Origin of the sequence: Levilinea saccharolytica (assembly GCF_001306035.1) — a bacterium.
Classification (GTDB): domain Bacteria; phylum Chloroflexota; class Anaerolineae; order Anaerolineales; family Anaerolineaceae; genus Levilinea; species Levilinea saccharolytica.
Genome location: NZ_LGCM01000042.1, coordinates 57,672 through 115,342, shown reverse-complemented (window position 1 = coordinate 115,342; position 57,671 = coordinate 57,672). Strand labels below are relative to the sequence as shown.

The window sequence follows — 57,671 nt, the reverse complement described above, 5'->3', positions numbered from 1 at the left end:
CATCCGCTTCCAGGAAAGCCCGCAGCGCCTGCGCGTCGTTGGCCCCCAGCGCCACCCGCGCCACATAGATATGCCCGTAAGACATGGCGATCATGCCCAGGTCTTTCTTGCCCATGCCTTTGCCGCTGGCGGCAAATTTGGCCACCGCCGCGCGCGGCGTAGCTTTAGAAGCCTGCCCGCCGGTGTTGGAATACACTTCGGTGTCCAGCACCAGAGCGTTGATGTTGTAGGGGCTGGCCAGCACGTGGTCCAAACCGCCGTAGCCGATGTCGTAGGCCCAACCGTCGCCGCCGATGAGCCACACACTCTTGCGGATCAGCGCATCCGCCACGCCCATCAGCATGCCTGCCCGCGGGTCTTTCATCATCACCAGCCGATCTTTCAAGGCCGCCACGCGTTCCCGTTGGGCGCGCAGGCCGCTTTCCGTGCTCTGCTCCGCTCCCAAAAGTCCGTCGGCCAGCACCGTGCCAATTTCACCGGCCAGCTGTTTCACCAGTTCGCGGGCAAAGCCGTTCTGCTTTTCCACCGAAAGGCGCATGCCCAGGCCAAATTCGGCGTTATCCTCAAACAACGAGTTCGACCAGGCCGGGCCGCGTCCGTCGCGGTTGGCCGACCACGGCGTGGTGGGCAGGCTGCCGCCGTACACCGAGGAGCAGCCCGTGGCGTTGGCGATGATGGCGCGGTCGCCGAAGAGCTGCGAGACCAGCTTGACATACGGCGTTTCGCCGCAGCCCGCGCAAGCCCCCGAGAACTCAAACAGCGGCTGGAGCAGCTGAGAATTTTTCACCGTGGTGGGTTGGAAGGCCGTGCGGTCCGCCTCCGGCAGCTGCAGGAAGAACTCCCAGTTCGCCCGCTCCGTCTCGCGCAGGGGCGGCTGCGGGGCCATGTTCAGGGCCTTGCGCCCCGTCTGTGCCTTATCTTTGGCCGGGCAGACTTCCACGCACAGGCCGCAGCCTGTGCAGTCTTCGGGCGCCACCTGAATGGTGAAGCGCATCCCCGGGAATTCTTTGAAATTGGCGTCCATCGAGCGGAAGGTCTCTGGCGCGCCCGCCAAAGCCTCCGGCGCATACACCTTCATGCGGATGCTGGCGTGCGGGCACACCAAAGCGCACTTGCCGCATTGAATGCACAGTTCCGAAGCCCAGGTGGGAATTTCCAGCGCGATATTGCGCTTTTCATACTGGGCCGTACCGGAGGGGTAGGTGCCGTCCGCCGACATCCTGCTCACCGGCAGGGCGTCGCCGTTGTTGATCAAAATTTCGCCCAACACCTCGCGCACATAGGCCGGGGCCGATTCAGACATGGCCGCGCGCATGCCAAACGCGCTGCTCACCTGCGCCGGAACAGCCACTTCCTTCAGGTTCGAAAGGGTGTTGTCCACCGCCTCAAAGTTCTGCCGCACCACCGTTTCGCCGCGCTTGCCGTAGGTCTTCTTGATGGATTTCTTGATCTGGGCGATGGCCTCCTCCCGCGGCAGCACGCCGCTGATGGCGAAGAAGCAGGTCTGCATGATGGTGTTGATGCGGCTGCCCATGCCCGACGCCTCGGCCACATGGTGCGCGTCAATCACGTAGAATTTCAGTTTCTTTTCCACCAACGCCTGCTGCACCTCGCGCGGCAGGTGATCCCACACCGCTTCCGGCCCGTACAGGCTGTTCAGCAGGAACACGCTGCCCGGGCGGGAATACTTGAGCATGTCAAAGCGCTCCAGGAAGGAGAAGTTATGGCAGGCCACAAAATTGGCGTCGCCTTCCCCGATCAGATAGGGGGCGCGAATGGGCTTGGGGCCAAAGCGCAGATGCGAAACGGTCACCGAGCCGGACTTCTTGGAATCGTACACAAAGTAGCCCTGACCAAAATTGCCGCCCTCTTCGCTGATGATCTTGATGGAGTTCTTGTTGGCGCCCACCGTGCCGTCCGCGCCCAGGCCAAAGAACACGCAGCGCACCGTCTCGTCCCCCTCAATGGAGAAGGTGGGGTCATAGCTCAGGCTGGTGTGGCTGACGTCGTCGTGAATGCCCACAGTGAAATGGTTCTTGGGTTTGGCTTTGGCCATCTCGGCAAAAATGCCCTGCACCATGCCCGGCGTAAATTCTTTCGAGGCCAGGCCGTAGCGCCCGCCCAAAATCCGCGGAGGATTAACAAAGGGGCTCGTGCCTTCGGCCGCGGCTTCCTGCACTGCCGCCACCACATCCAGGTAGAGCGGCTCGCCGCTGGAACCGGCCTCTTTGGTGCGGTCCAACACCGCCAGGGTGCGCACCGTGGACGGCAGAGCCTGGATGAAATGCGCGATGGAGAAGGGCCGGAACAAATGCACCGTCAACACGCCCACCTTCTCGCCCCGCGCCGCCAGAACGCGCGCCGTCTCTTCGGCCGTCTCGGCACCCGAACCCATGATCACAATCACCCGCTCCGCATCCGGCGCACCGGCGTAATCAAACAGGTGATAGGCGCGGCCCGTGAGCGCCGCAAATTGATCCATGGCCGCCTGCACATGCTCTGGGCAAGCCGCGTAAAACGGGTTGACCGACTCGCGTCCCTGGAAATACACGTCCTGGTTTTGCAGTGTGCCGCGGATGAAGGCCCGCTCCGGGTTTAAGGCCCGCGTGCGGTGGGCCGCCACCAAAGCCGGATCCATCATTGTGCGCATCACATCTTCGGGGATCAGGGTGATTTTGTTGACCTCATGCGAGGTGCGGAAGCCGTCAAAGAAGTGCAGGAAGGGAACCCGCGCCCGCAGCGTGGCTGCCTGGCAGATCAGCGCCATATCGTGGGCTTCCTGCACCGAGCGCGAAGCCATCAGGGCAAAACCCGTGGCCCGCGTGGCCATCACATCCGAATGATCGCCGTAGATGGAAATGGCCTGATACGAAAGCGCCCGCGCCGAAACGTGAAAGACCGTCGAGGTCAATTCACCGGCGATCTTATACATGTTGGGGATCATCAACAGCAGGCCCTGCGAGGCGGTGAAGGTGGTGGTCAGCGCACCGGTCTGCAGCGAGCCGTGCACCGCGCCCGCCGCCCCACCTTCGGCCTGCATTTCAGCCACCAGGGGCACGCTGCCCCACACATTGGGGATGTTCGCCGCCGCCCACTCATCCGAAAGCTCGCCCATCCCGGAGGAGGGCGTAATGGGATAAATGGCGATGACCTCGTTCGTGCGGTAGGCAACATAAGCAGTTGCCTCATTGGCATCAACGGTTACTGTCTTTTCAGTTGTCATGGATCCTCCGGGGAGAAAGGGGAATACAAAAAATCAGGCCGGGTCAAAGATATATGGTATACGATACATCCATTATATCATGACCCAGCCCGGATTGTTCCCCGCAATTTTGCCAGCTTAAGGCAGAGTCACCCCCAAGAGCGCCATCACCGCCACCGCCAACGGGGCCACGATCAGCGACGGCAGCATGTTGCCGGTGCGCACCGGCCGCAGCTCCAAAATCCCGCTCACCGCCACCGCCACCAGCAGCACGCCCCCCACCGCCGTCATCTCGGTCATCATCGGCGCCGTCACCAGCGTTTGGGCCTGGGCCGCCAGCAGGCTCAGCCCGCCCTGATAGGCCAGAATGATCAACGCGGAGAAAGCCACACCCACCCCCAGCGAAGCCGAAAAGGCCAGCGCCATCACCAGGTCCAGGGCCGATTTGATCGCCAGCAGGCTGATATCGCCGGTTAGGCCGTCTTGAATCGAGCCTAAAATGGCCACCGGCCCCACGCAGAAGACCAGCGAGGCCGTCATGAACCCGCGCAAAAAGCGCGACTGCCCCGATACCGCGCCGGAGCCGTCCTCGGCGGGCATAAAGCGCCGCTCCAGGGCCTTGCCGATCCATTCCAGCCCTTTTTCAATCTGCCACCACTCGCCCAACACCGCCCCCACCAGCACGCTGGCGAGCACCAGCATCGAATTTTGTGTCTTCAGGAACATCTGCACGCCGTATAACAGCGTAAAAAGGCCCAAACCCGAAATCACCGTTTGCCGAAAACGCACAGGAAGCCGGTCGCCCAAGACTGTACCCAAAACACCCCCCAACACCACCGCAGCCGTATTTAATAAAGTACCTGTCATACCATCCTTAATCTTTGGCCAGCGTCGGGCCAGCGCGGCCCGCCGCCTGAGATTCGTATAACTCCAACACAAAACATAATGAAGACAAGCGGTTCAAATAGCGCAGCAGCTCGGGGTTTTGCAGTTCCCCGGCTTCCACCAGCACGGCCACGCGCCGTTCAGCCCGGCGCACCACCGTGCGCGCCAAAGCCAAAAAAGCTCCAGGGCGCGTATCCCCCGGCACAATAAATTCGCGCGGCAGACTCACCTGCGCGCTGAGCGCATCAATCTGCGCCTCCAGCCAGGCCACCCGCTGGGGGGTGATGGCCCGGAAGGTCTCGGCGTTTTCAGGGGTGGCGGCCACCTCACCCATCAGCCCATACAGGTCGCGCTGCGCCTGCATCACCAGCGCGGCGGTGTCTTGCCCCAGGGCAAAACTGCGCACCATGCCCAGGGCCGCCGAAGCCTCGTCCACGCTGCCCAGGGCTTCCATGCGCGCATCCGTCTTGGAAACCCGCCCCGGGCCCAAAACGCCCGTGGTGCCGTCATCGCCTTTGCGTGTGTAAAAACGGGTCATGAGGGTGTTGCCGCCTGATGCACTTGAAAGTAGAGATACCAAAAACGCTGCGGGTCAAAGGCCGGCTGCAGGACCGCAGCCCAAACGAAGCTGCCGGGCTGGCCCGCCAACCGCAGCCGGTGATCCAACCCCGTCAGCACCGTCAGGTTGGGCGTATCCGCGGGGATCTCGTCTGCCAGCAGATCCAACAAGCAGCGCCACTGCACCGCAAAGGCATACGTCTGGGGTGAACGCGGCGGTTCGGCCAACAGCTCCTGCAGCTCTGCCTGCCACAGCCGCAGGCGGGCCGCAAATTCCTGGGTGGATTTCTGAATCCAATGGCTTTTCCAGGCCTCGCGCGTGGCAGCCACCGTCTCGTTCCAGGCATCTGCCTGGGCCTGTTCCGCCGCGGGTAAGGGCGCCGCCAGCAAACGCCGCTGGCTATACATCAGCGTGCCGGGGGTCAGCCGTTGGATGCGGCTGGGCAAGCCGTCGTGGGCTTTTGCGCCGTACAGCGGCCAATACAAGGTGCGCCCGAGCAAATATTCTTTCAGCTCATACGCCGCCGCGCGCACCACGAGCAAGTCTTGATCCCACCAAGCCGCCATGCTTCCCCTCCCATCTCACCCGCTGAAGATTATTGCCCGCCCACCGTAGCCTGCATGAACCACTTCGCGGCCGTGGCAAAGCGGTCGCTGCTGTCAAACAGCGGCCCCATCTGCACCCCCTGTACCCCGCGGTCCACCGCGTAGGTGTACACCGGGTAATACAGGGTCAGCGCGGGGGTTTCATCGCTGAACACTACCTGAAAATTGCGGTACAGCCGGGCGCGCTCGCCCAAATCGGCGGTCACGCGCGCCTGTTCCAGGTACTCGCTGGCGTTGCGGTTATCCCACTGGGAATAATTCTGCCCGCCGGTGGCCTGCGCCTGATCCCAGAAGGGATAGGGGTCAGGGTCGGGCGAGCGGGTCAGGTTCAAATCCACCAGGGCCGCCTGAAATTCACGGTTGGCCAGGCGCTCATTCACCAGCTGGTCGTAGGCCACCGCCTCCAGCTTCACGTCCACCTGCAAATCGCCCCAGTTCTTCTGAATCACCTCGGCAATTTGACGGTGCAATTCGGTATCGGGGTACAGCAGGGTAAAGCTGAGCGCGCGGCCGTCCTTCTGGCGGATGGGGTCGCCTTCCGCCGGTTCCACATACCCGGCCCGCTTCAGCTGGGCGCGCGCCGCTTCCACGTCGAAATCAATGTGCGGCAAATTATCGTAATAGGCCCAGGTTCCCGGCATAATCGGCCCATCGGCCACGATGGCCTGCGAGCCCAACAGGCGGTCCACCAGCCATTGGCGGTTGGTGCCTTTCAGCAGGGCCTGGCGCACTTCCTTATCCTCAAAAAAGGCCACTTCAGGGTCTTTGTGGTTGAACAGCACCATCGAAAGCTGCGGCTGACGGCCGGAATACACCGCCAAATCCGGCTCGGCCAACACCTGCGGCAGCACATCCGGCGAAACGTAGCCGATCCCCTGCACCACCTCGTTGCGGTAAGCCTGCAAAGCCGCCGCGGAATCGGGGTAGTAGCGGAAGATAAACTGTTCAATGAAGGGAGGCTGTTCGTAATACAGCTCGTTGGCCTTCAGCATCACACCCGTGATCTTGCCGTCCTCCACCACCAGTTGGTCAAAGCGGTAGGGGCCGGTGCCCACCGGCTGCAAATTGAAGGGTTCGTTCACCACCTGCTCCAGCGTTTTGCCGCCCAAAATGTGCTGGGGCAAGATGCCAAAGGCCAGGTAGTCCAGGAAGGGCGCAAACGGCTCCGGCAGGCGGAACTGCAAATCCGTGTCGCTGAGCACAATGACGTCAATCTCTTCCCAGAAGCTGCGGATGTCCTCCGGAACCCATTCGCCGCCGGTGCGGATCAGATCAATGGTGAAAACCACGTCGTCCGCGGTGACCGGCTCGCCGTCGTGCCAGCGCAGGTTCGGCTTGAGGGCAAAGTTGTACACCGTGCCGTCTTTGGCGATGCCGTAGGTCTCCGCCAGGTCCGGCACAGGCACACCGCGCGCATCAAAGCGCACCAGCCCGCTGAAGATCAGGCGGTTCACCTCGCGATCCACCGGGTTAGCATAATCCAGCACCGGGTTCAGGCGCTGCAGCGAACCGATCAGCGCCTCGGTATACACACCGCCGCGGGCAGGCTGCGGGGTCAGACTGGTGACCGGACCGCCGGGCTGGTCTGCCAACAGCAAAATACCGACCAGCAGGCCGGTCAGGAATATGATGATCAGTTGCCAGCGTAGCTTTTTCATAGCGGAATACGAAAGAGGGCTGTCCCCCCTGCGGGTGAGAAGCCCTCGTCGAGTCTCCCTGTGTGATTCAATCGGACGATCAAGTTATTTACTGAGGATCACCGTGACCAGCGTCAGAATGAAGAACAGCGCGCTCAAGCCAATGGTGATGTAGAAGAGCGTCTTTTCAATCCCGCGCCGAGCCGTGAACACTGTGCCCGAATCGCCGCCCGCCAACGAGCCCAGACCCACACCCTTGTTCTGCAAGATCACGCTGACGATCAGGGCGATTGACGTTATAATCAATGCGATATCAAAGTATCCCGAAATATTCACAGATAGCCTCCTGAGGTTCTACAAGCAGGCCTGATTATACTGTCTTTATATGGGAATCGTCAACCGCGTATGCACGAACTCACCCTCAACCTCCACATGCACACCACCTATTCTGACGGCTCCGGCAGCCATGAGGATATCGCCCAGGCGGCCTTACGCGCCGGCATTGACGCCGTCATCGTCACCGATCACAATGTATGGGTCAACGGCGTAGACGGCTACCGCTCGGCTAACGGGCGGCGCATGCTGCTCATCGCCGGAGAAGAGGTGCACGACCGCACCCGCCAGCCCCAAAAGAACCACCTGCTGGTGTTTGGCGCCAACCGCGAGATGACCACCTTTGCTCCCGACCCCCAGAACCTGATTCGTCAGGTGGAACAAGCCGGGGGGCTGTCTTTCATCGCTCACCCCTGGGATCCAGCCATGCCGGCGTTTGGCGAGGATGATATCTCCTGGGTGGCCTGGGATGTGGAAGGCTACACCGGTTTTGAGCTGTGGAATGGACTGAGCGAGCTGAAAAGCGTGGCGCATTCGCGTCTGCAAGCCGTTTTTTATGCCCTGTTCCCTCAATACCTGGCGCATGCCCCCCTGCCCCAAACCCTGGCCAAATATGATGAACTGCTCAGCCAGGGACGCCGGCTGACCGCCGTGGGCGGCTCGGACGCGCACGCCCTGCACATGCACATGGGCCCCCTGCACCGCGTCATCTACCCCTACGAGTTTCACTTCCGCGCCATCAACAACCACCTGCTCACCCCCCGCCCCCTGGGCGAGAACCTGCTCGAAGACCGGCGCATGATCTACGACGCCCTGCGCGCTGGGCGTTCCTTCATTGGTTACGACCTGCCCCACCCCACCCACGGCTTCCGCTTCACCGCTCAGGGGCTCAACGCCGTTGCCACGCTGGGCGAAGAAATCCCCCTGCATGGCAGCATCACCTTCCAAATTCGCCTGCCAGCCCCGGCCTACTGCCGTTTGCTGTGCAACGGCAAGCCGGTCAAAGCCTGGCGCGGGCAGGAGATTTGCTCCTTCATCGCCAGCCAGCCGGGGGCCTACCGCGTGGAAGCCTATCTGGATTTTCTGGGCAAACGCCGCGGCTGGATCTTCAGCAACCCCATCTACGTGCGCGCCCCGCACCCCCGCGCGAGGGTCTCATGATCACCAACAATGTCACCCGCCTGCTCGACAGCCGCAAGATCGCTTACACCGCCTTTGAACTGCCCCCCGAAAAGATCGGCGCGCTGGAAACCGCCGCCCTGCTGGGCGTCCCCCCGCAAATTGTGTTTAAGACCATTGTGGTGGTGCGGGCCAAACCCGCCAAACCCATCCTGGCGGTCATCCCTGGGGATGCCGAAGCCGATCTGAAAGCCATCGCCGCCCTGGTGGGCGAGAAAAAGGTGCACATCCCCACCCAGCGCGAGGCCGAGCAGATCACCGGCCTGCAGGCGGGCGGAATCTCTCCCCTGGCCCTGCTCCAAAAAGGTTTCACCGTGCTCCTGGACGAATCCGCCCAGACCCACGGCCAGATTCACATCTCCGGCGGGCAGCGCGGGCTGAATCTGCGCCTGCCGGTGGACGCCCTGGTCAGCCTGACCCGCGCCCGCCTGGCCCCCATCAGCACCCGCCCCCCCGCAGACTAGCCTTTGACTACCGCCACAGGCCGCAGCCGCGCCACCTTGCGCGTGATGCCGGCGCCGCACACCGTGCGCACCACCTCATCCACATCCTTATAGGCCTGGGGGGCTTCTTCGGCCAGTCCGCCCATCGAACCCGCCCGCACCTGAATGCCCTGCTTTTCCAGGGCGCGCAGCAGGGCCTCGCCGCGAATTTCGCGCTTGGCCTGGCTGCGGCTGAAGACCCGCCCAGCCCCGTGGCAGCTGGACGCGTACGAACGCTCCATGCTCTCCGCCGTGCCCGCCAGCACCCAGGAGCCCGTTCCCATGCTGCCCGGAACCAGAACCGGCTGGCCGGTGTGGGCGTATTCCGGCGGCAGATCTGGGCTGCCGGGGCCAAAGGCGCGCGTGGCCCCTTTGCGGTGCACGCACACGCGCTGCGCCCGCCCATTCAGGGTGTGCGTTTCCAGCTTGGCGATGTTGTGGGTGATGTCGTACACCAGGTGCAGGTGAAAATTGCGCACCACCCCCGCCAAAGCCGCTTCAAAGGCCAGCCGCGCCTGATGCGCCAGGATCTGGCGGTTGGCAAAGGCGTAATTGGCCGCGGAACGCATCGCCCCCAAATAGGCGCGGCCCTCGGGTGAATCCAACGGAGCGCACACCAGTTCCCGGTCAGGGATGGAAATGCCGTAGCGGCGCACCGCCCCTTGCAGGCTCTGCACCGCATCCGTGCAGATCTGGTGGCCAAAACCGCGCGAACCGCAGTGGATCATCAGCGTCAGGCAGCCCGGCTCCAGGCCCATCGCCTGGGCGGCTTCCAGATCGTACACATCTTCCACCACCCCCACCTCGATGAAATGGTTGCCCGCCCCCAGCGTGCCCAGTTGCGTGCGGCCCCTTTCACGTGCCCGCGGGCTGACAGACGCAGGGTCGGCCTCCGGCAAACAGCCGCCGTCCTCACAGCGCCGCAGGTCCATCTCGGTGGCCCAGCCGCGCTGCTGCGCCCAGCCCGCCCCCAAACGGCACACCTTTTCCAGATCGGCATCGCTCAGCCGCAAACTGCCCGCGGTGCCCACCCCGCTGGGGCAGTGCTGATCCAGGGCCGTGACCAGCCGCTCCAGGTAGGGCTGCGCCGCCTCCAGCGGCACCGCTGAGGCCATCAGCCGCACCCCGCAGTTGATGTCGTAGCCAATGCCCCCCGGCGAGATGACCCCGTCCGGCAGGGCGGTGGCAGCCACCCCACCGATGGGGAAGCCGTAGCCCTGGTGCATGTCGGGCATCACCACCACCGGCCCGGCCAGCCCGGGCAAAGAGGCCGCGTTAACGGCCTGCTGCACGGCGTTATCTTTCAGCACGGCCTCCAGCAGGCGCCGCGTGGCGAACAGGCGCACCCCCACGCGCATGCCCTTACGCGCATCCGCCGGAATCTCCCATTCGAATTCGCTGACCGGCGTCAAATCATGAATTGTGACCACGGCCGCCTCCTTTTTTAACTCAAACGTCCAGCACCAGGGTCGCCTCCAGCCCGCGCGGGGTGGGGCGCACCTCCAGAGCGTGGTACGTCACCGCTTTAACCCTCCTGCCCACCGCAGCCGCCGGGCTGCCGCGCAGCACCGCCCGCAGCGTGCCGCCCTCCACGGTCAGCGTCAGGTCGTCAAACACCGTGCTTTCCACCTCACAACGGTAGAGCAGCTCGGCCAGAAACTGCACCAGCAGGCTTTCGGCGTCCTCCGCCTGCAAAACCAGTTCCGCTTCCTGGCGCGGGCCCGCCGCCCAGCGCACCCCCATCAGCGCGTATAGGCCCCGCGCCGCGGCGCGCAGAAGACCCCCCAAATCTGCCCCCCAAACGTGCAGGCTCAGGTCGGCCGTGTGTGCAATTTCTTCAAAACCCTCAGCGATCGTGTTCATCTTCAGTATAATTATACGCCGCGCGCCTTCCCTCCGCGGGAGCGCGCCCACCTCACCCGCAAAGAGAGTCGCCTGCCGTGCCGGATTTAACCCTTTCCAAACAATTGAGCGCCCTCCTGCGCGGGTACCAGCGGACGCCCGACTCCCGCGGCCAGTCTCCCGCCCGCGTGTATGCCCTCACCGGCCGCCAGCCGACTCTGTACCTCAAAACCTCCGACCGGCGCTGCCAGGGCACCTCCTACGATGTGGAGCGCGAGAAAGACCTGCTGCTGTGGTTACAGGACCGGCTGCCCGTGCCGGAGGTGCTGCATTACGAGGAATACGCCGGCGTCCGGTTCCTGCTGATGAGCGCGGCAGAAGGCACCGCGGTTTGCGAAGATCAGCGTCAGCAGCCTGACCCAGAACGGTTGGCGCGGCACTACGCCGAGGCCGTCCAGCTTTTGCGCTCTGTCAGCATCGCGGACTGCCCCTACCCGTACGGCCTGGATCAGCGCCTGCAGGAGCTGGAAGTTTTGTTGGCGCGCCAACTGACGGACGTGGAGCGCACCGACTGGGAAGCCGACACCCCCTTTGCCGATGCCGAGTCCCTGGCTGCGCACCTGCAAACCCACCGGCCGCCGGAAGAATGGGGCTTCACCCACGGCGACCTGGGTAGAGAAAATCTATTGGTCCGCGGCGGGCGTATCAGCGGCTTTATTGATGTCGGCAGGAGCGGGGTGGCCGACCCCTGGTTGGATATTGCCCTGTGCGTGCGTTCCCTTCAGCACACCTGCGGCGGCCGCCGGGAACCCCTGGATCTGTTTTTTAAATGGCTTGAAATCGAACCAGATTGGGATAAAATAAGGTATTACATTTGGTTAGACGAGCTGTTCTGAGCCTCATCACCGCCGAACCATGCGCGCCCCGGGTGTTGGGGATTTCTCCGGCGTTTTCAGAGCCTTTCTGCGTCCGAATTTTTCCTGGTTCCCGCCCCAGCAGGTAGCACAAGCCGGTATGAAAACATCCTTGGATCTCATCGAAAGTCGTTTGCGCGAGTTCATCGAAGGCAGCAGCGCCGTGCTTCTGCCGGGGAACCGCCGTGACATCTCGCTGGCCAACCGCCTGGCCGAGGCCATTCAGGGCGCCATGCAGGCTTCTGAATCCCAGCCGGAGGCCGCCCCCAACCTTTTCACCCTGCACCTGCCCCCCGAAGACCTGCCCTACTGGCAGGAGCGCCAGGGAATGTTGGACGCCCTCAGCGGTGCGCTGCAAGAGGCCGTCAGCCAGACCGATTTATACTTTCCAGCAGCCCCCAACCTGCGCCTGCAAGCCGACCCGCAGCTGACCAGCGGCGATTTCCGCGTGGAAGCCGCCTATCCGCAAGAGGCCACCGGCTCTACCGCGGTCATTTCCATCGCCCCTGCTGCCGCCGAGCCCGAAACCCAGGATCCCCGCCCCGCCAATGCCTTCCTGATCATTGACGGAACGCGCACCTTCCCATTGCGCCTGCCGGTGATCAACATCGGCCGCCGCCTGGATAACCATCTGGTGATTGACGACCCGCGCGTCTCGCGCAGCCACGCTCAACTGCGCGCCGTGCGCGGCCACTATGTGCTCTTTGACCTCAACTCCACCGGCGGCACCTACGTCAACAGCAACCGCATCACCCAATACACCCTCAAGCCGGGGGATGTCATCTCGCTGGCGGGCGTACCGGTGATTTACGGCGAAGACGTGCCCCAGCACAAGGGCGATACCGGGCAGCTGCCTGTGCTGCCCCGCCCGATCACGGAGTAAAAAATCATGGCGGCTGTGGTGGTCTTAGTCCTGCGCGTTCTGTTGGCCCTGGCCTTATATGCCTTCCTGGGCTGGGCCTTCATCACCCTGTGGCGCGAACTGCGCCTCACCAGCCAGATCGTCTCTGTGCGCAAAATCCCCGAGCTGACCCTGCAGGAGCAGTTTGGTGAAGCCAAAACCTACACCTTCGCCGTCATGGAAATCACCCTGGGGCGCGACCCCACCTGCGATGTGCCCCTGCTGGATGACACCATCTCCGCCCACCACCTGCGCCTCAGCTACCACCACAATCAATGGTGGGCCGAGGACCTCAATTCTACCAACGGCTCTTTCCTCAACGATGAAAAAATCACCACCCCCACGGTGATGATCTCTGGCGACGAGCTGCGGGCCGGTCAACTGCGCTTGCTGGTCACCATTGCCCCCCATTAACCGCCGGAAAAGCTGGCCTCATTTCCCCGTAATCTCACTATAATAGAATCATCGTACCCATACAGGCTCAGGAGGTTTCCTATGCTGTTCTTTTGGTTGGGTTTGCTGGTCCTCATCCTGGTTTTCCTGTGGTGGTTTTTCCGCGATAAGCAGCAGCCCCCCGCGGAACCACCCACCCTGCCGGCTTTGCCCACGCGCAGCGCCGCCCCCCTCAGCGTAGAAGCCGAAGCCGCCCCCGTCGAAGATGACTTAACCCTCATCGAAGGCATCGGTCCCAAGATCAACCAGCTCTGCCACGCCGCCGGCATTCACACCTTTGCCGACCTGGCCCAGGCGGATGTCAGCCGCCTGCAGGCCATATTGGACGAGGCCAAACTGCGCATTGCCGACCCGACCACCTGGCCTGAACAGGCCCGCCTGGCCGCCGCGGGCGACCTGGAAGCCCTGAAAACCTACCAGGACAGTCTGAAAGGCGGGCGCGTAGTCTGATCTGCCCCCCTCTCGCCGTCCGATCCGGTTCCGGCTGAAGGAAAACCGCCCGCGAAATTCACGCTCTGGCGGATCGTTTTCCTCTGTGCTATGATTCGCGCATCTTGACCAAAGGAGAACCTGCATGTCTGAAAACAGCCCAGTCTTAGGCATTATTGGCGGTTCCGGTTTATATCAGTTCCCCGGCCTCACCGACACCGCCCAGGTGGAGGTCGAAACCCCCTTTGGCGCGCCCAGCGCGCCCGTCATCACCGGAACCCTGGCGGGCAAGCGCGTGGCCTTTTTGGCCCGCCACGGCCTGGGGCACACCCTCACCCCCACCGAGGTCAACTACCGCGCCAATATCTACGCCCTCAAATCCCTGGGCGTGCGCCGCGTCCTGGGCGTCAGCGCTGTCGGCTCGCTGCGCGAAGATTACGCCCCCGGCCACCTCATCGTCCCCAACCAGCTGATTGATTTCACCCGTAAACGCGCCAGCAGCTTCTTCGGCGAGGGTTTGGTGGCCCATGTGGGCGTGCCGGATCCCTTCTGCCCCGACTTTTCCGAGCTGACCTACCAGGCCATCTCCAGCACCGATGCCATGACCCACCAGGGCGGCACCCTGGTCACGATCGAAGGCCCGCGTTTTTCTACCCGCGCCGAATCGCATCTGTTCCGCTCGTGGGGCGTATCTCTCATCGGCATGACCGCCTGCCCCGAAGCCTTCTTGGCGCGCGAAGCCGGGCTGTGCTATGCCACCATCGCCCACGTCACCGATTACGATGTCTGGCATCAAAGCGAAGAGCCCGTTTCGGTGGAAATGGTCATCCAGACCCTGCACCGCAGCCTGCACATCGTTCAGGAAGCCATCCTCTCCCTGCTGGAGTCCTTAGACGCCGAACCGACCTGCGGGTGTGAAAGCAGCCTGGAGAAAGCCCTCATCACCAACCCCAGTCACATCCCGCCGGAAACGCGCCAGCGCCTGGCCCTGCTGGTGGGCAAATACCTGGAGCCGTGAACCACCTCTTCCCGCAAAGCGTCTCGCCGCGAGACCAAACCCAAAGCCGCCTGATGCTGCTGGCGGCCGGGTTTGTGTTCCTCTACGCCGCCGCCCTCACCCTGGCCCCCGCCGTGCGCCTGCACACCTGGCAGGCTGAGCTGCGTTGGGCGCACTGGCTGGGGGTGGCCGTGTGGGTGTCCACCTTTGCCCTGCTCCACCGCCTGCTGCTGCGTCAGCTCCCTGACCGCGACCCCTACCTGCTGCCGGCCGCCGCCCTGCTGACGGGCTGGGGACTGATGACCATCTGGCGCCTGGAACCCCAGTTTGGTCTGCGCCAGACCCTTTGGCTGGCCATTTCTGGCGGGGTGTTTGCCCTCGGCCTGCGCATCCCCGAACCGCTGCGCCTGCTGCGCCGCTATAAATACCTGTGGCTGACCAGCGGACTGCTGCTCACCGCGCTGACCTTCTTCATCGGCGTCTATCCTGCCGGGGCCGGGCCGGAATTATGGCTGGGCTGCTGCGGGGTGTATTTGCAGCCTTCCGAGCCGCTCAAGCTGCTGCTGGTGGTGTACCTTTCGGCCTATCTGGCCGACGCCCTGTGGCTCAAGTTCAATTGGGTGTCGCTGCTTTCCCCCACCCTGGTGCTCACCGGCGCCGCGCTGGCCCTGCTGCTGGCTCAGCGCGACCTGGGCACCGCGCTGATCTTCCTGACCCTGTATTTCCTGATCCTGTATCTGGCCTCCGGCCGTGCGCGGGTGATGGCCGCCGCGGTGGGGGTGGTGTTGGCGGCGGCGGTGTTGGGCTCGCTGCTGTTTGATGTCATCCAGACGCGCATGGCCGCCTGGTTAAATCCCTGGGCCGACCCCTCCGGGCGCTCCTTCCAAATTGTGCAGTCCATTATGGCCGTCGCCGCGGGCAGCCTGATGGGCAGCGGCCCCGGCCTGGGCAGCCCAGGTCTGGTTCCAGTGGCCCATTCCGATTTTATCTTCGCCGCTATCGCCGAAGAAATGGGGTTGGCGGGCAGCCTGGGTCTGCTGGCGGTGGTGGGTCTGTTCGTCTCCCGCGGCCTGCGCGCCGCGCTGCACGCCCCGTCCAATTACCAGCGTTATCTGGCCGCCGGTCTCAGCGCCTACATCGGCGTACAGTCCATCCTCATCATCGGCGGCAACCTGCGCGCCCTGCCCCTCACCGGCGTTACCCTGCCGTATGTCTCCTACGGCGGCTCTTCCCTGTTAACTTCGTTCATCATCCTGCTGATTCTCATTCTCATCAGCAGCCCCGCCGAGCTTGAACCGGCGCCGCTGCCCAAGCCCGCCCCCTACCGCCTGTTGGCCCTGGGCATGGTGGGCGCGCTGACCGTGCTGGCCCTGGGGGCAGGCTGGTGGGCGCTGGTGCGCGCCGCTCCCCTCAGCACCCGCGCCGATAACCCCCGCCAGGCCATTTTGGACCGCTTTGTGGGACGCGGACGGCTCTTAGACCGTTCGGGGCAGGCGCTGGTGGCCGATGTGGGCAGCCCCGGCAGCTACCGCCGCCAGATCAACGTACCCTCCCTGAGTCTCGTCACCGGCTATGCGCACCCCCTCTATGGCCTCTCCGGGCTGGAAGCCGCCCTCAACCCCTATCTGCGCGGCTTACAGGGCGTTCCCACCTCCGAGATTCAAACCAACCAGATGCTCTACGCTCAGCGTCCCCCGGGTCTGGATGTGCGCCTGAGCCTAGATCGAGCCTTGCAGGCCGAAGCGGACCGCCTGCTGGGCGAACACCGCGGCGCGCTGGTGTTGATGAACGCGCAGACCGGTGAAATCCTGGCGATGGCCTCACACCCCTACGCCGATTTCAACCGCCTGGACAGCGATTGGGACACCTGGCGGCAGGACCCCTCTGCCCCCCTCTTCAACCGCGCCGTGCAGGGAACCTATCCCCTCGGAGCCGCCGTCAACCCCTTCCTGCTCACCGCCGCCGCGGGGCGCGGGCCGCTGCCCGCCCTGCCGGGGGCCTTCGCCAACCGCTCCAATTCGGCAATTTTGGAATGTGCCCTGCCCCCCACAGGGGATCTCAACTGGGAACACGTGGTCTCGGCGGGCTGCCCCGAAGCCGCCGCTGCCCTGGAAGAGCTGCTCGCCCCCACCGCGGTCAGCAATCTGTACCGTGATCTGGGTTGGGCCGAAGCCCCCGATCTGCCGTTGAATGTGGCCGTCCCGCCGGTGCAGGATGCGGCACAGCCGCTGCAAACCGCATCCCTACGCGTTTCTCCCCTGCAAATGGCCCTGGCGGCAGCCAGCCTGAGCGCCGACGGGCGCACCCCCGCCCCGCGTCTGACGGTGGCGGTGAACACCCCCGCCGAAGGCTGGGTGATTTTACCCAGCGGCCCCACCCGCGAAGCCCTGCCGTCGCAGCCCGTTCAGGATATCTCCGCCCGGCTGGCCCTCACCGATCTGCCCCTGTGGATGAGCGTGGCCCGTGCCGCCAGCCCAGAGCAAACCGTCACCTGGGGCCTGGGCGGAACCGTGGCCCGCTGGCAGGGTTCACCCCTGGCCCTGGCCGTGGTGATTGAAGAAGACAACCCCGCCGCCGCCGCGCACATCGTGCGCGAAATGCTCCAGGCCACGTTGAACCCCACCACCCTCAGCAGCAGCCCAACTCAGCCGTAGTTTTTACCTGCGAATTTCAGCGCGACCAGGCGGGCAGGCGTTCCACCAGGGCTGTCAGCGTCATTTCGCGCAGGCTGGCAGAGCGCAGCCACACCTCGCGCAGCGCCGCCCCCAGGCCGGTCAGCCCCAGCCATTCCGCCCAGCGCAGGGCCGACCCGCGCGTGATCACGTCCCCATACCCGGCGTAGAAATCCAGATAGGCGTTGAAATCCCAAATGGGAAATTGGAACAGCAGACGGTTGAAGATCACCAGCGCGCCCCACAGATAGAGCACCTCATACACATGCACCGGCTGTTCGCGGTCCTGCAAAATCAGGCTGATAAAAAACGCCTGCGGGATGAAGAAGAAGGTCGCGTAGCGCATCATATCCGTGCCGCCGTACATCATCCCCAGCAAATTGACCCCCAGGTAAATCCAGATCCACGGGCGGTAGGCCCCCAGCCCCTGCCAGGCGCGCCGCAGCCGCCCCGGGGTGGCCAGAATCAGCAGCGGCATCCAATACGCCGCCAGGTTGAAGACGTAGTTATAGTTGCGTTTCCAGTTCAGCGGCATGCCGAAGAGGGTCTTTAGAAATTGGGGATCGTTGAAGGGGTCCAAAATTTGCTGGGTCATGGTGATGGGGATCAGCCAGCGCGGCAGCGCCAGCACCAAAAGCGTCCCCGCCGCCGTCAGGCCCATCCACACCAGGGGGCGCACATCCTTGCGGTTCGCCCACCATTCCCGCGCCCACAAAAACAGGGCGATGGCGATGGGGATGATCAAATACTCGCGGATGAGCAGGCCAAGCACGCCCAAAGACACGGCCAGCGTCGGTTTGCGGTACATCAGCGCCAAAATGGCGAACACCAACAGCGGGTAGGCCAGCTGGTCGGGGCGGTAAAAATCAAACAGCAGGAATTTGACGTTAAACAAGGCCCCCGCCGGGATGGACATGACCACCAGAGCCGCCCAAAAGCCAGCCCCCAGCTTGCGCGCCACAAAATACACCCCCCACAGGGCCGTCAGCAGCCCGCCGTAAGCCAGCAGCTTAAAGCCCACAAAGGTGGGCGTCCCCAAAAGCTGATTCAGCCCGCGAGCCAGCAGCGGGGTAATAAAGCGGTAAGCGTAAGGCGCGGCCAGGTTGGGGTTGCCCCACACGCCGTTCTCAGCCATATCAATGTAATACACAAAATCCCAGGCGTGGCCTTCCACCACATCCAATCGGTTGGTCAGGCGGTCTAAGGCCAGAAGAATCAACAGCGCCAAAGCCAGCGCGGTCAGCGCCTGTACGGTCGTTTTTTTCATGCGGGTCGTCCCTTTCGGTTAAAAATCATCCGGCCCAATTGTACCTTAACCGTACAGGCTTGGGCCGGAAGTAGAGCCGAAAAAGGGGGGATCAGCCCAGGGCTTCGCGCAGGGCCGCACTCAAATCGGGCTGGCGGAAGGTGTAGCCCAATTGCAGCAGCCGCGCCGGAACCGCTCGCTGCCCATCCAGCACCAGGGTGCTCATCTCACCCAGCAGCAGGCGCAAGGCAAAGGCAGGCACAGGCAGCCAATAGGGCCGCCCTAACACGCGTGCCAGGGTGCGGCCAAAATCACTCATGGTCACCGGCTGCGGGGCGGTCAGGTTAAACGGCCCGCTGGCCTGGGGATGATCCAGCAAGAAGAGCATGGCTTCCACCTGATCGCGCAGCGAGATCCACGGCCACCACTGCTGGCCGCTGCCCAGCGGGCCGCCGATGAACAGGCGGAAGGGCAGCAGCAGCCGTTCCAGCGCCCCGCCGGTAGCCGTCAGCACCAGCCCGGTGCGCAGCAGCACCCGCCGCACGCCCAAAGCCTCAGCCGCCTGGGTGGAATGCTCCCAATCCACGCACACCGAGGAGAGATAATCCTCCCCCGCGGGGGCTTCCTCGGTCAGCACGTCCTGGCTTTTCACGCCGTAGTAGCCCACCGCCGAGGCTTGCAGCAGCAGCCCAGGGCGTTTTTGGGCCTGTTCCAGCGCGCGCACCAGCGCCTGGCCGCTGTCCACGCGGCTTTGGCGGATGCGCGCTTTGCGCTCGGCGTTCCACCGGCCCGCGCCGATATTCTCGCCCGCCAGGTTCACCAGCGCATCGGCCTCTTCCAGCCAATGCACCCAGCCCTGGGGCGTGTGCCCATCCCAGGCGGCGGCCTGCGCCCCCGCCGGAAGCCGCACCCGCTCCGGATTGCGGCTGAGCACCGTCACCGCATCGCCGCGCTCCACCAGCCGCCGCACAAAGGCCTGCCCAATCAGGCCGCTCCCGCCCAGGATCAATACGCGCATGTTCATACCCTCCGCTTTTCAGACTCATTCAGCCGCTTTAAGGCGGTTGACCTGCCTTGATTGTATCCCCAAAGGCAGAAACGGCTCAACGCTTTGTGTAAGGTTGCCGCAGGGGGCAAATTGCTGCCGCCTCAAGTCGTGCTATAATCCTTCCAAGGGTGCTGCGATGGATGAAGCGGTATTGGTACTCAACGCCAATTACGAACCGATCAACGTCTGCGATATGCGGCGTGCGGTCGGGCTTCTCCTGGCCGAAAAAGCCTCACTGGTGGTAAACGGTCGCGGGAGTATTAAAACTGCGCGCAACGCCTTCCCCCGCCCCTCCATTATCCGCCTGGATAAGATGATCCACCGCCCCCGCCCCACCGTCAAGCTGACGCGGCGCGAAGTCTTCCGGCGCGACGCCCACACCTGCCAATACTGCGGTCGCACCGGCGGTGAGATGACCATTGATCACATCTTCCCGCGCCGTTTGGGAGGCCGCCAGACGTGGACCAACGTGGTCACGGCCTGCGCCGCCTGCAACCACCGCAAGGGGGGCCGCACCCTGGAGGAATCGGGCATGACCCTGCTGCGCCCGCCCAAGGAGCCGCCGGCCTCTGCCCTGTATATTTTTGGTAGGCATTTAAAAGAATATTTCGAGTGGGAACCCTACTTGAACGGCTGGTAACCGCCCCCCAAATTACAGCTCAAACTCCATAAAGTCTTTCGCCAGCTGCACCGGCTTGCCGAACGTCTCAGCCGCCGCCGCGGTCAGCTCGGCTTCTTCCAGGGTGGTATCGTAATGGATCAAATACAGCGCCTCCACCCCGGCCTGGCGCGCGGTTTCGCCTGCCTGCGCGGGGGAGGAATGGCCGGTTTGCTGGCCCGCCGATTCGTGCAGCAGTAACTGCGCCCCGCTGGCCAGGCCCACCACCGCCGGGCAAGGCTCGGTGTCGCAGGAATAGGCTGCCGCCTTGCCGCTGGCATGGAACAGTACGCGCAGCCCCACCGTGGGGATGAGATGGCGCACCGGCGACGCCCACACCGACAGGGCCGCGTCAGCCACCACCGGCGTCATTTCCTCGGCCGGCAAGACGTGGAACACCACCGGGTAAAAATCTGGCCAGCGCTTCCAGTTGTACAGATCCATCATGGCCTGCAGGCGGTCGGTCACATCCGCTAACCCGTACACATGCAGCGGTTCGCGGCGCCCCAGCAGCCACAGATCCATCAAGAGCAGCGGCGCACCCGCCACATGATCGGGGTGGAAATGGGTCAAAATCAAATCGGTCAGCCGCAGCGGGTCTACCCCCAGCCGGCGCAGGCGCGGAATAGGACTGCTGCCGCAATCCACCAGCACCACGCGTTCGCCCGCAGTGAACAGCAGGTGCGTGTTTTCTTGCTCCAACCCCGCCACCGCATTTGCGGATCCCAGGACAATGATCTTACCCATACCCTCTCCTCTTAGCGGAAGAATAAGAGCGCCAGGCGCGGGGTAAGCCAGGATTCAATTCCCGCGGCGATGATCAGCAGCGGAATGACCACCCCTACCATGATCTTACACCAGTTTGCAAAAGCCGCCAAACCCACCTCGCCCACAGTTTTGGATGAATCCGGCGTGGCCAGGCGTGCCCCCGCGTGGATCACCGCCGCCGTGGCCAGCACCGCCGCGGGGATTTCCAGCACGGCGTGCGGCAGGATCAGCATCACAAAGGTCAGCGGCGGAAAGCCGTTGGAGACCAGCAGCCCGTACAGATACCCCACCGCCGCGGTGGAAGCCATGAGGGGTAAAACCCCCAGAATACCCAGGGTAAAAGCCCCCACCACCGAGGCCAACAGCAGCACGCGCATATTCTGCCAGAAAATGGCCATCACCGGCGCCGCCCCCGCCAAAGACCACAGGTCCAACAGGTCTTGCAGGCGGCCGCCCATCTGGTCCATATCCGCAACGTTCAGCGTCAGGAAAAAGCGCGGCACAATGCTCAGGCCGATGGCCACCCCGGCAACTGCCAGCCCCGCCGCCACCCAGATGCCCACGCGCATATCGCGCAACGCGCGCGGCAGGCTGCGCGTCAGCCACATGCCAAAATGCGCCGCCCCGCCGGTAAATTCCCGCCGGAAGACGCGCCACATCCATTTCACATTGAGCACATCAATTTCGCGGCCCAAAAGCTCCTCGCGCTGAAAATGGGCCGTGCCCACCCGCACCAGCAGCACCGTCAGCACCAACAGCCCCCCCACCGCCCACCACAGGGTGGTGTAATCGCCCCAAAACATCACCACCGACTCGCCCTGAATGAGCAGCGCCACCGGGATGATGATGAAGCTGGAGAGCAAATTGGCCGAGCGCACCGAGGTGGCCTGGGAGGAAACCACCACCGCCCCCGCCACCATCATCACCGCCTGCACCACCGTCAGCGAGAAGATCTGGAACAGCACTTGCAGCGGCGGCAGGGGCACCCCCCCAATCACCAGACCCGCCAGGTACACCGACATGCCCAAAAAGCTGGACAAGAGGGGCGGGATGGTGGCCGCCAGCAGCTTGCCCAAATACAGCTGCCAGTCTTCCAGGGGCGTATTGAGCAGGGGCTCAATGCTGCCGCGCTCTTTCTCGCCCACAAAGGTTTCCAGGGCGATCACCAGCGATACCGAGATGGGGAAGAAGCCCACGATCATCAGCAAGAAGGGCACCAGGCGCTCACCGATGATGGTGGCCCCGTAGCGGTTGACAAAGCCCAACATCTGCTGGGCGGTGAAGTTCATCAGGAAGGGGAAAAAGACCGTCAGGCCCAACACCGGGAAGATGATGCGCCAGTCGCGCAGCTGGTCGCGCACTTCGCGGCGGGTGATCACCAGAGCAGGGTATAAACGCTTAAACACGGGCGGCCTCCTGGCGGTTTTCTTGGGCAACGGCCTCCAAGTAGGCTTGTTCCAGGCTGCGCGGCACTTCGGAGAAGGCCACCACCGCCAGACGTTCCTCCAACAGGCGGCGCAGCAGCCTGGGGTTGGCCGCATCCGGCGCTTCCACGCCAAAGCGCAGCCAGTTTTCGCCCTGCCCGGTCAAATGCACGCCCTCCGGCAGCCCATCCGGCGTCCAACCATTCAGGCTGCTGCCCAGGCGCGCCTCAAATTCCGGCGCCCCCAGCAGTTCGCGCTTCAGGTTTTCCGGCGTGCCGGTGCGGATGATGCGCCCGGCGCGGATGATGGCCACCTGATCGGCCAGCTCTTCGGCTTCCAGCAGGTTGTGGGTACACAGCAAAATGGTGCGCTCGCTGGAGCGCAGGGTGTGAATGGCGTCGCGCACCATGCGCGCGCTTTCGGGGTCCATGGCTGAGGTGGGTTCATCCAGCAGCAGAACGGGCGGCTCGTGCAGCAGGGCGCGCACCAGGGCCAGCTTTTGGCGCATGCCTTTGGAATATTCCCCCAGGCGCTTCTTGCCTGCCGAAGCCAGGCCAAACTGCTCCAGGAGTGCATCGCTGCGGCGGCGCGCCTCGCGGCTGCTCAGGCCGTATAAATTGCCGTAAAACTCCAGGTATTCATGCGCGTTCATGCGCCCATACAGGCCGTGATGTTCGGTCAGCACCCCCACCACCCGCCGCACCTCATGGGCCTGCCGCACCACATCAAACCCCGCCACCAGCGCTCTTCCGCGGGTGGGCGTCAGGATGCTGGTCAACATGCGCACGGTGGTGGTTTTTCCAGCCCCATTCGGGCCTAAAACCACCATCACCCGCCCGGTAGGCACGTCTAAAGAGATACCATTAACGGCCACAAAATCGTCAAAATGCTTGGTAAGATCCTCTGCCAGGATCATCCGGCAACCCTCTTTCTTGGGCCGCCCCACAGGGCAAACGGTCTAGGCGTCTGCCTCCGCGGCCGGCTCCAATGGTTCGTCGTCGCCCGCCTCGTCCTGAACTTCTTCCGGTTCCACCGGAAACAGCTGCCGACGCAGCAGGATGAATGCCAGCGAAGACAGAGCCGTGATGGCCATCAGGGTTTGGTTAGCGTTTAAGCCAGCGACCGGAGAAGGATCCAGCCGCAAATACTCCAGGAAAAAGCGTCCCACAGGGTAGATAATCAAGTAAAGGAAGAAAATCTCACCCTTACGCAGGCGCTGTGCAAAACGCGCACCCACCCACAGCAGCACGCCCATATTCAGCAAATTCCACAGCATTTCATAGAAAAACAGCGGGTGGTAATATTCCACATTGGCAAAGTCTGGCAGGCGGTAGCGCGGCTCAATGAAAATCGCCCAGGGCAGGTTGGAAGGCCCGCCGTACAATTCCTGATTGACATAATTTCCCCAGCGTCCCACGGCCTGCGCCAGGGCCAGCCCCGGGGCGATAAAATCGGTCCACTGCAAAAAGCTCAGCTTGTTGCGGCGGCAGAAAATGTACACCGCGATGGCCCCGCCGATGACTGCGCCGGGGATCCCCAGGCCGCCGTTCCAGATCATGAGCATATCCAGCGGGTGGGTCAGATAATACCAGGTGGTGTAGCCGCGTTCCACCATCGAGGCCGGGGGGGTTAAAATGTGCCAGATGCGCGCCCCCAAAACGCCGCCCAGCAGCGCCCAGGGGAGCATATCCCACACTTTTTCCGAATCCACGCCAGCTTTCTTGGCGCGCCAGGCGGTCAACCAGGCTGCCGCCAACGCCCCCAGCATGATGATCACACCGTAAAAATGGATGAACAACGGGCCGATAGAAAAACCTTCACGAGTCACAGGGCTACCCTCAGAAATAAAGAATTAATTCGTGCGCGCGGCATGCGCCTGACGGCGGACATGCAGGATGCGTTGGACAGCGGTCACATTTGACAGCACCGCGATGACCCACAAAGCCGCCACCGGAATATTAAAGACCAGACCCGGGATGAGAACGATGTAGCGCTCCAGGCGGGAAAGGATGCCGATCTTGGCGTCATAGCCCAGGGCCTCGGCTCGCCCGCGAATATACGAAACCAACAGCGACCCCGCCGCCGCCAAATAAACCAGCATGGCCCCTTCGCGGTTGGCATGCTCCAGGAAATACACCAGCAGGCCGCCCAGGATAAAGAATTCTGAATAGCGGTCGGTCACCGAGTCAACAAAGGCGCCAAAGTTGGAGGATTCTCCGCGCAGGCGCGCCATAGTGCCGTCTAAGAAATCAAAAGGCGCCATCACCAACAGCAGCAAGCCCGCCCAGGTCATGTACCCCAGGGCTGCCAAAACCGCCCCGCCCACATGCCCCACCAGGCCCAAAATCGTGATGGTATTCGGTTTGATTCCCAGGCGGTTCAAAAACACCGCGATCGGCAGAAATGCCCCCTTAAAAATCGCCCGCGCATAGTCTGTAACAGTCTTCGGCTCTTCTTTCTTCACTGCCTGTTCCAAGTCTAGCTCCGTCGCAAAAAGGGTAAACGCCGGCCAAAGCCAGCCTTCTTATGCTATCTTACCCCAGGCAAACTGTCAAGCGAGAGGCTCAACCTTGCCCGGCTCAATCCTCGTCCTCGCCGTCATACCCATCCCGCGCTGAGCCGTCCAGGTCAATTTCATCATCGGGACTCATCAAGACCTCGCGCTCGCGCCCGCCGGGTTGGGCCGGCCCCACCACCCCCAAAGCCTCCAACTCTTCCATCAGCCGCGCCGCGCGCGGATAGCCGATGCGCAGGCGGCGCTGAAGCATGGAGGTGCTGGCGTGCTGCGAGCGGCGAATGACCTCGATGGCCTGTTTCACCAGGGCGTCGCCCCCCTCTTCTTCGGCCTCCTGCAGCAGTTCTTCCCAGGGGGCAGCTTCCTCCGAAGGCGGAATGCTGCGCTGCCAGAAGGCAATCACCTGATCCATCTCCGCGTCGGTCAAAATGACCCCCTGAGCGCGGGTGGGCGTGCCCACTTCCGGGTTTAGGAAGAGCATATCACCGTGCCCCAGCAGCGTCTCGGCGCCGTTCACGTCCAAAATCACGCGGGAATCCACCGCCGAGGCCACCGTGAAGGCGATGCGCGCCGGGAAATTGGCCTTAATCAGCCCCGTCACCACATCCGTGCTGGGGCGCTGCGTGGCCACCACCAGGTGAATGCCCACCGCGCGGGCCAGCTGCGCCAGGCGCACAATGGCCCCTTCGGTCTGCTCTGGAGCCGACATCATCAAATCCGCCAGCTCGTCAATCAAAATTACAATGCGCGGCAGGGTGGGTTCCTTGTGGCGCAAAGCGCGCTGGTTGTACCCCTCCAGGTCGCGCACGCGGTTGGCTTCCAACAGGCGGTAGCGCGCGTCCATCTCCTGCAGCGCCCAACGCAGCACCCCCAACATGCGCTCCGTCTCGGTTTCCACCGTCCCCAGCAGGTGCGGCAGGCCCTTAAAGCGGATCAGCTCCACCATCTTGGGGTCCAACATGGCCAAACGCAGCTGCTCCGGCGAGTTGTTCATCACCAAACAGGTGGCGATGGCGGCGATGCACACCGATTTGCCCGAACCGGTCGTCCCCGCCACCAGCATGTGCGGCATGCGCGAGAGATCCGCCAGCACCGGCTGCCCCGAGACATCCCGCCCCAGGGCCAAAGCCAACGGGGCGGTCATGCGCTGCATGGCGGGCGTTTCCAGCAGGGAACGCAGGCGCACCATGGCGCTGTGGGCATTGGGCACTTCCACCCCCACGAAAGACTGCCCCGGCACCGGCGCCTCAATGCGCAGCCGTTCCGCCGAAAGGCGCAAAGCCAGGTCTTTGGCCAGCCCAGAAATCTGCGAAACGCGCACCTTCTGGCGCTGAGGGGCGCCGTCGGGGCCGATCTTATCCACAAACCCGGGTTCCACCGCGTATTGGGTCACGGTGGGCCCCACGCGAAAACCCACCACCCGCGCCGGAATACCAAATTCGGCCAGGGTCTGCTCAATCAACTGGGCCGAATGATGAATCTGGCCCTCATCCGGCCGTGAATCTTGATCGGGGATCAGCAAATCCAGCGGGGGCAAATTGGGGCTGCGCTCCACCCGCGCCACCGGCTTCACCATCACCGGTTTCGGCCCGCTGCGTTTGCCGCGCTGCGGTTTGTCCGGTGCATCCGGCACAGGCTCCAGGGTTGGGGAAGCCTGGGCGGGTTCTTCGGCCGCCAGGAATTCTTCCGGCGCGTCCTGAGCCAGCCAGCTTTCAATGCGGCGGCTCAGCCAGGCCAGCCCTCCCAGGGCGTGCGCCGCAAACAGCAGCGCCAGCAGCACCAGCACCACCGCGTCCAGCGGCCCCGGCAGCGCCAGGCGCGCCAGCTCCGCCAGCCCCCAGCCCACCAGGCCGCCGTCCAGCCCCAAATCCGCGCGCTCTAAAGAACGCCCCCCCACCAGCGCAGCCAGCGCCAGCAGGGTGAAAACCAACCCTTCCAGCGAAAGCACGCGCCCCAAAGGCAGCCGCCGCAGGGGCGGGTCTCCGCGCCACAACAGCAAAACGCCGCCGAAACCGGCGGCCAAAATGACCAGGAAAGCGCCCCAGCCCAGCCAGCGGCGCAGCAGCCCGATCCAAAAATCAATCACCACCCCGTGGGTCAGGCTCACCAGGCCCAAAAGGGTCAGCAAAGCCAGCAGCAGCAGCCCCACCCCCGCCAGGTCGCTGCCAAAGCGGTCCAGGCGCAGCCAAAAGCCCGCGGCTTTATCCAGCCAGCGGTCTTGCGGTTCAGGCACTGCGGCAGGTTCGCCGCCGCGCTTTTTCCGCGGCGAACGGGGTTCCTCCGGCACGGGTGCTCTCATTCCAAAAGGCTCACCAATCCCAGCCCCAGGCGGCGGCGGTTGGCATCCACATGCAAAATGCGCACTTGCACCGGCTGGCCGACGTGCAGGTAGTATTCCAGATTTTTGATCCCTTCGGGGAGCGTGATCGAAGAAATGTGGATGAGACCCTCCACGCCTTCAGGCAGGCGCGCAAAGGCCCCAAAGCGCATGATGGCGGTCACCTCCGCCGGAACAACCTCACCGGGGTGGTGAACTTCGGTCATGTGTTCCCACGGGTTAGCGGTGAGCTGCTTCAGGCTGAGCGCCACGCGCGAAGTCTCCTCGCACACCTGCAGAACCAGGGTCTCCACCGGATCGCCGATGACGCAGATATCCCCAGGGTGCTGCACGCGGCCCCAGGAAAGCTCCGACACATGGATCAGGCCTTCCACCCCGCCCAAATCCACGAATACGCCGAAATCGGTCACGTTGGTCACATGCCCCTGAACGCGTTGGCCCACCCGCAGCGATTGGAACAGCTGCTTGCGGCGGCCTTCTCCGGCCAAAGCGGCCCGCTCCGAAAGCACAATCCGCTCCAGCGACGGCTCACACTCGATCACTTTCAGATCCAGGGTGCGGCCCACATAGCCCGCCAGACGGTTTTGACGCTCGTCTTCCGACAGCGTGGTCGGCACATCAATCAGGTGCGATACGGGCACGAAGCCCTGCATCAATTCTCCCTGAACCAATAGGCCGCCGCGGTTGTAACCCGTCACCTGAAGGGTGATGATCTCGTCCTGTTCAAAAAGATCTTGAACATGATCCCAATCTACTGAAGCCATCCCATTCGTCTGCGAACGGCTCTGCGCTTCCGCACGGGTTGCTGAAAATGTGTCCTCATCCGCTAATACTGACGCCCACCAACCTTCATCTAAGTCTGGTGCTTGATCTTCAGCGCGGACATCGGTGCGCTTAAACAACATGTATTCACCTCCCCTGGGAAGGCCTGCAAAGATCTCTAAGGATGGGAAGAAACAAATCGCCTATCATTTATTTTATAACAATTTTACAATGAAACGCTAGTGGATTTTGTAACTACTCTGAATCTGGGGGGTTTTGGGGGGTCAGATTTTCTGTTTCGGGCATTTCCACCCGCGCCAGGGCTTCCATTTCGGTCACCGCCCGCGCCACAGCCTCAATGGCCACGCGCTGCTTGCGGTACAAATCAGCCTCCGACATGGCCAGACGCATGGCCACCTCGCGCACCTTACGGCCCTCCAGGAATTTCATCTCCAGGATATTATACAGGATCCATTCACCCGTAAAGCGCCGCTCCCCTTCAGGGCGCACGCGCTCAATCGCCTCGCGCAGCACCCCCCGCACGGCGTTGGCGCGGTTGCCGTCGTAGGTATCCAGCGAATCCTGCACCACTTTCAGGTTCACCAGTGCGCTTTCGGTCAGCTTCGGCCCGCCCCAATAATGCGTCAGGGCTTCTTTCACAGACTGAGCCAGGTCGGGCGACACCTCCGGCACATCCAATTGCAGCAGCACCGAGCCGTCATAGCGCCCCACCGCGCGCATGCGCTGGATCATGTCCATATCCGAAGACAGGGTCTGCAAACCGCCCAAAATCTGCTGCAAACTGCGCCGGTCGTGCAGGGCCAAAGCCGCGCGCTCCACCAGCAGGTTCAGCCCAAAGACCTCTTCCCGATCCAAACTGGCACGGTCGGTGTTGGCCACCACCATCAGACCCATCAGCGAATCATTCTCCAGGGGCACAATCAAATGGGGCCCCCATTGAAAGGTTTCCAGGGACACCCCGTTTTGACCCCAACGCTCCTGTAAAGCCTCAGCCGGCGGCGTAGCCATATCCTGAGCGTTGCCCACCCGCACCAGCCAATCCAGTTCGCCCCCTTCCATCACCGCCAGCATGGCCCCGCTGGCCTGCAGCCGGTCGCAGACCGCCGCCAGGATCATTTCTAAGAACTGGGTCAGGTCGTTTTGGGTCATAAAGTGGTCTTCCAGCCGCCGCAGCACGCTCAGGTCTTCGCGCTCCTGGCCCGAAAAAAGCACCCGCTCCCACCACGGGCTGAACACCGTGATCAAATACTGGAAGACCAAAATGGTGACCACCATCAGGATGGGCACCAAGGGGGTGTAATTCTGCCCAAACAACTCCCCGGCCCGCCGCACCACCGTGGTGATGCCCAGGGTCAGGCTGGCGCTCACCGGCCCGCGCAGAATCCATTTGAACAGACGGCTTTTCACCGCCCGATCCGGCCACGACACCCCAAAGAAGGCCACCGAGTACGCCATCACCACCACCAGCCCGCCCAACACCAGGTTGCTGAGGGCCGAAAAAGACCAGAAGAACAGCGGGTGCTGGGCCACCAGTTCGGAGCCAAACAGCAGAAACGGGAAGGAGCCCACCGTGGGCGCCACCGCGCCCAACAGCAGGTAACCCATGCGCCGCTGGCTGGTGGGGGTCGTGGTGCGGCGGTAGGCACGGATGAAATTGATCCATGACAGGGCGGTGATGCCCAGGTAATACAGGGTGAAGACGTCCGTCCAAAAGGTGCGCTGCAAATGGGGCGCGGGCTGGTCGGTATTGACCACCGGGCCTAACAGTACGCCGATCACCAGGAAAAAAAGGAAACCTGCCGAGATCAGGTACGAAATGCGAACCGCCCAAAAACGCCGCCAACGGCTGGGTTTGCCAGTGGTGGCCAACAGCGCATCTGAAAAATACAGATAAGCAGGCGGGAGGAAGATGATTCCTACCCATTGGAAGTGCAGCCAAAAGCTCAGCCAGGAGGTCTGTCCGGTGGTAGAGCCGATGGCCTCACCAGTGAAAACCACAATGACGCACACCAGAATCGCCGCAAAAGAGCGCGCCACCCGGTCGCGTAAGTTGAACGCCAGGGCATACAGCAGCAGCGCAAAGGCGGTGATGGCAATGCCAGCGGTGAGAATTTGGCTGGTGGTACGAAAAAAGGCAAGTAGCCAGGCGGTTAAGTTCAAAAGCAAAGCCCTGCCCTCGCTCCCTGTTAGCGCAGGAAGCGGCTGAAGAATAAGGCGATATCCTGGTTGGCGTAAAAATGATCGTGGTAACCAGAGAACTCAAAGCGCAATTTTCGCGCCAGGCAAATAGCCGGGTAATTCTTTGACTGCATCTCAAGCATAAAGCGCCGCAGACCGCGCTGGGCTGACCAATCTTGCCCGGCCAGAATCAGCCCGCTGGCAATCCCCTGACGGCGGAGCTGCGGTTTCACCACCAAATCCGTCACCCAGGCGGTATTGGGGATCAAACGGTCTTTAATCCGCAAATACCCCACGGCTTCCGAGCCAATCACCGCCACCATCACCACGGCCTGCTGGCCCCATTCATCCGCCAAAACCGTGCGCGCGTAGGGGTAATCCACCTTCACCGAACGCGGCAGACGCACTTCGCGGAAATTCACCAACGTTTGCCCATCTTCCACATTTCGATCCATCTGCCATACATATTGGGTCTCGTAGCTGTGGCCCAGACCAGCCAACACCGGCAAATCGGCAGGAACCGCAGGGCGAATTTCAATTTCGGGCATAGCGCTCCTCTAATCTTCCTCCGGGGCTACCACCCGGATGGTGATCTGGCAAATCGGGAAAGGTTGGTTTTGGTTATCCGTCACCACCAGCCGCAGCAGGTAATCGCCAGGGATCAAATCGGCGGTATTCCACACCCCGCCCAGGGGCTGATCTTGCAGGGGCTGATTGCCCGCCGCAATCGTCACCCAGCTGTCGCTGCCCGGCTGAGAGAACTCATACTTGTAAAAGCCCAGGTTGCCCACCGTGATGGTGCCGCGCAGCTCCACCAGACCCGAGATCTCATCCCCGTTTTGCGGCAAGGTCCATTCCAACTGCCCAGGGATGCAGCCCTCAGCGGGGGGCGCCGCCGTGGCAGCCGGGGCAGCCGGGGCCGCGGGCGCGCCTGCCAGGGCTTCGGCGGTGGGGCCTGCGGCCGCCGCGGATTCAGGCGTTGTCAGCAAATCCAACGTGGGCGTGGCCAGCATCACTGGCTTGGGACGCGCCGGAATCACAAATGACGCCAGGAAAAACTCGGCCGCAATCAGCAGCGAAAGCAAAAAAAACATCGCCAGCGAAGCGGTGATGCGCCGCTGGGCCAGTTCCCGCTCCAGGCCAAACTGGGCCGCGCGGTACTCCTGCCACACCAGGTAAGCCCGGCGCAGCGGAAATAACGCCGCCAAACCCAGCACGACGTAAATGACCACCTCGTAATTTTCGAGGAGATTGAAAATATCATCCATAAGGCAGCGCGAGATGACCTGCCCCACCCACAGAATGGGCGGGGCCCTGGATTACATGCGTTCCAAAACGCCCAAAACCACCGCCTTCAAGCGCGGCACCAGCACCCGCCCGGCCTCCAACACCTCTTCGTGGGTGGTCTCGGTCGAACCGTCCAAATTGGCTTTGTTGCTGATGCCCGAAATGCCCAGCACGCGCATACGGTTGTGACGCGCCACAATCACTTCCGGCACGGTGGACATGCCCACAGCGTGCGCGCCGATGATGTGCAGGAAGCGCAGATCCGCAGGGGTCTCGAAGGACGGCCCCGACAGCGAGGCATACACGCCCTCGTGCATCGGCACGCCGCTCTCTTTGGCCACTTCCAGGGCAATTTTGCGCAAGGCCGGGTCGTAAGGCTGGCTCATATCCGGGAAGCGCTCGCCCAGCTCGGGCAAATTGGGGCCGCGCAGCGGGTTGGGGCCGGTCATGGCAATCAAAGACAGATGATCTTTGATCAGCATCAGATCCCCCGGCAAATAGCTGGGGTCAATCGCCCCGGCGGCGTTGGTGACAAACAGGGTCTGCACGCCCAGGCGCTGCATCACGCGCACGCACAGCGTCACCTGCGACATGGAATAGCCTTCGTAATAGTGCGCCCGCCCCTGCAAAACCATCACTTGCTTGCCCGCCAGGCGGCCAATCACCAGGCGGCCTTTGTGTCCCTGCACGGTGCTGGTCGGCCAATGCGGAATCTCAGGATAAGGCACATATACCGCATCCTCCACCGCATCCCCCAATTCACCCAGGCCGGTTCCCAAAATCATACCCACCTGGGGAAGTTCTTTTAAACGGCTGCGCACGGCCTGTGCCGCTTCGTCAATTTGTTCCAGAGTCAAAAATAGTTCCATCTGCGCGGTTCCTCCAATCTTCTCAAACTGAAACACGGTAAAGAAAGCTGTTTGTGCAAATAAGAGCATAGGAATTATAACAGATATGCGCACACCCCGCCCCGCGCAGGCCCGATCCAACAGGTTGTGGCACGATCGTTGCAATCCTCTGTGTGCAGAAGGACGGCTGTTTCAACCATTCCGCGGGCAATTTTTTCGCACTTTGCAATATTGTTTGCACATTTCCCCACCAAAAAGGTTAAAATTTGGTTATGAATGGAAATATTCCCCAAAAGGCTGAGCAATCATCCCTTCCAGGGCTAAAAAACAGCGGTGATCCTTTCCGATTGAGCACAGATGAACTGCGGCTGCTGATCTTGCCCGTCATCCTCATTTCGGAAGGGCTGCTCATCCTATGCCTGATGACGGGCTTCGATCCGTCGCTCAACGCCCAGCAGCGCATCTTTAATGTGCTTTTGGGGGTGTTGGGGTCCATTTACAGCCTGGTGTTTTATTTCTGGATTATCCCCGTTACTCCCTATTTTAAGAGTCTGCGCTGGCTGCTGCCCATCTTCAACGGCGTGGCGGTTTCCACCACCGTCCTGCTGGGGCCGGTCTATATCCAGGAGTTCGCCCTGCTGGTGCTCATCACCTTCACCCTGGGCACCACCATCCTGTTTGGCCGCCTGCCTGGCTACACCTTTATCCTCACCTCCACCCTGCTGCTGTCCATCTTTTCTGGCCATCTCACCCAGTTGGGGGGGCTGACGGTGTGGGGTTGGGTCCTTTCCGTGCCCATCCTGGGCATCATCATTATTGAAACCGTCTCGCGCATGGTGAACATCATCAACCACCACCTGCGCCGCATGCGTACCCTCAACGATGTGGCCAGCAGCTTGTCTTCATCCATCGAAATTTCCGAAGTGTTCGAGATGATGTCCACCGCCATCCAAAGCGCGCTGCAGGCCGATACCTACTACATCGGCGTGAAGCAAAACGATGACATTCGCCTGGAACTGCTCTACGACGGCGGCGAATTCTTCCCGCCCACGCATGTCCCCATCCACGACAGCCTGTCCGGCTATGTGGTGCGCAATAACCGCTCCATCCTGCTCCGGCATGGGGCCGCGGACGCCAAAAAGATTGGGATCGAATTGAAAACCGTGGGGAAGGCGCGCCTCAGTCAAAGCTGGATGGGCGCACCCATGGAGCACGACGGCGAAGCCTTTGGGGTGGTGGCCGTGGCCTCCTACACCGACAGCGCCTTCACGCAGAGAGATTTGGAGCTGCTGGAAAACATCGCCCAACAGGCCTCCATGGCCATTGATAACGCCCGCCACCATTCTCAGGTGGAACAGCAGTCCCGCCTTGATTCGCTCACCGGCACCTTAAACCATTACACCTTCCTGTCCGAGCTGGGCGGCCTGCTGCAAACCGCCTGCAGCCTGCGACAGCCGGTGAGCATCATCATGCTGGATATTGACCATTTCAAGCAGTACAACGACCAGTTCGGTCATCTGGTCGGCGATCGTGTGCTTACCTCGCTGGCCCAATGCATCCTCTCCAACATCAAGTCCACCGATCTGGTCGGCCGCTGGGGCGGCGAGGAATTCATCATCGCCCTGCCCAACGCCCACGGATCTCAGGCCAATGCGGTAGCCCACCGCCTGCGCAATTCGCTGCGCGCCGTCCAGGTGCTGGACCGCACCGGTCAACCGGTGGCTCCACCCACCATCAGCCAGGGCATCTCCACCTTCCCCGAAGAGACCCAGGAAATGTACGCGCTGATTGATCTGGCGGATAAACGCCTGTACCATGCCAAAGAAAATGGGCGAGACCAGGTTGCGGCCCCGCCCCATGCTCATATTCATACGACTGAAATCGCGCCCAAACAGCGCCCGTCCCACTAAAGCGCGCTGCCGAAGGCCTTCACCGCCCGTTCCACCCCCTCATCGGTAATCCAATAATGCGTCACCATGCGGAAGCGCCGCGCGCCCACCGCCCCCACCTTCACGCCCTGCTGCCGCAGGCGTTCCACCACCTGCGCCGCGTTGTCGGTGACCCCCGCGGCCAGATTGGCAAACACCATGTTGCTGGCGGGGTGCTCTGTGTCCAACACCAGGCCGGGGATACGGCCGAGCCCAGCGGCCAAAGCCTGCGCCCGGCGGTGATCTTCGCTCAAGCGTTCCGTCATCTGCTCCAGGGCCACCAGCCCCGCTGCGCCCAAAACGCCCGCCTGGCGCATGCCGCCGCCCAACTGCTTGCGAATGCGGCGCGCCGCGCGGATGAACTCCGCCGAGCCGCACAGCACCGAACCCACCGGCGCGCACAGGCCCTTGCTCAGGCAAAAGGTCACCGAATCCGCAGGAGCGGCCAGATCCGAAGCGGGAACGCCCAGGGCCGCCGCCGCGTTGAACAGGCGCGCCCCGTCCAAATGCAGCTTCATGCCGTTGGCATGGGCCAGCTCAGCCGCCTGCCGCGTATATTCCGCCGAAAGCACCGCCCCGCCGCAGCGGTTTTGAGTGTTTTCCAGAATCACCAGGCGCGAAATCGGGTGGTGGGGGTCATCCGGCCGCACCGCCGCCTGAATATCCTCCAGGCGCAGCGTGCCGTCCGGCTGGTTTGGCAGGGTATGGGCAAACACGCCCCCCAGGGCCGAAATGCCGCCCGCCTCAAACAAAAAGGTGTGCGCCAAATGGCCCATCACGGCCTCATCCCCGCGCTGACAGTGTGCCAGCACCGCCGCTAGATTGCCCATCGTCCCCGAAGGCACGAACAGGCCCGCCTCGTGACCCACGCGCTGCGCCGCCAGGGCTTCCAGACGGTTCAGGGTGGGGTCTTCGCCAAAAACGTCGTCGCCCACTTCAGCTTTGGCCATGGCTTCGCGCATGGCCGGGGTAGGTTGGGTGACGGTATCCGAACGCAGGTCAACGATTTCCATAGCAGCTCCTGATGCAGTTGGGGGTAGGGGGTTCAGGCGCGCCGCAGGGATTGTAAAACCGTCTCCAATTCGGGCGGCAGCGCGGCCTCAAAAATTCGCGGGCTTCGTTCGCCGGGCAGCACCACCGACAAACGGTAGGCATGCAGAAAATGTCGTTCCAGGGGCAGGGTGGGGTGGCGGTGGCCGTACACTGTATCGCCCACAATGGGGCAGCCCAAAAAGGCCAGGTGCAGGCGGATCTGATGGGTGCGGCCGGTCAGCGGGTGCGCTTCCACCAGGCAGTACCCCCCCAGGGTTTCACGCACAAAATATTCCGTCACGGCCTCGCGCCCCTTGCCCGGGGCCACCACCGCCATGCGCTTGCGGTGGCTGGGGTCGCGTCCGATGGGCGCATCTACCCGCCCGCTGGGGGTCGGCGGCGCGCCGTCGGTCAGCGCCAGATAAGTCTTGTGCACCTTGCGGCTGCGAAACTGGTTTTGCAGCCATTGATGGGTGCGGTCATTTTTGGCCATCAAGATCAAACCGGAGGTGTCCTTATCCAGGCGGTGAACCACCCCCGGGCGCACCTCGCCGCCGATGCCTTCCATGCCCGGGGCGTGCGCCAGGGCCGCGTGCACCAGCGTGCCGGAGCTGTGCCCGGCCGCCGGGTGCACCACCATGCCCGCGGGCTTGTTGATCACCATCAAATCATCGTTTTCAAACACCACATCCAAAGGGATATCTTCGGGGGTCAGGCCGCTCGGCTCCGCCGCAGGCACGTACATCCCCACGGTTTGCCCCGCTTCCAGCACCAGGCCGGGTTTGCTCACCGCGGCCTCATCCACGCTCACCAGCCCTTCGCGGATCAACGCCTGAATGCGCGAGCGGCTCAATTCCGGCATCCGTTCGGCCAAAAATTTATCCAGGCGGGTTTCCTGGCCTGAAAGGCAGGTGAAGGTATGCAGTCCCATATTTACACCACCGGGCCTTGCTCAATCGAATTTTGCGAATTTTGCTCAGCCAAAGCCGCTTCCGCGGCGCTTTGTTCCGCGGCCAGCCGCTGCTTTTCCAGCCGGCGCGCCCGGCGGTCATCCGCCCACACCCCAAGGATCAGCACCACCACCCCCACGGTGATGCTGGAATCAGCCACGTTGAACACCGGGAAGTTGCCCACCGAGAGAAAATCGGTCACATGCCCCACCGTCAGGCGGTCAATCATGTTCCCAGCCGCCCCGCCCGCCATCAGCCCCAGCGCCAGGCGCAAAGGCCAATCTTTGGCCGGAATTTGCGGAAAGTAATAAATGATGCCGATGATCACCAGCGCCGCTAAAGCGGCAAACAGCGGGTTCTGATCCTGGAACATGCCCAGGGCCACACCGGTGTTATACCAATGCACAATGCGCGCATACGGTGAAAGCGCGCTCCACGGCATCCAAATTTCACCCATCTCCAGGTTGCTGCGCACCAACCATTTGGTCCACTGATCCAGAGCGATCACCACCCCTGCCAGCCCAAACAAAAAACCATAATCCCGTAAATATCGTTTCAAACCCAGCCTCCGCGGTCAGCATGTGCCCCTGATTGTACTCGATTTTTAAAGGCGCGGGAATCTGCCCGGCTCACAGCGTCAAAAAAAGCGGAGGCATCCTCCCCCGCCGCATCCCCCGCCAGCCGTCTCGCCCCTGAACCTGGCCCGCTCAGCGCACGCGCCGCTTCCACTCTTCTTTCAATTGCAGCTGCCGCGGGCTTTCCCCCGAATTCAAGGTCAAAAAGTCCACCATCAGGCGGTTAAATTTGTTGCTCTCATCCAACATGGGGAAATGGCCCGATTCATCAAACAACACCGTGTGGGTTTTCTCTGGCAAGGCTGCCAGCTGCTCCAGGGATGGGGCTGTCACCGCCGCGTCGTTATTGCCGTGCACCAGCAAACAGGCCGTGGTAGATTGCCCCCACAGCGCTTTGAAATTGACAGAAGCCAGCGCATTGAACGAGGCGGTCAGCGCCTGAGGGTCGGTTTTGGGGGCATCCGCGCGGGCGGGTTCCGTTTCGGGAGTGCGTCCCAAAAGCCACTCAGCCAACACTGGCGGGGGACTGGTGCGCAGGCGCGGGTTGATGCTGGCCTCATCCATCGGGTAGCTCACCGCCATGACCCGATCCACCACCTCTGGGAAACGCGCTGCGTATAAAAGGGCCACAAAAGCCCCCAACCCGTGCCCCACCAAGGCCACGCGGCCAATGCCCAGCTCCAATAAGAAATTGTCCAGCAGCGAAACCTGACCTTCCAGCGTGTAGCGGCTGGCGGATTTGGCCGAATCCCCAAAACCCCATAGATCCAAAGCATAGGCGCGGTATTGAATGGCCGCCGCCTGCATCACCGGGATCCAATAGCGCCAGGAGCCGACCCAACCGTGCAAAAAGATCAGAGGCCGGCCCCTGCCCAGCACCTCGTAATGCACGATCTCGCGGTCCACCACAATAACGCTCATGCCGCTCCCGTTTACTTGCCGTACATGGATAACAGTTCGCTCACGCGCTGGGTCAATTCATCCGGCGCAAAGGGCTTAAGCAAATATTCCGAAGCGCCCGCTTCCAGGCCGTTTTGAATTTCCGCATCCTGCCCCTTGGCCGATAAAAACACCACCGGAATGTGCTTGATGCGCTCGTCCAGTTTCATGGCCGCGCAGGCTTCGTAACCGGTCATGCGCGGCATGCGCACATCCATCAAAATCAAATCCGGCATCACGCCGGGGGCCGCTTCCAGGGCCTCGGCCCCGTTACCCACCGCCACCACGTCATGCCCGGCAAACTGCAAGGTAAAAGAGATCAAATCGCGAATATCGGGTTCATCTTCTGCAATTAATATTTTTGCCATTCGTTATTCCTCTTGCGTAAACACCGGCAGCAGAAAGCTGAAGGTGCTGCCATTTCCAGGCTGGCTGGAAAACCAAATGCGTCCATGATGCATCTCGATGATCGTCTTGGAAAGCGACAGCCCCAGCCCCGTTCCGGCTGTGGCCAAAACCAGCGGGTCTTCGCCGCGGTAGAACCGTTCAAAAATCCGCCCCTGATCTTTGGGGGCAATCCCAATGCCGTTGTCGGTCACATCCACCTGCACCCCTTGATCCACTGGGCGCATCTGCACCGTCACCAAACCGCCCGCGGGGGTGTAGTTATAGCCGTTGGTCACCAGGTTGCCCAACACCTGGCGCACGCGTTCCAAATCGCCCCGCACCAGCGGCAGATCGTCTGGGATCTCGTACACAAATTCCATCGCCTTATTTTCTTCGCGCGACCGGCGGCGAATATCCGCGTCCACGTCCTCTGCCACCTCGCGCAAGTTCACCGCCCGGAAATTCAGCGTCACCCGGCCCGATTCAATGCGCGAGATATCCAATAAATCGTTGACCAGCACGCTCAGCCGCTCGGTGTTGCTGCGCACAATTTCCAGGAAATGGCGCTGCTTATCGTTCACCGCGCCCGCCGCGCCCATCAGCATGATGTCCACATAGCCCTTGATCGAGGTCATGGGCGTGCGCAGTTCATGGCTGACATTGGCCACAAATTCCGATTTCAGGCGGTCTACCTGCACTTCGTGGGTGATGTCGCGGAAAATGGACACCGTACCCAGGAATTCTTCGCGGTAAATGACCGCCGCCAAGTGCACCGCCACCACGCGCCCATCGTCCAGCTCGATCTGCTCGGCGAACATTTCGTTCTGGTATTGATAGGGGTGATCCGACCAGGCGCGGATGGTTTGCATCCAGCTCTGGGCTGCCTTGCCAAACAGGCCGGTAAACTGATCCAGGCTCTTTCCCACCACCTGCGCGCTGTCCATGCCCAAAATGCGCTGAGCCGAAAGGTTGAAGAGCGATATCTTGCCGCTTTCGTCCGTCACCAGCACACCGTCGGCCACCGCTTCCAAAATGGCGCGGGAACGCGTGGCGGCGATTTGCTGGTCGCGCAGCATGGAGCCCATGTTTTCGGCCTGATCGCGAATGAGGTTAAACAGCTCGGCGTTGCCCAGGGTCACGCCCACCTGGCGGGCCACCGCTTCTACCAGCGATACCTGCTCCACCATAAAGAAGGCTTCCTGGCGGTGCAGCATGAGCAGTGTGCCGGAAATTTCTTCACCTAAAATCAGCGGAACGGCCACCACGCTGCGGTAAGGGGCCTGCGGGCCGCCTGTGCTGCTCCAGCGGGCGTCGTTGGGCAAATCGTCCACCAGGGCAGGCGCACGGTGGCGCATCACCCAGCGGGACAATTCTTTCTCCAGCAAACCGTCAGCGGAGCTGATCCCGTCCGCCCCGGCGCGGTAAATGGTGGGGCTGGTGGTCAGCAGAATCAGGCTTTGTTCGGCGCCCAGCGAGTCGTTTAGAACGCCCAGGGTGCGCGTGAGCACATGGCGCAGGTCCAGGCTGGCGGAAAGCTCGGTGATAATGCTCAACAGGGTTTGCGTGTTCTGGTGCTCGCGCATCATCTCGGCGGTGCGCTCTTCCACACGCCGTTCCAAATCTTCGGTCAACCGCCGGGTTTCAGCGAACAGGCGCGCGTTTTGCATGGCCAGGGCCGCCTGGTTGGTGACGGTGCGTCCCAGGTCAATTTCTGGCAGGCTGAAGCGGTACACTTCCTGCTTTTGCACCCACATCCACCCGTACAGATTACTGCCCGCCAGCAGCGGCAGGGCCATGAGGGCCTTCAGGCCGCGCGGCTCAAAGTGTCTGGCGGTCAGCGGCTGCAAATCGCGCTCCGTGTGCACATCTGCGCAGGTGAAAATCCCGCGCGAATCCGCCAGACGTTCAAACAAGGGCAGGCGCGGCAGAGCCAGCGGCAGCGCGCCCACCCCGCCGGGCAGCTCCATGCTCAGGCTCAATTCGCCCTTGGCCCCCAGCAGAACCGCCGAAACCCACTCGGCGCCCAAAGCGTCCTGCAGTTGGCGGGCCGTCACCTCCAGCACCGTATCCAAATCCAGAGCGCCTCCCAGGTCAAAGGAGAAGCGGTTCAGCATGGCCAGGCGCCGCGAGCGCTGATCCAGCTCGCCCGCGCGCCGTTCGCTTTCCTCAAACAGGCGCGCATTTTCCAGCGAAATGGCCGCCTGGCTGGCGAAGGTGGTGGCCGCTCGCACCTGATCGGCGCTGTAATAATCCGCTTCGGCTTTTTCCAGGGCAATCGCCCCCACCAGTTGGCCTTTGGCCACCAGGGGGATGCCCACCCACGAAAGGTAATCCGGCTCAATCAAGCTGGGGAAACGCTCATCCAGGCGCACATCCGGCACGCACAAAGCCTGCCCGGTGGCGATCATCTCCTGGAAGAGGCGGCTGTCCTGAATATCCACCGAAAGGCCCACCTGACGGGCGTCATCTGCAAAACCCTGCGCCGCCGCCACCGAAAGCTGCTCCCCATTGCGCAGCCATAGGGTGGCCGTGTCAAAGGGCAGCACCTTGCGCAGATGCCCTAGCAGGGTGGTGATGAGGTCTTCGCTTTGCAGGTTGGAAGCCAGCGCGCCCGAAACCTGATTCAAGGCCATCAGTTGCGCCGCGCGTTCTTCTGCCGAAACGAACAGGCGTGCGTTTTCTAACGCCAGGGCAGCCTGTTGGCCCAATGACTCGGTAAAGACCTGATCGTCCGCGCTGAAGGCCTCAGAGCGGGTGAAATTGTCAATCACCAGCACCCCCAGGGCCTGATCACCCCGCAGCAGCGGCACCACCAGGCTGGAAAGCGGCAGCCGTTCGCCAATGGCCTTGCGGTAGGTCAGCAGATCTTCCGGCCCCAGGTTGTAATCTTGGGCCAGCCGCATTTCTGCCGCGCGCTGGGTTTGGCGCGAGAGGAAGGCGCGCACCGGCAACGGGGCGTTTTCGCGCTGCTCCGCATCCACCGTAAAGCGCAGCGTCTTCAAGCGGCCAGAGTCCGCATAGCCCTGAGCCGCACGCACATTCAACGTTTGATCCTTCGCGTCCCACAGCCCCACCCAGGCGGCGTTGGCGCTGGGCAGCACGCGCAAAATCGTCTCGGCCAGCACGTCCAAAATGGAATTGGGGTCCAAACTGCCCAGGCGGCGGCTGAAATCGAGCAGACGGTCCAGCTCATCCACACGCCGCCGTGTGTCGGCCAGATACTGCAAATTCTGTAAAGCGATTTCGACCTGACTGGTGAGCTGCGAGAACAGCTGGTGATCTTCCGGCCCAAAAGGCGGCAGCGGCTGGGTTCCCACCGCCAGCAGCGCCGCCTGGCGGCCTTCGCCCACGCGAATGGGCAGGCCAATCAGGCTGCGAGCTTCCAACGCGTTCAGCAGCGGGGCGTTTTTCCAGGTGTTGTGGGTGCTGCGGTCGGACACCAGCAAAATGCTGCCGTCTTCCAAAATCTGGCGCAGCGGGTTGCGCTGCCCAAAAAGCGCGTCGGGGTTGACCCCTGCCGGAACCGTGCCGATCACCTCGGCCAGGCGCGGGCCGCCAGCAGCCGCCTCGGCGATCAAGACGGTTTGCAGGTTGAAGCGCGCCAAAATCTCGCGGGCCATGGTCTTGAGCACGGCCTGAGCGTTGGGCTGGCGGCTGGACATCACCGCCAATTCCATACCCGTGCGCGTCTGATGGATCTGACGCTCCAGGTTCTGAATGGACAGGGTTTGCGAAAGCTGGCGGCGCAGCAGCATGGGCAAATTGGCGCGCGCGGCCTGGGCGGCCTGCGCCGCGCGGCTGCGGGCGATCTCCAGGGCGCTGGCTTCGCTTTGCAGCTTCTCCACGCCGTAATATGACTCCAGGGTCAGCGCCACCTGCAAAGCGAAAAGCTCCAGAGCCTGCAAAGTGGGCTGGTCGGGCTGCAAACCGTCGCGCGGAGAATCCAGGCTGATCAAGCCCAGCGGCTGGCCCTGGTTGTCGTACATGGGCAGCAGCAAAAAGTCTTCTGGGTTCCACAGGCCCTTTTGGCGCTGCCCCACGGCCGGGGTAACCCGCAGCACGTGCACATCCTCAGGAATCACCGGACGCTGATCCGAGGGGATGTAATAAGCGTTGCCAATTTTGTAGCTTGGGTCTAAAAGCACGCTCAACCCCTCCCAGGGCTGCTGCTGCGCGGTCAGGTCCTGCCAGGCGGCATCGGTGAAGCCCACCCCGCTCACCCGCCGCAGGGCGTGGGCGGCGGCGTCGTACACACTGATTAACACCACCTCGAAGGGCGTGGTTTCGGTGATGGCCGCGGCGATCACCCGCAAATTTTCTTCCAACGAGCCGTTGGTGCGCAGCGCCTGGAACACCTGGAAGAGCTTGTTCAGGGTGTCCACTTCGCGTTTCAGCAGTTCACCGCGCCGCAGTTGGGATTCAAATTGGAAAGCATTGCTCAGGGCGATGGAGGCCTGCGCGGCCAGCGACTGCACAATTTCCACCGCGGAGGGGTCAAAGAACCCCACCCGCTCGGCAAACAGGGCAATCACCCCCGACTGCTGTTGGTTCACGCGCAGCGGCACGGCCAGGGCTGATGCGCTGCCCTCGCGCGCCGGGGGCAATTCCGCTGCATCCCAATCGGCCACCACCACCGGCTGCTCGCTGGCCAAGGCCCGCCGCACCAGGGGGTCATCTGCCCGCGGGGGTTCTCCCACGGCGTACAGCACGGTATCCGTCTCGGGGCCGCGCTCCAGATCAAAGAGCAGCACCCCGCCTGCATTGGCGTGCGCGGTGCGCAGGGCTTCTTCCAACACCAGCCGTAAAATCGATTCCAGGTCCAGCGAGGTGCTCAATTCGCGGCTGATGCGCATCAGCGCCGTCAGCTGCTCCACCCGGTGGCGCAGGCTTTCATCGGTCTGCGTCACCAAATAGCTCTGTTCCACCACCCCGGCCAACTGCCCCGCCGCGGTGGAAACCACCTGCATATCGCCGCGGTCAAAGAAATTGGCCGCGGTGCTGCCCAGCCACAGCTCGCCAATGCCTTCATCGCGCACCACTAAAGGCACCACCACCGCGGAGACAATATCCAGGGTCTGGAAGAACTGGCGGTAGAAGGGGATGATGGGCTTTTGGCCGATTTCCAGCAGCTCCAACAGGGTGGGGTGCAGGCTGGCCGAAACGGTGAAGGGGAACTGCGGATCGTCCGCCGTCAGGCTGATGCTGCGCTCCTGGAGGCGTTTTTGGGTTCCGTAGGCTGAATCTTTGTGCAGCAGCAGGCTGGTGCGGTCCGCGTTGAGCAGGAACACCGCGCCTACCTGTGCATGCAGGAGATGTGCAAGCTCCTGCAAGGAGAACTTGAGGATTTCATCCAACGTGGCCGCCGAAGAGGTCAGGCTGGCGATGCGCCGCAGCCCCTCGGCGCGCTGGGCGCGCTGGCGCGACAGGTGCATCAGGCCGGCATTTTCCAAAATCGGCGCCACCTGATTGGCGATGATGGTCAGCAAGTGCATTTCATCCTGCGAGAACACCGCCTGCCCGCCGCTGTGGTTGGATGCCTGCAAATAACCCAACATGCGCCCGCCGGTCACCAGCGGAACCAGGGCCGTCTCGCGCAGGCTGGCCCCCTGCGAAAGGCGTTCCAGTTCCAGCCGCGCCCAGTTGGGGTCTTCGGCTGCGTTTTCGCTCAGAATGATATCCTGGGCCAGCAAGGCCGCTTCCAGCGGGCTGCCAGGGTTCACCCTCACCTTGTACAGCTCCAGGAACTGCGGCGGCAGGCCGTAGAAGGGAACCTGCCCCTCCAGGCTGCGCTGACTTTCGTTGTAGAGCAAAAAGCCGAGGATATCCACCGCCACCAGCGGGGCAATGCTTTGCACCAGGTTGGTGAACAGCGTCTGCGAATCGCGCGCCGAGGAAAACGCCTGGGCCAGTTGGGCCAGGCCGTTCAGCTCGTTAGCGCGATGCTGCTCCATCCGATAGAGCAAAGCGTTGTGCACGGCCACCGCCGCCTGATCCCCCAGCAAGCGCAGCAGATCCAGATCATCCTTCTGATACTCGCCTTCGTTCAGACTGGCCAGGGTCAGCGTGCCCAAGAATTCCTGTCCCACAATCAGCGGCACGCTCATCCACGCCCGCGCCAAAAGTCCCCCGACTTCCATCATCGAAGGACGGCCTTCGGCGGCGTCCATCTCAGGGCCGACCACCGCCTGCATGGTGCGCGCCACCTGCCCGGCCAGGCCTTCGCCCACCGCGATGCAGTCGTCCATCCGTTCCAGCTGAAATTCCTGCGGCACAATCCCGGTCAGGCGGTAGGGGCGCAAGGCCTCCATCTCCGCCTCCCATACCGCCACTTCCGAAAAATCGGCGGGCAGCACGCGGCGAATCTCCACCAGCACGGCCCGCAGGGTTTCCTGCAAATCCAAGCTGGAGGCCATCGCGCGGGTCAGATCAATATAGGTTTGCAGGGTCTCTGAGGTGAGATTGGGTGAGGCGTCAGCCAGGGCTGCGCCGCTTTCAGGCGCGCGCAGCGTCACCACCACGGCTGCCTCGGGCGCAAGGGGCAGGCGGTACGATGTGCCCACCATAGGGCGCCCGTTCACCACCAGGGGCGATTGTCCCTCGGCCCCGCACAGGCTGAGAAAAGCGTCCTGCGGGCGTATGGCGCGCGCCACCCGTTCCAGGCTGGGCGTTTCCCCCTCCGAAAGCTGCAAGGCCTCGCGCGCCGCGCTGTTGAAGGAAGCCAGCCGCCCCCCCGGCAGCACCACAAATACCAGATCTGTGTGAGAAGAAAGGGTCTCATCCACCGTTGGGGCGGCGTCAGAAGGAGGCATGGGGCGCAGACGGGGAATAGAACGCGCAGTCAGGCGCGTTAATACCCAGAAGGCAAGACCCAAAAGACCGACGACGATCCCCAGGCTGAATGGATCGAAACCAGGCATGAGCGATCCTTAGCCGTTGGAAGCAGCCGCATCCAGGCGGCGTTCCTCCGCGGCAATTTCGGTGATTTCGCGAATGTCGGCAAAGGTGTGGGTGGAAGGACTCACCAGCCCCACCGCCAGACTCATCAGTGGGCTTTTTTCCATTTTGCCGCTGTCATCAGGGGCCATCATGAAGCCCTGTTGGCGATCCATAAAGTTGTAATGCGACTGCACTTCCTCGTTGAAGCGGGTCTTGAGCTGTTGGCGAATTTCGCCCGCCGTGGTCTCGGAAGTCATGATCACAAAATTGTCCCCGCCCGCGTGACCGATAAAATCGTTGGCCGTGCCCAGGGTGTCCACCACCTCGCCCAGAAGCATACCCGCAAACCGCAGCACGTCGTTGGCGGCGATGAATCCGTACACATCCTTAAACGCATCGAAATAATTGATGCGCAGATCCATAAAAGCCCAGCCCTTTTGGCGAATCAGGCGGCGCAGTTGATCTTCGATCAGGCGCCCCGCGGGCAAACCCGATTGCGGGTCCGTCAGGCTTTCGCGCTCGGCGCGGGCAATGGCGTTTTGCACGCGCAGTTTCAGCTCTTCAATATCAAAGGGCTTGGTGATGTAATCGTCCGCGCCCAGTTCCAGGCCCTGCAGTTTATCGCTGCGCTCATCTTTTTGGGTCAAAAAGATGACCGGGATATGGCTGGTGCGCGTGTTGGTGCGCAGGGTGCGGCACACCTCATAACCGTCAATATCCGGGAGCATGATATCCAGGACGATCAGGTGCGGCATCACCTGTCGGGTTTTCTCCAACGCTTCCGAGCCGCGCTGGGCAAGGTCCACATCGTAGCCCTGGCCGTTGAAGTAAATTCGAAGCATGTTTGAAATATCAGGGTCGTCTTCCACGATCATTAGGCGGGCTTTACTCATCAAGGCCTCCCTCAAAAACGGATGTGCATATGATTCCAACCGCCGCAGGCCAGCTCCCAGGCGGCCTTTGGCCAGGCCGCGGATAGACAGCGGCCCGTTAATATTATATCGTCATAATGAAATCTTACCTATTGGAGACGAGGGCAAATGGGTTTACAACTTTGTTATGAAGCGCCCCAATCACCAGGATTCCATGCTCTTTTCGCCGGGGCGCGGGTATAAACGCGGATGATTCACCGACCCGCGCATGGTATGGTGATCGCTGTCTTCGTAATGCACATCGCGGTCAATCACCCGGCGCTGTGCCGAGGCCGCCAGCACCACATCCGATTCAATCGTGCGCGCGGGGTAGATGATCATGCCCGCCCCGATGCGGCAATTATGCCCCACACAGCCGCCCAACACGGGCCGGTTGGCGTCTTTCAAGACCCCATTCCCATCCCGAGCCTTGATCCCCGCCGACAGCAGGTTGAAATCGGTGAAGGTGCTGCCCGCCCCAATGAAGGAATTGCGCCCCACCACGCACATTTGCAGACAGGTATTTTGCGCCACCATGCTGTTGTCCATAATGGAAGTCATAAACAGCGCCGCGCGGAAGGGCAAAAACGTCCCGTCGCCCACCACCGAAAGCATCAGCTGGCAGCCCTGCGAAACGTTGACGTTATCGCCGATGATGCAGTTCTCAATCACCGCCCCCGCCCCCACCGTGACGTTGTTGCCGATGGTGGTGGGCCCGTGGATCACCGCCGATGGGTCAATCACACAGTTTTTTCCGATTTGGACCACCTTAGAACATTCCAGCAGCTGCTTACCCTCATACAGCGCCGCCGCCAACACGCCCAGCTTAAAGCCCAGGTCGGTGTTCAGGCGGTTTTCAAAACGCGCCCCGCGGCCAAACAGACCGAATACGGTGTCAATGATGAAAATATGCACCCACGAATCAATCGCCATCAAACTGCGCAGGGGAACCTGATACACCAGGTCGCCCTGACCGGTGGCCATGTAGGTGGGCACGTGATAATAGCCGATCTCACGCGCCTGCAAATCAATCACCAAAGGCGCCGCGTCGGCTTCGGGGCCGTTGGGGTAATACCACATATCCGCCAGATACAGGCCGCCCACCGGCGTGTACGACAGCGACAGCGGCAGGCAGTGTTCGCGAAAGGCGGGGTCATCCAACGAAAAAGCCGCCCGCGAAGGGCGCTTGCGCTTGCGAGCTTCTTCTAAAAAGGCCTGGATATAAAATTCGTCAAAAAACAGGTTGTCGCGGTAAACCAGGCAAGCGTCTTTCACCTGCGGCAGCGGCGAGCCTTCGGGCAGCTCCACCTCGCGGGTCACATACGGATAAAGCACGTCGCGCTGCAGCAGCCATAAGGGCTTGTTTTGAATGCGCAGATCGCGCGCGGGTTCGTTGAATGGGCGGATGGAACGTTTGCTTTGTAGGATGATTTTCAGCATCCGCAGCCTCAATCCAGGGGATGTTTGGAGATATGGAAGACGCACGCCTCGGCGCCGGTGCCCTTGCAGGCGGTCTCTTCCACATGGTACACCTTGCCGCTGGCCCAATTGAGATACTCTTGCAGCAGCCCTACCGCGAACTGACACACCGGCTCCTGGCTTTCTGACGGGTGGCACCACCAGCAGCCGCGCTGCGTCCACACCCAGGCGTCAGGGGTTTCCGTAAAATCCAGCGGACTGCTGCCCACCTGCGACAACACGCCTGTGATCGCCTCCAGGCCGGCCTGAATGCGCACCGGCGCTGGCTGCAGGCGAAATTCCGTCTGGGTTAAATGCAGTTCCTCGCCAAAATGGTCTAAGAAGGGACGAAAAGCCGCCCGCCCAGAGCGCAGCAGCACCCCCCGCCCGCCGCGGCGGCCGTACAAATCTTCCAAAGCGCGCCGCAGCGCGCGCAAATCGGTGCCTTTCAAGGCAGCCGCCGGGTCAGAGAGATGGCTCAGGTTTGCCAGGTTTAAGACCGCCACCAGCCCAACCCGCCCCACAATCTCCTGCACTCCGTCCAGCACCATCCGTCCAACTGGCTGTAAACAACCCGATGTGCAGGCATCTCGGCTCATAGCGTGTTCACCGGGGTATCTAAAAAGTCCTTCAGTTTGGTGCGGCAGGACTCAGGTTCATCCATCATAATGAAATGACCAGCCTTCTTGAAGCGCTCAATGCGCGCGTAGGGAACCCCCGCCTGCAGCGCCATCCACTGCTTGGGGCTGACGATGTTGTCGCGGTCCCCAAACATGCCCATCACCGGGATGCGCAGCCGTTTGAGGTCGGGGCGCAGATCGGTGCGGCGCAGCGAGGCGATACTGAGCAGGAAGGATTCCAACGAAGTCCTCGAAAGATCGCGGTCCATCATCTCTGGGAAATTGGGCGCGCTGCAAATGTACGGAGAGGCAAAGCGCATGGCCAGCCGGAAGGCCGGGAAAAAGGTGAAGAGCAGAAAAGCAATTGGCCGGCGCCCCGCCAGCTTCAGCGGGAAGGCCAGCGAGGACCCCACAATCGGCGAGCCGATGATGGTCACCTTCTGCACGCGGTTGGGATGCTGCAAGGCCACCGACAGGCTCACCGTGCCGCCCATGCTGTGCCCCACCAACGGCGCAGACAGAATTCCCATCTGCTCCATAAATTGATCCACCAGGCTGACAAAGTCTTTCACGCGGTAAGTGCTGCGCTTGTTGTCCGATTCGCCAAACCCCCAAAAATCCAGCGCATAGGTGCGGTAGTACTGACCCAGGTAGGTCATGGTTTCATGCCACAACGACCAGGAACCCAGCCATCCGTGCAGCAGGATGACGGGGCGCCCCCGTCCAAATACTTCGTAATGCAGAATGCCTTGATCTGTCGTTATGGATGACACTCAGTCACCATCCCCTCAACCTCAGGCTCCCCCCGCGTCCATTTCCGCCAGGATCGAATAGAGCAGCTCCAACAGAACCTTCTTGACCGATTCTTTGTCGGTGGCCACGCAGGGCAAGAATTTGACCTTGGAATCCAGACGCAGCGCCACGCGCATATCATCCACTTCCCAGGCGTCTTTGCAATCCTGCTTGTTAGCCGCCACCACATAGGGGGTGGGCGCATAGGCGCGGAAGGTCTCCAAAATGCTGCGGGCTTCGCGGAAGGTTTCGGGGCGGGTGCTGTCCACCATCACGATGAACCCCAACATCCCTTCCGAAAGGATCTCCCACATAAAATCGAAGCGCTTCTGCCCCGGCGTGCCAAACAGGTACAGCACCAGGTCGTCATCCACCGTGATGCGGCCGAAGTCCATCGCAACAGTGGTCGAATCTTTAATTTTTTCCGCCTCAGCCGTAATCTTGCGCTCTGTGGAAACCACATCAATTTCACTGACACAGCGAATAAATTCTGTCTTACCAGAACTAAAGGGGCCAGTGACCACGATTTTTACCGTTTGCATGGGCAGAATCCTTCTGAAGCGGGTAATTTACATCGAACGAATACGGGTAATCAAACGGTTGACCAGCGACTTTTGCTCTTCGCGGTCCTGGGTGGGGAACATGCGCCCCGAAATGGTCACGCTGGGCGCACCCACGCGCACCACCTCGACCAGACCAGCCTGCAGCAGGCTGTACACCACCCGGCGGATTTCCAAATCGTTCAGTTTTGAGGCTTTCGCAATCTGGCGCATACTGTTTTGCGGGTTCACATACTGCACCACCCGCCACTCTTCTACGCTCAGGTTCACGTTGCGAATGTTGGTCCCCGGCCGATCGGTGAACTTCAAGGCCATGTCCAGACTGGGGATTTCTTCCTGAAGCTGTTCCCACTCGCGCATCTGGCGCGAGCCTTCAATGATCAAATTTTCCAGGTCAATGCGCAGGGCAATTTTGTCGTCCGGCGGGCGCGCGTCCTGCTCAAAATGAAAGATGCCTTCCACCCAGGTGAACAGACGGCGCAGCACACTGATGAAATACTGCTGCAGGCTGGCGATGATATCTTCCTGGGTCACATAGCCCGCGTTGATCAGCAGAATGCCCAGCTCCTTATCGGTCATGCGCGCCGCACGCTCTTTGAGCAGCTTGTACTGGCTGACCGAAATCTTGCTGTTGCGCTGCAAAATGGCCGCCAGGCTGCTGTCCTCATGCGCAAGCTGCGCAAAGGCCAGTTTGCCGTCGCGAAAATTAATCTGAGCCACTTCGCCTGGGCCTTCAACCACCAGGTTGCCGGTTTTCTTGGCTAAATTGACAAGATTCAAAAGCTGGGTGATGGTAAAATCGCGCAGATTGCCTTTAAGCGCCATAGCCGCCTCTGGAGTGGACGAGATACAACTATGGCAGATTATACCCGACCCCTGGGGTCAAGTCAATTAATCTGACTTATCAATTAGCTAATCGGTTAGTTTTTTTCCACTTTTCAACCGACAAAGTTGCAAGAAGTGAGATCAGCCCCTCCGCAGACGCATTGGTATAATCAATACGGTATGCCAGACCTGGAACACGCCCTGCAAGGGCACGACTTAGGCTTTCTGAAAATGGTGGCGCAGGGCTGGGGCATCGAGTTAGAAGCCCCCGATGCGCCCACCGCTTTGCCGCGCCTGATGCGCGCCATGCTCGACCGCTCCGCCATCCGCGAGGTGATCGAGACTCTGCCACCCGAGGCCTACCGCGCCCTCTACGCCCTGCTGGAATCCGAAGGTTCGCAGCCCTGGGCGCTCTTCACCCGCCGCTTTGGCGAGCTGCGCATCATGGGCGCCGGCCGCCGCGACCGTGAACGGCCCGATCTGAACCCCCAATCCCCCACCGAGATTCTCTGGTACCGCGGGTTGGTGGCCAAAGGCTTCTTCAACCGCCCGCCCGAACCCCAAGAATACGCCTACATCCCCGACGACCTGCTGGAGCTGCTGCCCCGCCTGACCCCCAAGGAAAGCCCCCCGCTGGGCCGCCCTGCCTCGCCGGGCGAAAGCGCCTTCGCCCGCCCCGCCAAAGATAAAATCCTGGACGACGCCACCACCTTTTTGGCCGCGCGGCGCAGGGGCCAAAAATACAGCGACCGCCCCGACCGCGTCTCCGCGGCCTTTCTTCAGGCGCTGCTCAACACCGCCGGCCTGTTGGATGCGCACGGCCAGCCCCTGCCGGAGCCCACTCGCGCCTTCCTGGAAGCCGGCCGCGGCGAAGCGCTGGCCATGCTGGTGCGGGCCTGGATGCAAAGCGACACCCTCAATGAACTGCGCCTGACGCCGGGGTTGGTGTTTGAAGGCGAATGGCAGAACCACCCCCGCCAGACCCGCCAGACCCTGCTCAACCTGCTCAGCCGCCTGCCGCAGGGTACCTGGTGGTCGCTGCCGGCCTTCATCAGCGCCGTGCGCGAACAACATCCCGATTTCCAGCGCCCCGCCGGGGATTACGACTCGTGGTTTGTGCGCCTGAACAACAGCAGCGAATATCTGCGCGGCTTTGCCTCGTGGGAAAAGGTGGACGGGGCCATGCTGCGCCATTTCATCCACGCCGTCCTGCATTGGTTGGGCATGGTAGATCTGGCGGCCGCCAACGCCCACGAGATCAACACCGCTTTTCGCCCCTCTCCCTGGGCCGCGGCCCTGTGGCACGGACAGCCGCCGGAAGGGCTTCCCGCTGAGAACCAGCCCCTCATCGTCAGCAAGGACGGCCAGGTGGTGATTCAGGCCCTCACCCCGCGGGCCGCTCGCTACCAGGTGGCGCGCTTCTGCACCCTGGAAGATGAAAAAGCCGATCGGTACATCTACCGCCTGACCCCTGAATCCCTCCAGCAAGCCCAAAGCCAGGGCCTGCGCGTGACGCATGTGCTCAGCGTGCTCAAACGCCACAGCGCCGCGCCGCTGCCGCCCAGTCTGATCGAAGCCCTGGAGCGCTGGGAAAAGCTGGGCGTGCAGGCCTCCCTCAGCCGCCCCACCCTGCTCACCGTGGGCGCGCCGGAGATCCTCACCGCCCTGCGCAGCACGCGCGCCGCCCGCCACCTGGGGCCGGCCCTCAGCCCCACCGTGGTGGTGGTCAAACCTGGGGGCGAGTCCGCTGTGCGCGCTGCCCTGACCGAAATTGGCTATCTAGCCGATGCTCATTTGGATGTATAATTTTTTTAGGCGCGGGCCTCGCCCTGCGCATTCCCAACCCATTCCCCCGGAGTAGCCCCACATGTCCGAAAGACTTACCTGGATCCACCAAGAGCTGGACAGCCTGAAAGAGGCCGGCCTCTATAACCGCATCCGCACGCTGGGTTCGCCGCAAGGCGCCTGGCTGATGGTGGACGGCAAACGTGTTCTCAACTTCTGCTCCAACAACTATCTGGGACTGGCCAACGAACCCGTTCTGGTCAAGACCGCCCAGGAATACACCCAAAAATTCGGCGTCGGCCCGGCTGCCGTGCGCTCCATCGCCGGTACCATGGACATTCACCTGGAACTGGAACGCCGCCTGGCCGCCTTTAAGGGCGTTGAGGCCGCCATCACCTTCCAATCCGGCTTCACCGCCAATCTGGCCACCCTGCCCGCCCTGGTGGGCAAGGAAGACGTCATCTTCTCCGACGAGCTGAACCACGCCAGCATCATTGACGGCAGCCGCCTGTCGGGCGCGCGCATCGCGCGCTACGGCCACGCCGACCCCGCCTCGCTGGAAAAGGTCATTCAGGAAAACGCCGGCAGCTACCGCCGCGGGCTGATCGTGACCGACGGCGTGTTCAGCATGGACGGCGATATTGCCCCGCTGGATAAAATCTATGAGATCGCCGAAAAGTACGATATCCTCCTGATGGTGGATGACGCCCACGGCGAAGGTGTGTTGGGCACCGGCGGGCGCGGCATTGTGGATCATTTCCACCTGCACGGCAAAGTGGACGTAGAAGTCGGCACGCTCTCGAAGGCCTTTGGCGTGGTGGGCGGCGTGGTGGCCGGCAGCGCGGTGATTGTGGAATGGCTGCGCCAGCGCGGGCGGCCTTTCCTGTTCTCCTCGGCTGTCACCCCCGCCGATGTGGGCGCCTGCATCGCCGCGGTGGACATCCTCGAATCCTCCACCGAACGCGTGGACCGGCTGTGGGCCAACGCGCGCTACTTTAAAGAAGAAATGAAGAAACTGGGCTTCGACACGGGCGTTTCCACCACCCCCATCACCCCGGTGATGTTGGGCGAGGCCCCCCTCGCCCAGCAGTTCAGCCGCGAGCTGTTTGAGGAAGGCGTCTTTGCCATGTCCATCGGCTTCCCCACCGTACCGCGCGGCAAGGCGCGCATCCGCGTGATGATCTCCGCGGCGCACCAAAAAGAGGATCTGGATCAGGGCCTGGCGGCTTTCGCCAAGGTAGGCCGCAAGCTGGGCGTCATCGCCTAGGTTCGCTGTTCATTCTGCTGTTGTAGACGAGCCGCCTCTCACCGGGGCGGCTCGTTTTAGGGGGCCGCACGTCATTGCGAGCCGCGCAGCGGCGAAGCAATCTGCACGCCGATTGGCCGCGGTAGGGTGGGTGCAGCTTCTTCGAACGCACTGAATGGCTGCGAGGGCGCGCGATGACAAAAAAAACATGTTACTGCGAGCCCTCGGTTTTTGAGGGCAAAGCAATCTCTACCCGAAAGGTGCAGATCGCCGCGGGCGGACAACCACCGCCTAAGCCGCCGGTTTTCGGTGGGCGTGGCGATCTCTCTCTCAGGGTAGAGATTGCTTCGACTTTCTTGGCGTTCTTCGCGTCTTGGCGGTAAAAGACGTGTCTTTGAACCGCGGAGGCGCCAAGGACGCAAAGCAACCTGTGCTTTTCGGGATAGAGATTGCTTCGACCAGAAAACCCATCTGGTCTCGCAATGAAACCCGGACAGGTGCGTTCAGCTTCATCGAACGCACCAGAACGCCAGGGGTTCGTTTATTCGCTTTCTTGGCGTTCTTCGCGCCTTGGCGGTAAAACGTGAATCAAAAAAACGAGCCTTCCTGGCCCGTTTTTGGTCTGACGCTGAGGCGACGACGGGATTTGCAAGCACCTCGATGGTGAACCCGTGATCTTATCTCTTTTGTGGCGACCCTGCTGAGGCGACGACGGGATTTGAACCCGTGATCAGGGTTTTGCAGACCCTTGCCTTGCCACTTGGCCACGTCGCCTGGGAAAATTACAAGCAACTCATCGTTGCTTGTAAATAAGAGAGCGGGCGATGGGACTCGAACCCACGACCTTCTCCTTGGCAAGGAGACATTCTACCAACTGAACCACGCCCGCAAAACCTATTGAATTACTTACAGGCCAAAGTATAGCATCCTTCGCGGAAATCGTCAACCCTCTAACCTTGAAAAAATTCCTCGCCGTGGGAACGTTTCCCATCCGCCCCGCGTCGGAAAAAGGGTACAATTCCCTTGGTTGTTCATAGGAGCCTCAAGCATGACCCTTTCTCGAACCCTGCGCACCCTTGCCCTGACGGCCCTGCTGCAGCCGTCACTGCGCCGCCACAGGGCCTTCACCCCCGCGGCCTGTGCCAGCCAGGCGCGCAGGTCGCGGCGCAGCAGCCAGCCGCCCACCGGCAGAGCCGCCCACAGCGCCCAGCGCAGCACCCCGGGGATCTGCCCCACGGCCAGCACGCCCAAAGCCAGCAGTCCAAAGCCCAGGGCCGCCTGCAGGGAGAGGGCGGCCAGGGGGGGCAGCGGCAGCCGCGGGGCCAGGCGCCAGCCCAGCCCGCCCGCCAGGGCCGTCAGCAGGCCCACGGCCGCCAGCTCCCAGGCCCGGCTGACCACTTGCACAGCCAGTTCGGGGGTGAAAGGTTTATGCGAAACGTAATAGAGGCCCAGGATGCCCAAGACCCACAGGAAGCCCAGGGCGGCCAGCAGCGGTGATTTGCGCAGGGTATGCATGGGTTCATTATAGACCCAAGCCGCCGTCTTGACCCCTTGCTGGCGGTTCCGATTGGCTTACGGCATCAAGCCGTACAGGTGCTGGGCAAAGTTGAGCCAGTCGTCCTCATCCGATGCATCGGCGCTTTGCGTGCCGCTGCCCAGGAATTTCAGCTGAATCTGCATACTGTCGGCCGTGGCCGAATCGGAAATTTCCCGTTCCACGGGTGCGTATTGATCCACCCATTGATAGAGCTGCTTGAGTTCGTCCAGGGTCAGGAAATAGCTGCCCGCGGGTTCCACCGTCCCCGTGCTGCAGGAATCCGCGTAGGCGATGCCGCTCAGGTACACGCGCAGATGGTCGCAAAAACCGGCGATGCCGCCCTGCCGCCGCCATTCCAGGGCGAGCCCAAAGGGGTCTTCCGGCCCGGCTTGCAGCTCCCAGATGGTGCCCCGCACCCATTCTGCCAAGGCGCGCTGTTCCACCGCCGAGGCCGTCTGCGTGCCGCCGCCCAAAAAGGCAAACTGGATCACCCCTGAATCCACTTCGAAGGGGGCGTAGGTTTGATAGAAATGGGCCAGCTCCGCCGCGCGCTGCGGGTGGGCAAAAGCCGCTCCCATCAGCACCCCGCCGCAAGCCCCAAAAGCCACCCCGTCAGCCCCAATCTGCGCCTGGGAGCAGGGCTGACTGCCGGCCTCGCGCCAGTTCATGCGCACCGCGCCGATTTGGGGCGGGGGCGCGCTGGCCAAAACCACTTGAGCGCCGGCCGCATCGGTGTGGTAGGTGTACTGCTGCCCCTCCAGCTCTAAAATCACCCGCCAGCCGGGGGTGATCACCTCGGCGCAGGCCAGATCCGGCCATTCCACCCCCAGGCAGGAGTTGGGCCAATCCACCGCCTGGGCCGAGATCACGCGGATCTGCTCCGGCTGGACGCGGCGCTGGCTGGCCAACAGGCGGCGGGCTGCCGCTACGGGAGCTGGTTCGGGGGTGGGCACGGGCGAAGAAGCTGCACCCACCCTACCGCGGCCAATCGGCGTGCAGATTGCTTCGCCGCTGCGCGGCTCGCAATGACGTGCGGCCCCCTAAAACGAGCCGCCCCGGTGAGAGGCGGCTCGTCTACAACAGCAGAATGAACAGCGAACCTAGGCGATGACGCCCAGCTTGCGGCCTACCTTGGCGAAAGCCGCCAGGCCCTGATCCAGATCCTCTTTTTGGTGCGCCGCGGAGATCATCACGCGGATGCGCGCCTTGCCGCGCGGTACGGTGGGGAAGCCGATGGACATGGCAAAGACGCCTTCCTCAAACAGCTCGCGGCTGAACTGCTGGGCGAGGGGGGCCTCGCCCAACATCACCGGGGTGATGGGGGTGGTGGAAACGCCCGTGTCGAAGCCCAGTTTCTTCATTTCTTCTTTAAAGTAGCGCGCGTTGGCCCACAGCCGGTCCACGCGTTCGGTGGAGGATTCGAGGATGTCCACCGCGGCGATGCAGGCGCCCACATCGGCGGGGGTGACAGCCGAGGAGAACAGGAAAGGCCGCCCGCGCTGGCGCAGCCATTCCACAATCACCGCGCTGCCGGCCACCACGCCGCCCACCACGCCAAAGGCCTTCGAGAGCGTGCCGACTTCTACGTCCACTTTGCCGTGCAGGTGGAAATGATCCACAATGCCGCGCCCGCCGGTGCCCAACACACCTTCGCCGTGGGCGTCATCCACCATCAGGAGGATATCGTACTTTTCGGCGATCTCATAGATTTTATCCAGCGGGGCAATATCGCCGTCCATGCTGAACACGCCGTCGGTCACGATCAGCCCGCGGCGGTAGCTGCCGGCGTTTTCCTGAATGACCTTTTCCAGCGAGGCGGGGTCGGCGTGGCCGTAGCGCGCGATGCGCGCGCCCGACAGGCGGCTGCCGTCAATGATGCTGGCGTGGTTCAGCTCGTCGGAGAAGATGACGTCTTCCTTGCCCACCAGGGCGGGCAGGGTGGCCAGATTGGCGGTGAAGCCGGATTGGAAGGTGATGGCGGCCTCAACGCCCTTAAAGGCGGCCAGGCGGCGTTCCAGTTCCAGGTGAATGTCCATGGTACCGGCGATGGAGCGCACGGCAGCCGGGCCGACGCCGAATTTTTGGGTGTATTCCTGGGCGGTCTTGACCAGAACGGGTTCGTTGGCCAGTCCCAGATAGTTGTTGGAGCAGAAGTTGAGAACACGTTTGCCGTCCACCATCAGCCAGGCGCCTTGCGGCGAACCCAGCGTGCGGATGCGGTTATAGAGGCCGGCCTCTTTCAGGCTGTCCAGCTCTTGGTGGATCCAGGTAAGTCTTTCGGACATGTGGGGCTACTCCGGGGGAATGGGTTGGGAATGCGCAGGGCGAGGCCCGCGCCTAAAAAAATTATACATCCAAATGAGCATCGGCTAGATAGCCAATTTCGGTCAGGGCAGCGCGCACAGCGGACTCGCCCCCAGGTTTGACCACCACCACGGTGGGGCTGAGGGCCGGCCCCAGGTGGCGGGCGGCGCGCGTGCTGCGCAGGGCGGTGAGGATCTCCGGCGCGCCCACGGTGAGCAGGGTGGGGCGGCTGAGGGAGGCCTGCACGCCCAGCTTTTCCCAGCGCTCCAGGGCTTCGATCAGACTGGGCGGCAGCGGCGCGGCGCTGTGGCGTTTGAGCACGCTGAGCACATGCGTCACGCGCAGGCCCTGGCTTTGGGCTTGCTGGAGGGATTCAGGGGTCAGGCGGTAGATGTACCGATCGGCTTTTTCATCTTCCAGGGTGCAGAAGCGCGCCACCTGGTAGCGAGCGGCCCGCGGGGTGAGGGCCTGAATCACCACCTGGCCGTCCTTGCTGACGATGAGGGGCTGGTTCTCAGCGGGAAGCCCTTCCGGCGGCTGTCCGTGCCACAGGGCCGCGGCCCAGGGAGAGGGGCGAAAAGCGGTGTTGATCTCGTGGGCGTTGGCGGCCGCCAGATCTACCATGCCCAACCAATGCAGGACGGCGTGGATGAAATGGCGCAGCATGGCCCCGTCCACCTTTTCCCACGAGGCAAAGCCGCGC

Annotated in this window: 49 protein-coding genes and 2 tRNA genes (2 of these 51 cut by a window edge); 12 read left to right on the top strand and 39 right to left on the bottom strand. The window is 62.3% G+C overall.

The genetic code is table 11. From position 1 onward, the window contains the following. The 6 genes from nifJ to secG form a co-directional block, all read right to left on the bottom strand. Positions 1-3,223, bottom strand: partial view of a pyruvate:ferredoxin (flavodoxin) oxidoreductase gene (gene nifJ, locus ADN01_RS12580; protein ID WP_062417623.1) — the 5' portion only. 365 nt of this gene lie to the left of the window's left edge; 3,223 of the gene's 3,588 nt are visible here — the first part of the coding sequence; it begins with the start codon at positions 3,221-3,223; its stop codon lies off the left edge, out of view. Positions 3,224-3,340: 117 nt separating this feature from the next. Further along, a complete protein-coding gene (locus ADN01_RS12575) occupies positions 3,341-4,069 on the bottom strand; it encodes a DUF554 domain-containing protein (RefSeq protein ID WP_062417622.1) in 729 nt (242 codons plus the stop codon). A gap of 7 nt (positions 4,070-4,076) precedes the next feature. Further along, positions 4,077-4,625, bottom strand: a complete 549-nt coding sequence (locus tag ADN01_RS12570) for a cob(I)yrinic acid a,c-diamide adenosyltransferase (RefSeq protein ID WP_062417621.1) — start codon at positions 4,623-4,625, stop codon at positions 4,077-4,079. Next, on the bottom strand, positions 4,622-5,212 hold the full coding sequence (locus ADN01_RS12565) for a hypothetical protein (protein ID WP_062417620.1): 591 nt from the start codon (positions 5,210-5,212) through the stop codon (positions 4,622-4,624). Before ADN01_RS12565 ends, ADN01_RS12570 begins: the two co-directional genes overlap by 4 nt. 29 nt (positions 5,213-5,241) lie before the next feature. After that, positions 5,242-6,909, bottom strand: a complete 1,668-nt coding sequence (locus tag ADN01_RS12560) for an ABC transporter substrate-binding protein (protein WP_062417619.1) — start codon at positions 6,907-6,909, stop codon at positions 5,242-5,244. An 84-nt stretch (positions 6,910-6,993) separates the two neighbouring features. Further along, positions 6,994-7,194: a preprotein translocase subunit SecG gene (gene secG / locus ADN01_RS12555; RefSeq protein WP_236691014.1), complete on the bottom strand. Its 201-nt coding sequence runs from the start codon at positions 7,192-7,194 to the stop codon at positions 6,994-6,996. 99 nt (positions 7,195-7,293) lie between these two features. Here secG and ADN01_RS12550 point away from each other — a divergent pair, with 99 nt between their 5' ends. Together ADN01_RS12550 and ADN01_RS12545 are read left to right on the top strand one after the other, a co-directional pair. Beyond that, entirely contained in the window at positions 7,294-8,382 is a 1,089-nt protein-coding gene (locus tag ADN01_RS12550) for a CehA/McbA family metallohydrolase (protein WP_062417618.1), read from the top strand. Continuing rightward, positions 8,379-8,864 carry a YbaK/EbsC family protein gene (locus ADN01_RS12545; protein WP_062417617.1) on the top strand — a complete coding sequence of 162 codons (486 nt, stop codon included), beginning with the start codon at positions 8,379-8,381 and terminating at the stop codon, positions 8,862-8,864. Before ADN01_RS12550 ends, ADN01_RS12545 begins: the two co-directional genes overlap by 4 nt. On the opposite strand, the gene ADN01_RS12540 is transcribed toward ADN01_RS12545, so the two are convergent. Beyond that, the gene (locus ADN01_RS12540; RefSeq protein WP_062417616.1) at positions 8,861-10,312 is read right to left on the bottom strand and encodes an RtcB family protein; all 1,452 of its coding nucleotides are present in this window, start codon (positions 10,310-10,312) and stop codon (positions 8,861-8,863) included. The genes ADN01_RS12545 and ADN01_RS12540 overlap by 4 nt on opposite strands. A 19-nt stretch (positions 10,313-10,331) precedes the next feature. After that, entirely contained in the window at positions 10,332-10,745 is a 414-nt protein-coding gene (locus ADN01_RS12535) for an archease (protein WP_062417615.1), read from the bottom strand. Positions 10,746-10,822: 77 nt separating this feature from the next. Here ADN01_RS12535 and ADN01_RS12530 point away from each other — a divergent pair, with 77 nt between their 5' ends. The 6 genes from ADN01_RS12530 (at position 10,823) to ADN01_RS12505 (ending at position 17,072) form a co-directional block, all read left to right on the top strand. Continuing rightward, a complete protein-coding gene (locus tag ADN01_RS12530; RefSeq protein WP_075071171.1) occupies positions 10,823-11,620 on the top strand; it encodes an APH(3') family aminoglycoside O-phosphotransferase in 798 nt (265 codons plus the stop codon). 118 nt (positions 11,621-11,738) lie between these two features. After that, positions 11,739-12,521 (top strand): FhaA domain-containing protein, encoded by a 783-nt coding sequence (locus ADN01_RS12525; protein WP_160318423.1) that lies wholly within the window; start codon positions 11,739-11,741, stop codon positions 12,519-12,521. A gap of 6 nt (positions 12,522-12,527) precedes the next feature. After that, positions 12,528-12,953 (top strand): FHA domain-containing protein, encoded by a 426-nt coding sequence (locus ADN01_RS12520; RefSeq protein WP_062417613.1) that lies wholly within the window; start codon positions 12,528-12,530, stop codon positions 12,951-12,953. An 81-nt stretch (positions 12,954-13,034) separates the two neighbouring features. Continuing rightward, positions 13,035-13,442, top strand: a complete 408-nt coding sequence (locus tag ADN01_RS12515; RefSeq protein WP_062417612.1) for a helix-hairpin-helix domain-containing protein — start codon at positions 13,035-13,037, stop codon at positions 13,440-13,442. A 124-nt stretch (positions 13,443-13,566) separates the two neighbouring features. Then, positions 13,567-14,439 (top strand): S-methyl-5'-thioadenosine phosphorylase, encoded by an 873-nt coding sequence (mtnP, locus tag ADN01_RS12510; protein ID WP_062417611.1) that lies wholly within the window; start codon positions 13,567-13,569, stop codon positions 14,437-14,439. After that, positions 14,436-17,072, top strand: coding sequence for an FtsW/RodA/SpoVE family cell cycle protein (locus ADN01_RS12505; protein WP_062417610.1), 2,637 nt, complete (start codon positions 14,436-14,438; stop codon positions 17,070-17,072). The genes mtnP and ADN01_RS12505 overlap by 4 nt, the downstream gene beginning before the upstream one ends. Positions 17,073-17,088: 16 nt before the next feature. On the opposite strand, the gene ADN01_RS12500 is transcribed toward ADN01_RS12505, so the two are convergent. Together ADN01_RS12500 and ADN01_RS12495 are read right to left on the bottom strand one after the other, a co-directional pair. Further along, positions 17,089-18,357, bottom strand: a complete 1,269-nt coding sequence (locus ADN01_RS12500) for a DUF3488 domain-containing protein (RefSeq protein ID WP_062417609.1) — start codon at positions 18,355-18,357, stop codon at positions 17,089-17,091. Between the two features lie 91 nt (positions 18,358-18,448). Next, a complete protein-coding gene (locus ADN01_RS12495; protein ID WP_062417629.1) occupies positions 18,449-19,354 on the bottom strand; it encodes a TIGR01777 family oxidoreductase in 906 nt (301 codons plus the stop codon). A gap of 166 nt (positions 19,355-19,520) precedes the next feature. On the opposite strand from ADN01_RS12495, the gene ADN01_RS12490 reads away from it, so the two are divergent. Continuing rightward, positions 19,521-20,024 carry an HNH endonuclease gene (locus tag ADN01_RS12490; protein WP_062417608.1) on the top strand — a complete coding sequence of 168 codons (504 nt, stop codon included), beginning with the start codon at positions 19,521-19,523 and terminating at the stop codon, positions 20,022-20,024. Positions 20,025-20,036: 12 nt separating this feature from the next. On the opposite strand, the gene ADN01_RS12485 is transcribed toward ADN01_RS12490, so the two are convergent. The 11 genes from ADN01_RS12485 to ADN01_RS12435 form a co-directional block, all read right to left on the bottom strand. Further along, the gene (locus tag ADN01_RS12485; protein ID WP_062417607.1) at positions 20,037-20,789 is read right to left on the bottom strand and encodes an MBL fold metallo-hydrolase; all 753 of its coding nucleotides are present in this window, start codon (positions 20,787-20,789) and stop codon (positions 20,037-20,039) included. Between the two features lie 11 nt (positions 20,790-20,800). After that, the gene (locus tag ADN01_RS12480; RefSeq protein ID WP_062417606.1) at positions 20,801-22,216 is read right to left on the bottom strand and encodes a stage II sporulation protein M; all 1,416 of its coding nucleotides are present in this window, start codon (positions 22,214-22,216) and stop codon (positions 20,801-20,803) included. Further along, positions 22,209-23,150 carry an ABC transporter ATP-binding protein gene (locus ADN01_RS12475; protein WP_062417605.1) on the bottom strand — a complete coding sequence of 314 codons (942 nt, stop codon included), beginning with the start codon at positions 23,148-23,150 and terminating at the stop codon, positions 22,209-22,211. Before ADN01_RS12475 ends, ADN01_RS12480 begins: the two co-directional genes overlap by 8 nt. 42 nt (positions 23,151-23,192) lie before the next feature. Next, positions 23,193-24,062 carry a prolipoprotein diacylglyceryl transferase gene (gene lgt / locus ADN01_RS12470; protein WP_062417604.1) on the bottom strand — a complete coding sequence of 290 codons (870 nt, stop codon included), beginning with the start codon at positions 24,060-24,062 and terminating at the stop codon, positions 23,193-23,195. 24 nt (positions 24,063-24,086) lie between these two features. After that, complete coding sequence (locus ADN01_RS12465) at positions 24,087-24,710, bottom strand: CDP-alcohol phosphatidyltransferase family protein (protein WP_062417603.1); 624 nt, start codon at positions 24,708-24,710, stop codon at positions 24,087-24,089. A gap of 103 nt (positions 24,711-24,813) precedes the next feature. Continuing rightward, complete coding sequence (locus ADN01_RS12460) at positions 24,814-27,036, bottom strand: DNA translocase FtsK (RefSeq protein WP_062417602.1); 2,223 nt, start codon at positions 27,034-27,036, stop codon at positions 24,814-24,816. 8 nt (positions 27,037-27,044) lie between these two features. After that, entirely contained in the window at positions 27,045-27,992 is a 948-nt protein-coding gene (locus ADN01_RS12455; RefSeq protein ID WP_062417601.1) for a 30S ribosomal protein S1, read from the bottom strand. A 112-nt stretch (positions 27,993-28,104) separates the two neighbouring features. Then, entirely contained in the window at positions 28,105-30,036 is a 1,932-nt protein-coding gene (locus ADN01_RS12450; RefSeq protein WP_062417600.1) for a histidine kinase N-terminal 7TM domain-containing protein, read from the bottom strand. 20 nt (positions 30,037-30,056) lie between these two features. Further along, positions 30,057-30,596 (bottom strand): GNAT family N-acetyltransferase, encoded by a 540-nt coding sequence (locus ADN01_RS12445; protein ID WP_062417599.1) that lies wholly within the window; start codon positions 30,594-30,596, stop codon positions 30,057-30,059. 9 nt (positions 30,597-30,605) lie between these two features. Then, positions 30,606-31,316 (bottom strand): hypothetical protein, encoded by a 711-nt coding sequence (locus ADN01_RS12440; RefSeq protein WP_147239000.1) that lies wholly within the window; start codon positions 31,314-31,316, stop codon positions 30,606-30,608. Positions 31,317-31,367: 51 nt separating this feature from the next. After that, on the bottom strand, positions 31,368-32,204 hold the full coding sequence (locus tag ADN01_RS12435) for a purine-nucleoside phosphorylase (protein ID WP_062417597.1): 837 nt from the start codon (positions 32,202-32,204) through the stop codon (positions 31,368-31,370). 326 nt (positions 32,205-32,530) lie between these two features. On the opposite strand from ADN01_RS12435, the gene ADN01_RS12430 reads away from it, so the two are divergent. After that, positions 32,531-34,093, top strand: a complete 1,563-nt coding sequence (locus ADN01_RS12430) for a GGDEF domain-containing protein (RefSeq protein WP_062417596.1) — start codon at positions 32,531-32,533, stop codon at positions 34,091-34,093. On the opposite strand, the gene ltaE is transcribed toward ADN01_RS12430, so the two are convergent. The 12 genes from ltaE to ADN01_RS12370 all read right to left on the bottom strand — a co-directional run bounded on the left by ltaE (position 34,090) and on the right by ADN01_RS12370 (position 50,096). Beyond that, positions 34,090-35,124, bottom strand: coding sequence for a low-specificity L-threonine aldolase (gene ltaE, locus ADN01_RS12425; RefSeq protein ID WP_062417595.1), 1,035 nt, complete (start codon positions 35,122-35,124; stop codon positions 34,090-34,092). The genes ADN01_RS12430 and ltaE overlap by 4 nt on opposite strands. A 32-nt stretch (positions 35,125-35,156) precedes the next feature. Beyond that, positions 35,157-36,074: an RluA family pseudouridine synthase gene (locus ADN01_RS12420; RefSeq protein WP_062417594.1), complete on the bottom strand. Its 918-nt coding sequence runs from the start codon at positions 36,072-36,074 to the stop codon at positions 35,157-35,159. Between the two features lie 2 nt (positions 36,075-36,076). Continuing rightward, positions 36,077-36,652, bottom strand: coding sequence for a signal peptidase II (gene lspA, locus ADN01_RS12415; protein ID WP_062417593.1), 576 nt, complete (start codon positions 36,650-36,652; stop codon positions 36,077-36,079). A gap of 148 nt (positions 36,653-36,800) precedes the next feature. Further along, positions 36,801-37,589, bottom strand: a complete 789-nt coding sequence (locus ADN01_RS12410) for an alpha/beta fold hydrolase (protein ID WP_062417592.1) — start codon at positions 37,587-37,589, stop codon at positions 36,801-36,803. A gap of 11 nt (positions 37,590-37,600) precedes the next feature. Then, the gene (locus ADN01_RS12405; RefSeq protein ID WP_062417591.1) at positions 37,601-37,975 is read right to left on the bottom strand and encodes a response regulator transcription factor; all 375 of its coding nucleotides are present in this window, start codon (positions 37,973-37,975) and stop codon (positions 37,601-37,603) included. A 3-nt stretch (positions 37,976-37,978) separates the two neighbouring features. Beyond that, positions 37,979-44,911: a GAF domain-containing protein gene (locus ADN01_RS12400; RefSeq protein ID WP_062417590.1), complete on the bottom strand. Its 6,933-nt coding sequence runs from the start codon at positions 44,909-44,911 to the stop codon at positions 37,979-37,981. A gap of 9 nt (positions 44,912-44,920) precedes the next feature. Further along, positions 44,921-45,823, bottom strand: coding sequence for a GGDEF domain-containing response regulator (locus ADN01_RS12395; RefSeq protein WP_062417589.1), 903 nt, complete (start codon positions 45,821-45,823; stop codon positions 44,921-44,923). Between the two features lie 180 nt (positions 45,824-46,003). Continuing rightward, positions 46,004-47,281 carry a DapH/DapD/GlmU-related protein gene (locus ADN01_RS12390; RefSeq protein WP_062417588.1) on the bottom strand — a complete coding sequence of 426 codons (1,278 nt, stop codon included), beginning with the start codon at positions 47,279-47,281 and terminating at the stop codon, positions 46,004-46,006. Positions 47,282-47,289: 8 nt separating this feature from the next. Further along, on the bottom strand, positions 47,290-47,898 hold the full coding sequence (locus tag ADN01_RS12385) for a 4-vinyl reductase (protein WP_082142678.1): 609 nt from the start codon (positions 47,896-47,898) through the stop codon (positions 47,290-47,292). Beyond that, entirely contained in the window at positions 47,895-48,692 is a 798-nt protein-coding gene (locus ADN01_RS12380) for an alpha/beta fold hydrolase (protein WP_075071173.1), read from the bottom strand. The genes ADN01_RS12385 and ADN01_RS12380 overlap by 4 nt, the downstream gene beginning before the upstream one ends. 21 nt (positions 48,693-48,713) lie before the next feature. Further along, positions 48,714-49,253, bottom strand: a complete 540-nt coding sequence (locus ADN01_RS12375; protein WP_062417585.1) for a GTP-binding protein — start codon at positions 49,251-49,253, stop codon at positions 48,714-48,716. A 27-nt stretch (positions 49,254-49,280) separates the two neighbouring features. Further along, the gene (locus tag ADN01_RS12370) at positions 49,281-50,096 is read right to left on the bottom strand and encodes a DUF4388 domain-containing protein (RefSeq protein WP_062417584.1); all 816 of its coding nucleotides are present in this window, start codon (positions 50,094-50,096) and stop codon (positions 49,281-49,283) included. A gap of 180 nt (positions 50,097-50,276) precedes the next feature. Here ADN01_RS12370 and ADN01_RS12365 point away from each other — a divergent pair, with 180 nt between their 5' ends. Both ADN01_RS12365 and ADN01_RS12360 read left to right on the top strand, forming a co-directional pair. Beyond that, positions 50,277-51,902: a helicase-associated domain-containing protein gene (locus ADN01_RS12365; RefSeq protein WP_062417583.1), complete on the top strand. Its 1,626-nt coding sequence runs from the start codon at positions 50,277-50,279 to the stop codon at positions 51,900-51,902. A gap of 61 nt (positions 51,903-51,963) precedes the next feature. Continuing rightward, positions 51,964-53,148 carry a glycine C-acetyltransferase gene (locus ADN01_RS12360; RefSeq protein ID WP_062417582.1) on the top strand — a complete coding sequence of 395 codons (1,185 nt, stop codon included), beginning with the start codon at positions 51,964-51,966 and terminating at the stop codon, positions 53,146-53,148. Between the two features lie 682 nt (positions 53,149-53,830). On the opposite strand, the gene ADN01_RS12355 is transcribed toward ADN01_RS12360, so the two are convergent. From ADN01_RS12355 to ADN01_RS12330, 6 genes are all read right to left on the bottom strand, one after another. Beyond that, positions 53,831-53,901: transfer RNA gene (locus ADN01_RS12355), tRNA-Cys, on the bottom strand. A gap of 42 nt (positions 53,902-53,943) precedes the next feature. Then, positions 53,944-54,016 (bottom strand) — tRNA-Gly (locus tag ADN01_RS12350). 53 nt (positions 54,017-54,069) lie between these two features. Continuing rightward, on the bottom strand, positions 54,070-54,642 hold the full coding sequence (locus ADN01_RS12345; protein ID WP_075071174.1) for a hypothetical protein: 573 nt from the start codon (positions 54,640-54,642) through the stop codon (positions 54,070-54,072). Positions 54,643-54,699: 57 nt separating this feature from the next. Continuing rightward, on the bottom strand, positions 54,700-55,638 hold the full coding sequence (locus ADN01_RS12340; RefSeq protein ID WP_152974021.1) for a hypothetical protein: 939 nt from the start codon (positions 55,636-55,638) through the stop codon (positions 54,700-54,702). Between the two features lie 126 nt (positions 55,639-55,764). Continuing rightward, a complete protein-coding gene (locus tag ADN01_RS12335) occupies positions 55,765-56,949 on the bottom strand; it encodes a glycine C-acetyltransferase (protein WP_062417582.1) in 1,185 nt (394 codons plus the stop codon). A gap of 61 nt (positions 56,950-57,010) precedes the next feature. After that, a protein-coding gene (locus ADN01_RS12330; RefSeq protein ID WP_062417583.1) for a helicase-associated domain-containing protein crosses the window boundary here: on the bottom strand, positions 57,011-57,671 show its final stretch. The gene runs 965 nt beyond the window's last position; the window shows 661 of its 1,626 coding nt (coding positions 966-1,626); its start codon lies beyond the right edge, outside the window — the gene reads right to left on this strand; the stop codon is at positions 57,011-57,013.

What these genes read in the sequence shown, in the direction of transcription:
- ADN01_RS12575 (WP_062417622.1), bottom strand. Translation starts at nt 4,069, where the DNA reads ATGACAGGTACTTTATTAAATACGGCTGCGGTGGTGTTGGGGGGTGTT.
- ADN01_RS12570 (WP_062417621.1), bottom strand. Translation starts at nt 4,625, where the DNA reads ATGACCCGTTTTTACACACGCAAAGGCGATGACGGCACCACGGGCGTT.
- ADN01_RS12565 (WP_062417620.1), bottom strand. Translation starts at nt 5,212, where the DNA reads ATGGCGGCTTGGTGGGATCAAGACTTGCTCGTGGTGCGCGCGGCGGCG.
- ADN01_RS12560 (WP_062417619.1), bottom strand. Translation starts at nt 6,909, where the DNA reads ATGAAAAAGCTACGCTGGCAACTGATCATCATATTCCTGACCGGCCTG.
- ADN01_RS12550 (WP_062417618.1), top strand. Translation starts at nt 7,294, where the DNA reads ATGCACGAACTCACCCTCAACCTCCACATGCACACCACCTATTCTGAC.
- ADN01_RS12545 (WP_062417617.1), top strand. Translation starts at nt 8,379, where the DNA reads ATGATCACCAACAATGTCACCCGCCTGCTCGACAGCCGCAAGATCGCT.
- ADN01_RS12535 (WP_062417615.1), bottom strand. Translation starts at nt 10,745, where the DNA reads ATGAACACGATCGCTGAGGGTTTTGAAGAAATTGCACACACGGCCGAC.
- ADN01_RS12525 (WP_160318423.1), top strand. Translation starts at nt 11,739, where the DNA reads ATGAAAACATCCTTGGATCTCATCGAAAGTCGTTTGCGCGAGTTCATC.
- ADN01_RS12520 (WP_062417613.1), top strand. Translation starts at nt 12,528, where the DNA reads ATGGCGGCTGTGGTGGTCTTAGTCCTGCGCGTTCTGTTGGCCCTGGCC.
- ADN01_RS12515 (WP_062417612.1), top strand. Translation starts at nt 13,035, where the DNA reads ATGCTGTTCTTTTGGTTGGGTTTGCTGGTCCTCATCCTGGTTTTCCTG.
- mtnP (WP_062417611.1), top strand. Translation starts at nt 13,567, where the DNA reads ATGTCTGAAAACAGCCCAGTCTTAGGCATTATTGGCGGTTCCGGTTTA.
- ADN01_RS12500 (WP_062417609.1), bottom strand. Translation starts at nt 18,357, where the DNA reads ATGAAAAAAACGACCGTACAGGCGCTGACCGCGCTGGCTTTGGCGCTG.
- ADN01_RS12495 (WP_062417629.1), bottom strand. Translation starts at nt 19,354, where the DNA reads ATGCGCGTATTGATCCTGGGCGGGAGCGGCCTGATTGGGCAGGCCTTT.
- ADN01_RS12490 (WP_062417608.1), top strand. Translation starts at nt 19,521, where the DNA reads ATGGATGAAGCGGTATTGGTACTCAACGCCAATTACGAACCGATCAAC.
- ADN01_RS12485 (WP_062417607.1), bottom strand. Translation starts at nt 20,789, where the DNA reads ATGGGTAAGATCATTGTCCTGGGATCCGCAAATGCGGTGGCGGGGTTG.
- ADN01_RS12475 (WP_062417605.1), bottom strand. Translation starts at nt 23,150, where the DNA reads ATGATCCTGGCAGAGGATCTTACCAAGCATTTTGACGATTTTGTGGCC.
- ADN01_RS12455 (WP_062417601.1), bottom strand. Translation starts at nt 27,992, where the DNA reads ATGTTGTTTAAGCGCACCGATGTCCGCGCTGAAGATCAAGCACCAGAC.
- ADN01_RS12445 (WP_062417599.1), bottom strand. Translation starts at nt 30,596, where the DNA reads ATGCCCGAAATTGAAATTCGCCCTGCGGTTCCTGCCGATTTGCCGGTG.
- ADN01_RS12440 (WP_147239000.1), bottom strand. Translation starts at nt 31,316, where the DNA reads ATGGATGATATTTTCAATCTCCTCGAAAATTACGAGGTGGTCATTTAC.
- ADN01_RS12435 (WP_062417597.1), bottom strand. Translation starts at nt 32,204, where the DNA reads ATGGAACTATTTTTGACTCTGGAACAAATTGACGAAGCGGCACAGGCC.
- ltaE (WP_062417595.1), bottom strand. Translation starts at nt 35,124, where the DNA reads ATGGAAATCGTTGACCTGCGTTCGGATACCGTCACCCAACCTACCCCG.
- ADN01_RS12420 (WP_062417594.1), bottom strand. Translation starts at nt 36,074, where the DNA reads ATGGGACTGCATACCTTCACCTGCCTTTCAGGCCAGGAAACCCGCCTG.
- ADN01_RS12410 (WP_062417592.1), bottom strand. Translation starts at nt 37,589, where the DNA reads ATGAGCGTTATTGTGGTGGACCGCGAGATCGTGCATTACGAGGTGCTG.
- ADN01_RS12405 (WP_062417591.1), bottom strand. Translation starts at nt 37,975, where the DNA reads ATGGCAAAAATATTAATTGCAGAAGATGAACCCGATATTCGCGATTTG.
- ADN01_RS12400 (WP_062417590.1), bottom strand. Translation starts at nt 44,911, where the DNA reads ATGCCTGGTTTCGATCCATTCAGCCTGGGGATCGTCGTCGGTCTTTTG.
- ADN01_RS12395 (WP_062417589.1), bottom strand. Translation starts at nt 45,823, where the DNA reads ATGAGTAAAGCCCGCCTAATGATCGTGGAAGACGACCCTGATATTTCA.
- ADN01_RS12390 (WP_062417588.1), bottom strand. Translation starts at nt 47,281, where the DNA reads ATGCTGAAAATCATCCTACAAAGCAAACGTTCCATCCGCCCATTCAAC.
- ADN01_RS12385 (WP_082142678.1), bottom strand. Translation starts at nt 47,898, where the DNA reads ATGAGCCGAGATGCCTGCACATCGGGTTGTTTACAGCCAGTTGGACGG.
- ADN01_RS12375 (WP_062417585.1), bottom strand. Translation starts at nt 49,253, where the DNA reads ATGCAAACGGTAAAAATCGTGGTCACTGGCCCCTTTAGTTCTGGTAAG.
- ADN01_RS12370 (WP_062417584.1), bottom strand. Translation starts at nt 50,096, where the DNA reads ATGGCGCTTAAAGGCAATCTGCGCGATTTTACCATCACCCAGCTTTTG.
- ADN01_RS12365 (WP_062417583.1), top strand. Translation starts at nt 50,277, where the DNA reads ATGCCAGACCTGGAACACGCCCTGCAAGGGCACGACTTAGGCTTTCTG.
- ADN01_RS12360 (WP_062417582.1), top strand. Translation starts at nt 51,964, where the DNA reads ATGTCCGAAAGACTTACCTGGATCCACCAAGAGCTGGACAGCCTGAAA.
- ADN01_RS12345 (WP_075071174.1), bottom strand. Translation starts at nt 54,642, where the DNA reads ATGCATACCCTGCGCAAATCACCGCTGCTGGCCGCCCTGGGCTTCCTG.
- ADN01_RS12335 (WP_062417582.1), bottom strand. Translation starts at nt 56,949, where the DNA reads ATGTCCGAAAGACTTACCTGGATCCACCAAGAGCTGGACAGCCTGAAA.